55 protein-coding genes, 2 tRNA genes and 1 pseudogene (1 of these 58 only partly in view) are annotated in these 55,995 nt (G+C 56.9%); 22 read left to right on the forward strand and 36 right to left on the reverse strand.

Annotation, left to right across the window (positions count from 1 at the left end; translation table 11 throughout):
* Positions 1–33 precede the first annotated feature (33 nt).
* The 4 genes from J4E42_RS03620 to J4E42_RS03635 all read left to right on the forward strand — a co-directional run bounded on the left by J4E42_RS03620 (position 34) and on the right by J4E42_RS03635 (position 2,564).
* Positions 34–255, forward strand: a complete 222-nt coding sequence (locus J4E42_RS03620) for a 4-oxalocrotonate tautomerase family protein (protein WP_008025002.1) — start codon at positions 34–36, stop codon at positions 253–255.
* Positions 252–908, forward strand: a complete 657-nt coding sequence (locus tag J4E42_RS03625) for a DsbA family oxidoreductase (protein ID WP_207284634.1) — start codon at positions 252–254, stop codon at positions 906–908. The genes J4E42_RS03620 and J4E42_RS03625 overlap by 4 nt, the downstream gene beginning before the upstream one ends.
* A gap of 43 nt (positions 909–951) precedes the next feature.
* A complete protein-coding gene (locus J4E42_RS03630) occupies positions 952–1,662 on the forward strand; it encodes an SDR family NAD(P)-dependent oxidoreductase (protein WP_008024998.1) in 711 nt (236 codons plus the stop codon).
* Positions 1,663–1,904: 242 nt separating this feature from the next.
* Positions 1,905–2,564 carry a hypothetical protein gene (locus tag J4E42_RS03635; protein WP_207284635.1) on the forward strand — a complete coding sequence of 220 codons (660 nt, stop codon included), beginning with the start codon at positions 1,905–1,907 and terminating at the stop codon, positions 2,562–2,564.
* Positions 2,565–2,802: 238 nt separating this feature from the next.
* On the opposite strand, the gene J4E42_RS03640 is transcribed toward J4E42_RS03635, so the two are convergent.
* Positions 2,803–3,141 carry a DUF6124 family protein gene (locus J4E42_RS03640; RefSeq protein ID WP_207284636.1) on the reverse strand — a complete coding sequence of 113 codons (339 nt, stop codon included), beginning with the start codon at positions 3,139–3,141 and terminating at the stop codon, positions 2,803–2,805.
* 585 nt (positions 3,142–3,726) lie between these two features.
* Between J4E42_RS03640 and J4E42_RS03645 the strand changes: the two genes are divergently transcribed.
* Both J4E42_RS03645 and J4E42_RS03650 read left to right on the forward strand, forming a co-directional pair.
* Entirely contained in the window at positions 3,727–3,969 is a 243-nt protein-coding gene (locus tag J4E42_RS03645) for a CopG family ribbon-helix-helix protein (RefSeq protein WP_207284637.1), read from the forward strand.
* On the forward strand, positions 3,959–4,243 hold the full coding sequence (locus J4E42_RS03650; RefSeq protein ID WP_207284638.1) for a type II toxin-antitoxin system RelE/ParE family toxin: 285 nt from the start codon (positions 3,959–3,961) through the stop codon (positions 4,241–4,243). The genes J4E42_RS03645 and J4E42_RS03650 overlap by 11 nt, the downstream gene beginning before the upstream one ends.
* 216 nt (positions 4,244–4,459) lie before the next feature.
* Here J4E42_RS03650 and J4E42_RS03655 read toward each other — a convergent pair whose 3' ends face one another.
* The 6 genes from J4E42_RS03655 to J4E42_RS29395 form a co-directional block, all read right to left on the reverse strand.
* On the reverse strand, positions 4,460–6,625 hold the full coding sequence (locus J4E42_RS03655) for a helix-hairpin-helix domain-containing protein (protein ID WP_207284639.1): 2,166 nt from the start codon (positions 6,623–6,625) through the stop codon (positions 4,460–4,462).
* A 32-nt stretch (positions 6,626–6,657) separates the two neighbouring features.
* Positions 6,658–7,425 carry a PP2C family serine/threonine-protein phosphatase gene (locus tag J4E42_RS03660; RefSeq protein ID WP_259331658.1) on the reverse strand — a complete coding sequence of 256 codons (768 nt, stop codon included), beginning with the start codon at positions 7,423–7,425 and terminating at the stop codon, positions 6,658–6,660.
* Positions 7,403–8,080: a VWA domain-containing protein gene (locus J4E42_RS03665; RefSeq protein WP_083360328.1), complete on the reverse strand. Its 678-nt coding sequence runs from the start codon at positions 8,078–8,080 to the stop codon at positions 7,403–7,405. Before J4E42_RS03665 ends, J4E42_RS03660 begins: the two co-directional genes overlap by 23 nt.
* Positions 8,081–8,500: 420 nt before the next feature.
* Positions 8,501–9,586, reverse strand: a complete 1,086-nt coding sequence (locus J4E42_RS03670; protein ID WP_207284641.1) for a ThiF family adenylyltransferase — start codon at positions 9,584–9,586, stop codon at positions 8,501–8,503.
* Positions 9,570–10,682, reverse strand: coding sequence for a ThiF family adenylyltransferase (locus J4E42_RS03675; RefSeq protein ID WP_207284642.1), 1,113 nt, complete (start codon positions 10,680–10,682; stop codon positions 9,570–9,572). The genes J4E42_RS03670 and J4E42_RS03675 overlap by 17 nt, the downstream gene beginning before the upstream one ends.
* 33 nt (positions 10,683–10,715) lie before the next feature.
* Positions 10,716–10,844, reverse strand: coding sequence for a hypothetical protein (locus J4E42_RS29395; protein ID WP_259331659.1), 129 nt, complete (start codon positions 10,842–10,844; stop codon positions 10,716–10,718).
* A 186-nt stretch (positions 10,845–11,030) separates the two neighbouring features.
* Here J4E42_RS29395 and J4E42_RS03680 point away from each other — a divergent pair, with 186 nt between their 5' ends.
* The gene (locus tag J4E42_RS03680; RefSeq protein ID WP_207284643.1) at positions 11,031–13,214 is read left to right on the forward strand and encodes an ATP-binding cassette domain-containing protein; all 2,184 of its coding nucleotides are present in this window, start codon (positions 11,031–11,033) and stop codon (positions 13,212–13,214) included.
* 471 nt (positions 13,215–13,685) lie between these two features.
* Here J4E42_RS03680 and J4E42_RS03685 read toward each other — a convergent pair.
* The 9 genes and pseudogenes from J4E42_RS03685 to J4E42_RS03725 all read right to left on the reverse strand — a co-directional run bounded on the left by J4E42_RS03685 (position 13,686) and on the right by J4E42_RS03725 (position 22,957).
* Positions 13,686–14,665, reverse strand: a pseudogene (locus J4E42_RS03685) (integrase domain-containing protein).
* 949 nt (positions 14,666–15,614) lie between these two features.
* Positions 15,615–16,772 carry an AAA family ATPase gene (locus J4E42_RS03690; RefSeq protein ID WP_207284644.1) on the reverse strand — a complete coding sequence of 386 codons (1,158 nt, stop codon included), beginning with the start codon at positions 16,770–16,772 and terminating at the stop codon, positions 15,615–15,617.
* A gap of 245 nt (positions 16,773–17,017) precedes the next feature.
* Positions 17,018–17,093, reverse strand: a tRNA-Thr gene (locus tag J4E42_RS03695).
* A 119-nt stretch (positions 17,094–17,212) separates the two neighbouring features.
* Positions 17,213–18,454 (reverse strand): nucleoside deaminase, encoded by a 1,242-nt coding sequence (locus J4E42_RS03700; RefSeq protein ID WP_207284645.1) that lies wholly within the window; start codon positions 18,452–18,454, stop codon positions 17,213–17,215.
* 299 nt (positions 18,455–18,753) lie between these two features.
* Positions 18,754–19,983, reverse strand: coding sequence for a methyltransferase (locus J4E42_RS03705; RefSeq protein ID WP_207284646.1), 1,230 nt, complete (start codon positions 19,981–19,983; stop codon positions 18,754–18,756).
* Entirely contained in the window at positions 19,964–20,653 is a 690-nt protein-coding gene (locus tag J4E42_RS03710) for an ABC transporter permease (RefSeq protein ID WP_008041034.1), read from the reverse strand. Before J4E42_RS03710 ends, J4E42_RS03705 begins: the two co-directional genes overlap by 20 nt.
* Positions 20,650–21,345 carry an ABC transporter permease gene (locus tag J4E42_RS03715; protein WP_008024973.1) on the reverse strand — a complete coding sequence of 232 codons (696 nt, stop codon included), beginning with the start codon at positions 21,343–21,345 and terminating at the stop codon, positions 20,650–20,652. Before J4E42_RS03715 ends, J4E42_RS03710 begins: the two co-directional genes overlap by 4 nt.
* 78 nt (positions 21,346–21,423) lie before the next feature.
* Entirely contained in the window at positions 21,424–22,170 is a 747-nt protein-coding gene (locus tag J4E42_RS03720; RefSeq protein ID WP_008041033.1) for an ABC transporter substrate-binding protein, read from the reverse strand.
* 13 nt (positions 22,171–22,183) lie between these two features.
* On the reverse strand, positions 22,184–22,957 hold the full coding sequence (locus tag J4E42_RS03725; RefSeq protein WP_007897462.1) for an ABC transporter ATP-binding protein: 774 nt from the start codon (positions 22,955–22,957) through the stop codon (positions 22,184–22,186).
* 553 nt (positions 22,958–23,510) lie between these two features.
* Here J4E42_RS03725 and gabP point away from each other — a divergent pair.
* Both gabP and J4E42_RS03735 read left to right on the forward strand, forming a co-directional pair.
* Positions 23,511–24,902 (forward strand): GABA permease, encoded by a 1,392-nt coding sequence (gene gabP / locus J4E42_RS03730; protein ID WP_008024968.1) that lies wholly within the window; start codon positions 23,511–23,513, stop codon positions 24,900–24,902.
* Between the two features lie 368 nt (positions 24,903–25,270).
* The gene (locus tag J4E42_RS03735) at positions 25,271–25,597 is read left to right on the forward strand and encodes a hypothetical protein (protein WP_192226808.1); all 327 of its coding nucleotides are present in this window, start codon (positions 25,271–25,273) and stop codon (positions 25,595–25,597) included.
* 74 nt (positions 25,598–25,671) lie between these two features.
* Here J4E42_RS03735 and J4E42_RS03740 read toward each other — a convergent pair whose 3' ends face one another.
* The 4 genes from J4E42_RS03740 to J4E42_RS03755 all read right to left on the reverse strand — a co-directional run bounded on the left by J4E42_RS03740 (position 25,672) and on the right by J4E42_RS03755 (position 28,663).
* Positions 25,672–26,124: a hypothetical protein gene (locus J4E42_RS03740; protein WP_008041028.1), complete on the reverse strand. Its 453-nt coding sequence runs from the start codon at positions 26,122–26,124 to the stop codon at positions 25,672–25,674.
* Between the two features lie 6 nt (positions 26,125–26,130).
* Complete coding sequence (locus tag J4E42_RS03745) at positions 26,131–26,547, reverse strand: hypothetical protein (RefSeq protein WP_008041027.1); 417 nt, start codon at positions 26,545–26,547, stop codon at positions 26,131–26,133.
* Between the two features lie 19 nt (positions 26,548–26,566).
* Positions 26,567–27,535 (reverse strand): alpha/beta fold hydrolase, encoded by a 969-nt coding sequence (locus J4E42_RS03750; RefSeq protein ID WP_207284647.1) that lies wholly within the window; start codon positions 27,533–27,535, stop codon positions 26,567–26,569.
* Positions 27,536–27,604: 69 nt separating this feature from the next.
* Positions 27,605–28,663: a YhcG family protein gene (locus J4E42_RS03755; protein WP_207284648.1), complete on the reverse strand. Its 1,059-nt coding sequence runs from the start codon at positions 28,661–28,663 to the stop codon at positions 27,605–27,607.
* A gap of 261 nt (positions 28,664–28,924) precedes the next feature.
* Between J4E42_RS03755 and J4E42_RS03760 the strand changes: the two genes are divergently transcribed.
* Positions 28,925–29,374, forward strand: a complete 450-nt coding sequence (locus tag J4E42_RS03760; protein ID WP_008041020.1) for a hypothetical protein — start codon at positions 28,925–28,927, stop codon at positions 29,372–29,374.
* Positions 29,375–29,456: 82 nt separating this feature from the next.
* On the opposite strand, the gene J4E42_RS03765 is transcribed toward J4E42_RS03760, so the two are convergent.
* From J4E42_RS03765 to J4E42_RS03790, 6 genes are all read right to left on the reverse strand, one after another.
* Positions 29,457–29,918, reverse strand: coding sequence for a DUF4234 domain-containing protein (locus J4E42_RS03765; protein WP_008041019.1), 462 nt, complete (start codon positions 29,916–29,918; stop codon positions 29,457–29,459).
* 318 nt (positions 29,919–30,236) lie between these two features.
* Positions 30,237–30,312 (reverse strand) — tRNA-Phe (locus J4E42_RS03770).
* A 103-nt stretch (positions 30,313–30,415) separates the two neighbouring features.
* On the reverse strand, positions 30,416–30,688 hold the full coding sequence (locus J4E42_RS03775; protein ID WP_008024947.1) for an oxidative damage protection protein: 273 nt from the start codon (positions 30,686–30,688) through the stop codon (positions 30,416–30,418).
* Positions 30,685–31,752 carry an A/G-specific adenine glycosylase gene (gene mutY, locus J4E42_RS03780; protein ID WP_192226816.1) on the reverse strand — a complete coding sequence of 356 codons (1,068 nt, stop codon included), beginning with the start codon at positions 31,750–31,752 and terminating at the stop codon, positions 30,685–30,687. Before mutY ends, J4E42_RS03775 begins: the two co-directional genes overlap by 4 nt.
* The gene (locus J4E42_RS03785; RefSeq protein WP_207284649.1) at positions 31,749–33,974 is read right to left on the reverse strand and encodes an AsmA family protein; all 2,226 of its coding nucleotides are present in this window, start codon (positions 33,972–33,974) and stop codon (positions 31,749–31,751) included. The genes mutY and J4E42_RS03785 overlap by 4 nt, the downstream gene beginning before the upstream one ends.
* Before the next feature lie 70 nt (positions 33,975–34,044).
* Positions 34,045–34,449 carry an acetyl-CoA sensor PanZ family protein gene (locus tag J4E42_RS03790; protein WP_008041009.1) on the reverse strand — a complete coding sequence of 135 codons (405 nt, stop codon included), beginning with the start codon at positions 34,447–34,449 and terminating at the stop codon, positions 34,045–34,047.
* A gap of 224 nt (positions 34,450–34,673) precedes the next feature.
* Between J4E42_RS03790 and J4E42_RS03795 the strand changes: the two genes are divergently transcribed.
* From J4E42_RS03795 to J4E42_RS03825, 7 genes are all read left to right on the forward strand, one after another.
* Positions 34,674–36,338: an OFA family MFS transporter gene (locus J4E42_RS03795; RefSeq protein ID WP_207284650.1), complete on the forward strand. Its 1,665-nt coding sequence runs from the start codon at positions 34,674–34,676 to the stop codon at positions 36,336–36,338.
* 284 nt (positions 36,339–36,622) lie between these two features.
* On the forward strand, positions 36,623–37,216 hold the full coding sequence (gene hisB, locus J4E42_RS03800) for an imidazoleglycerol-phosphate dehydratase HisB (RefSeq protein ID WP_003218037.1): 594 nt from the start codon (positions 36,623–36,625) through the stop codon (positions 37,214–37,216).
* Positions 37,216–37,854 (forward strand): imidazole glycerol phosphate synthase subunit HisH, encoded by a 639-nt coding sequence (gene hisH / locus J4E42_RS03805; protein WP_008024932.1) that lies wholly within the window; start codon positions 37,216–37,218, stop codon positions 37,852–37,854. Before hisB ends, hisH begins: the two co-directional genes overlap by 1 nt.
* Positions 37,855–38,112 carry a DUF2164 domain-containing protein gene (locus J4E42_RS03810; protein WP_207284651.1) on the forward strand — a complete coding sequence of 86 codons (258 nt, stop codon included), beginning with the start codon at positions 37,855–37,857 and terminating at the stop codon, positions 38,110–38,112. It begins immediately after the preceding gene.
* 42 nt (positions 38,113–38,154) lie between these two features.
* Entirely contained in the window at positions 38,155–38,892 is a 738-nt protein-coding gene (hisA, locus tag J4E42_RS03815) for a 1-(5-phosphoribosyl)-5-[(5-phosphoribosylamino)methylideneamino]imidazole-4-carboxamide isomerase (RefSeq protein ID WP_017336056.1), read from the forward strand.
* 9 nt (positions 38,893–38,901) lie between these two features.
* The gene (gene hisF / locus J4E42_RS03820; RefSeq protein ID WP_007972752.1) at positions 38,902–39,672 is read left to right on the forward strand and encodes an imidazole glycerol phosphate synthase subunit HisF; all 771 of its coding nucleotides are present in this window, start codon (positions 38,902–38,904) and stop codon (positions 39,670–39,672) included.
* A gap of 77 nt (positions 39,673–39,749) precedes the next feature.
* Positions 39,750–40,505 carry an ABC transporter substrate-binding protein gene (locus J4E42_RS03825; protein WP_008024926.1) on the forward strand — a complete coding sequence of 252 codons (756 nt, stop codon included), beginning with the start codon at positions 39,750–39,752 and terminating at the stop codon, positions 40,503–40,505.
* A 112-nt stretch (positions 40,506–40,617) separates the two neighbouring features.
* Here J4E42_RS03825 and J4E42_RS03830 read toward each other — a convergent pair whose 3' ends face one another.
* From J4E42_RS03830 to gpmI, 4 genes are all read right to left on the reverse strand, one after another.
* Positions 40,618–41,385, reverse strand: a complete 768-nt coding sequence (locus J4E42_RS03830) for a divergent polysaccharide deacetylase family protein (protein ID WP_008041001.1) — start codon at positions 41,383–41,385, stop codon at positions 40,618–40,620.
* Position 41,386: 1 nt separating this feature from the next.
* Positions 41,387–42,706 carry a S41 family peptidase gene (locus tag J4E42_RS03835; protein WP_008024923.1) on the reverse strand — a complete coding sequence of 440 codons (1,320 nt, stop codon included), beginning with the start codon at positions 42,704–42,706 and terminating at the stop codon, positions 41,387–41,389.
* Positions 42,707–42,740: 34 nt separating this feature from the next.
* Positions 42,741–44,039, reverse strand: coding sequence for a murein hydrolase activator EnvC (locus J4E42_RS03840; protein WP_008024921.1), 1,299 nt, complete (start codon positions 44,037–44,039; stop codon positions 42,741–42,743).
* A 230-nt stretch (positions 44,040–44,269) separates the two neighbouring features.
* Positions 44,270–45,799, reverse strand: a complete 1,530-nt coding sequence (gene gpmI / locus J4E42_RS03845; protein WP_207284652.1) for a 2,3-bisphosphoglycerate-independent phosphoglycerate mutase — start codon at positions 45,797–45,799, stop codon at positions 44,270–44,272.
* 153 nt (positions 45,800–45,952) lie between these two features.
* On the opposite strand from gpmI, the gene J4E42_RS03850 reads away from it, so the two are divergent.
* Genes J4E42_RS03850 through secB form a run of 3 tightly spaced genes read left to right on the forward strand, consistent with a single transcriptional unit; the run spans position 45,953 to position 47,149 of the window.
* Positions 45,953–46,366: a rhodanese-like domain-containing protein gene (locus J4E42_RS03850; protein ID WP_008024918.1), complete on the forward strand. Its 414-nt coding sequence runs from the start codon at positions 45,953–45,955 to the stop codon at positions 46,364–46,366.
* Position 46,367: 1 nt separating this feature from the next.
* Positions 46,368–46,622, forward strand: a complete 255-nt coding sequence (gene grxC, locus J4E42_RS03855) for a glutaredoxin 3 (protein WP_008024917.1) — start codon at positions 46,368–46,370, stop codon at positions 46,620–46,622.
* Between the two features lie 41 nt (positions 46,623–46,663).
* The gene (secB, locus tag J4E42_RS03860; RefSeq protein ID WP_007897410.1) at positions 46,664–47,149 is read left to right on the forward strand and encodes a protein-export chaperone SecB; all 486 of its coding nucleotides are present in this window, start codon (positions 46,664–46,666) and stop codon (positions 47,147–47,149) included.
* 122 nt (positions 47,150–47,271) lie between these two features.
* On the opposite strand, the gene trmL is transcribed toward secB, so the two are convergent.
* Complete coding sequence (gene trmL, locus J4E42_RS03865; RefSeq protein WP_008040998.1) at positions 47,272–47,727, reverse strand: tRNA (uridine(34)/cytosine(34)/5-carboxymethylaminomethyluridine(34)-2'-O)-methyltransferase TrmL; 456 nt, start codon at positions 47,725–47,727, stop codon at positions 47,272–47,274.
* On the opposite strand from trmL, the gene J4E42_RS03870 reads away from it, so the two are divergent.
* Positions 47,726–48,166: a hypothetical protein gene (locus tag J4E42_RS03870; RefSeq protein ID WP_032828573.1), complete on the forward strand. Its 441-nt coding sequence runs from the start codon at positions 47,726–47,728 to the stop codon at positions 48,164–48,166. The two genes, trmL and J4E42_RS03870, sit on opposite strands and share 2 nt — an antisense overlap.
* 525 nt (positions 48,167–48,691) lie before the next feature.
* Here the strand turns inward: J4E42_RS03870 and ntrC are convergent.
* The 5 genes from ntrC to glnA all read right to left on the reverse strand — a co-directional run bounded on the left by ntrC (position 48,692) and on the right by glnA (position 54,240).
* On the reverse strand, positions 48,692–50,128 hold the full coding sequence (gene ntrC, locus J4E42_RS03875) for a nitrogen regulation protein NR(I) (RefSeq protein ID WP_064675450.1): 1,437 nt from the start codon (positions 50,126–50,128) through the stop codon (positions 48,692–48,694).
* Positions 50,125–51,210 (reverse strand): nitrogen regulation protein NR(II), encoded by a 1,086-nt coding sequence (gene glnL / locus J4E42_RS03880; RefSeq protein ID WP_008024908.1) that lies wholly within the window; start codon positions 51,208–51,210, stop codon positions 50,125–50,127. Before glnL ends, ntrC begins: the two co-directional genes overlap by 4 nt.
* A gap of 230 nt (positions 51,211–51,440) precedes the next feature.
* Positions 51,441–52,061, reverse strand: a complete 621-nt coding sequence (locus J4E42_RS03885; RefSeq protein WP_207284653.1) for a DUF4124 domain-containing protein — start codon at positions 52,059–52,061, stop codon at positions 51,441–51,443.
* Positions 52,058–52,567, reverse strand: coding sequence for a DUF4124 domain-containing protein (locus tag J4E42_RS03890; protein WP_207284654.1), 510 nt, complete (start codon positions 52,565–52,567; stop codon positions 52,058–52,060). The genes J4E42_RS03885 and J4E42_RS03890 overlap by 4 nt, the downstream gene beginning before the upstream one ends.
* 266 nt (positions 52,568–52,833) lie before the next feature.
* On the reverse strand, positions 52,834–54,240 hold the full coding sequence (glnA, locus tag J4E42_RS03895; RefSeq protein WP_008028021.1) for a type I glutamate--ammonia ligase: 1,407 nt from the start codon (positions 54,238–54,240) through the stop codon (positions 52,834–52,836).
* A gap of 330 nt (positions 54,241–54,570) precedes the next feature.
* On the opposite strand from glnA, the gene thiI reads away from it, so the two are divergent.
* Positions 54,571–55,995 carry the 5' portion of a tRNA uracil 4-sulfurtransferase ThiI gene (gene thiI, locus J4E42_RS03900; RefSeq protein WP_008040995.1) on the forward strand. It continues 30 nt past the right edge of the window, so 1,425 of the gene's 1,455 nt are visible here — the first part of the coding sequence; it begins with the start codon at positions 54,571–54,573; its stop codon lies off the right edge, out of view.

Below are 55,995 nucleotides of genomic sequence, written 5' to 3' on the forward strand. Positions count from 1 at the left end.
ATCCCGATGAGCAGGTCACTGGAGATCTTCCTCATGCCTTTTGTAAGCGTACGCATTACCCGCGATGGCGTTACCTCTGAGCAGAAAGCTCAGGTGATCGCTGAAATCACTGAAACACTGGAACGCGTCCTCAAGAAGGACCCACACCTGACCCACATCGTGATCGAGGAAGTCGACACCGATAACTGGGGCTACGCCGGGATCACTACCACCCAGTACCGCAAGCAACTGGCTGAGAAGGAGGGCAAGTCGTGACTGCGTCGGTCTCCATCGATTTCGTCTCCGACGTGGTGTGCCCTTGGTGTGCACTGGGCGCGACGGCGTTAGAGCAGGCGATTGAGAACGTGTCGGGTGAAGTCTCGGTGGAGCTGACCTACAAGCCGTTTGAGTTGAACCCGAACATGCCGCCTGAAGGCGAGAAAGCCGTCGAGCACTTGATGCGCAAATACGGGCGCACCGCTGAAGACGTTGCCGCCGGCAAAGCGATGCAGATCGCTCGTGGTGAAGCACTCGGTTTCAAGTTTGACCTGGAGAAGCGCACCCACTTCTACAACACCTTCGACGCTCACCGTCTGCTGTTGTGGGCGTTACAGGAAGGGCGGCAGGTCGCACTGAAGAAGATCCTGCTACGCGGTTACTTCACCGACGGCCAGAACCCGAGTGATCGCGAGACGCTGGTTCGACTGGCGGCCGAAGCGGGGCTGGATGCAGCGGCGGCTCAAGAGGTGTTGGCGTCCGGAGCGTTCGCCAAAGAAGTGCGTGAGCTGGAAGCTTTTTACCAGCAGCACGGCATCAATTCGGTACCGGCCATGATCCTCAACGGTCGGCACCTGGTGTCCGGTTCGCAGTCGGTCGAGTACTACGAACAAATGTTGAGACAAATGGCGAAGGAACCCGCCGAAGCCTGATTCATTACTTTTTCAAACCATCATTTATTAGTAGAGGTTCATCATGAGCAATTCGAAAAAAGTCATCGTTATTACTGGCGCTTCCCAAGGTCTCGGCGCCGGCATGGTTAAAGCGTTCCGTGATCTGGATTACAAAGTCGTCGCCACTTCACGTTCGATCAAGCCATCCACCGATCCGGACATCCTCACCGTGGCCGGCGACATCGGCAACCCGGAAGTCGCTCAACAAGTGATCCGCGAAGCCATCGCACGTTTTGGTCGCGTCGACACCCTGGTCAACAACGCCGGTATCTTCGTCGCCAAACCGTTCACCCAGTACACCGCTGAAGACTACGCCAATGTGCTGTCGGTGAACCTGAACGGCTTCTTCTACATCACCCAACTCGCGATCACCGAGATGGAAAAACAAGGCAGCGGCCACGTCGTCAACATCACCACCAGCCTGGTCGACCACGCTATCGACGGCGTGCCATCGGTACTGGCTTCGCTGACCAAAGGCGGCTTGAACGCGGCGACCAAATCCCTGGCCATCGAATACGCCAAGCGCGGGATCCGGGTGAACGCGGTTTCCCCAGGCATCATCAAGACGCCGATGCACGGTGAAGAAACTCACGCAGCACTGGGCGCTCTGCACCCGGTCGGGCACATGGGCGAGATCAGCGACATTGCTCAGGCGGTTGTTTATCTGGATAGCGCCAACTTTGTTACTGGTGAAATCCTGCATGTGGATGGTGGGCAGAGCGCGGGTCACTAAGACCGGCTTTTCCAAACTGCGGAAACAACAAAACCCTCGTCTTGCGACGAGGGTTTTTTTATTTGCCTGCCACATCAATCAGCCAGTTGACTGGCATTCTCGTGGATGATGCCGTAATAGTGGCTAGCAATGATTGTCCCTGCCACAGAGCCCAAAAGGAGTTGAGTTAATTTCATGAGTTTTTTCACCATTGACGGTTCAACACTGAACATTTCGCACACGATGAGCATATCCAGCAGCTATTGCAGGGGTGGAAAAAGTCGATTGACCGCTACCTGCGCAATGTTGAAAAGGCGACTGGAGAATCCTGCTGTGATGCACCTTGGTGGTACAACGAGCGGACCAGCATCAGTGTTCTGGCGGGCGCGGCGTGGATCAATCAGTGGTCGGCGCTTGAGGAGTACAGCACGACCAAGCGCGGGGCCCCAGATGAAAACCTTGAGAAAAACCATCGCACCGGTCGTGCCGATCTGATGGTGCAAACACCCGAAGTTTCTTTTGCATTCGAAGCCAAGCAGGCATGGCAACGAATCGGGACGCGCACCACAGCGGGTGCTCGTAGCAAGAACATCCTCAAGAAAAAGAAATCTGCCTGGAAGGATGTTAGAGAGTTGAGTGTGCAGGAAGCGAATTACCGATTTTCAGCTACTTTCGCCGCGCCTTTCTTTCCCGATTCCGATTTCGAGAAACTGCTGGAAAACTCAGGCAAGAAACCGGTCACGGCCTACATCAAGGCTTGGTACGAAGAACTTCATGAGCAATTGAGTAGCCAGACACGTGGGCGGACCCATTACATGGCCGCCTACTTTCCGGATCCGGAGAGTGGTTTGGTTACCAGTACGTCCGGGTTTCATTATCCGGGGGCTGTTCTCATTCTTGAGCAGTGCCAGAAGGGCAATTAGAGCGTCGCGTGAGTCACTAAGGTCTGCGTGCCAAACCCCGGAAACAACAAAGCCCTCGCATCGCTGCGAGGGCTTAGTTGTTTCTGGTACAGGGGATCGAGCCTCTAATCTTCTGATTACGAAAGAGAAGCTTCATACCTATAAAGCTCACCGAAAAGATATTTGGGTCTGTGGAGCTCCTCTTTTTGAGCGACAGGAACTCCACGGAGTTTGAGCGGTTTTTTTTGCGTGCAGCGCTCTATTCAATCGGGTCGAGTTGGTCCAGCGCCCGGTTCACCGAGAGTTCTGCCACCATCAGAATCTGGTGAACGCCCAGCAGGGAGTTGCGACTTGGCCCCGTCTCTCGGTCTGCCACATCCATGGTGATAACGCTGGCGGATGCCAGCGACTCGCTGACACAACCCAGCAAGGTTTGGACGTCGACTTCCGGGTTGACGCTGTACATCGTGCAAGGCTTGCGCGGGGTGGCTTTAATGTCGGCGAAGGAGGCTTGGTGATCATCCTCGTCGCGGGTTTCGGAGCTTTCGTTCGGAGATGCGTTATCTGCATCCGGGGGATCAGGGGTTACTTTGCGCATGAGTACGTTTCCCTATTGGGTGCCGACCTTTCCCGCCGCTAAGCGAAAAGGGTGGCAGCTGCACGCAGGTTAGCGGACCGGGGAACGTCTCAAAGCCGGTGCGCCCGAAGGCGCCCTGCGTACAGCCACCATCAAACCGCAGGCATGAAAAAACACCTGTGGGATGGATGCACGTGCAAAAGACGAACCTCGAGCCGCTAAGCCCGGCCACTGATTGGCAGTGGCAGGTCAACGATAGAGCCCGGGCTTTAGCCGCACAAGCCGGCGGATTCTGGGGTAACTGTAGGCAATGCCGCAAGGTTTTGTAGTTTTCAGGAAGTGACGCGAAACGCCATTAAACAAGCATCGATAACCAAGACATACATCCGACATACAAGACTTTCAAGGGAGCATTTCCACAGAGCAACGAGGAAATCTCCGACGAGTTTCCAGGCTTACCTCTCGGATATTTGGGGTATCGCGTAGTTACGAAAACAGTCAGCCTGAAAACGAAAAACATCGTGAAGCATCTTACGACGACCTGCCAATTCAAGTGAGCGCTCGGAGGTGTAAGATGCCCAACATACGTTCATCATCGAGGCTGCCATGACCGGGATATCCCTGAACCTGCCGGAAGACCTTTCGAACTCCCTCGCCGATCTGGCCAAGACGAATGGCCAAAGTGTGAGCTACTTGGCGATGGACGTTCTTCGTGACTACATCGAGCACGAGAGGACACTGACTGTACAGATCGAACTGGCGGTGGAAGAGGCCGATCAAGGTAAATTCGCCTCCGATGATCAGGTAGCGGCGATGCGCGCCCGGCGTTGGAGCAGGAATGCGGGTTGAGTGGCTTGAAAAAGCCCTCAAAAACCTGGAGGACGAAGCGAGCTACATTGCCCTTGAAAACACCAAGGCTGCTGACGACTTCTCCGATGCGATCTTTGCCAGCGTAGACAAACTTGCCGAATTCCCAGGCATGGGCCGTGAAGGTCGAGTCAAAAACACGCGCGAATGGGCAGTGCCCAACTGGTCTTATCTCATTCCCTACCGGGTACGCGGTGATCGCCTTCAAGTCCTCGGAGTGTTTCACACACGGCAACGCCCTCGTGCCAATTGGTAGAGTGATCTCCAGAAACAACAAAGCCCTCGTATTCCTACGAGGGCTTTGTTTTGTATGGCGGCACCAGGAGTCGAATAAGAAATTAACGAACTGATTTATGTATTTTTAATATCAATTATAAAAATTACTATCCCTAAGATTATCCTAATCAGCCTTCGCATTTTATTCGTCACACCAACTCTCTGCTGAACTCTCAGCTAATCTCGGGGTGGCACTCTAATTTCGCGTTCCTTTGCATTGGGGATATCGCGAGCACCCCCAGAACGATTTCCCGGCGTAAGGACCTTTTTTGGCCTTACGCTTCACCATCGAAGCACGGCATATTGGGCACGTGAGGGCAGATGTTGCCCGACCTGGAGCTGACCCCCGTTGTATGTTTGAAGAAGGAGGGGCATGCGGCGGCGCATGGTAATGGCTCGATGGGGCTGGCATAGGCTTTAGTATGGGCAAATTAAGTGCACCGTGTGGTGGCGTCTTAATTCCCAGAGCGGCACAAGTCTGTTCGGCTTGGGCGCGATCGGCCAAGGCTTGTATTAGAGCCGGCTCAGGCAGACCTTTGTTGCTGACCAGTCTCGATGGTGCACCCCGCAGGGCCGCCAGCCCTGCCCGCAATTTGCCTTGCAAGGCTGCTCGTTTGGATGCTGCCGCTGCACGAGCAGCATCTTCGACTTGCTGATCTGAAGGATCAGGCGTTGGGTTATATCGAAACTTCATCTCTTGCTCACGACGCCATTGGAGAAGCTTGCCGGTCAACGATTCGCCGAAACCAGGTACAGCCATCACTGCGTCGTAGCTGATATCTGCCGCAGATTCGATGCCAAATGAGGCCAATGTGGCCATCTTTGCCGGACCGATCCCTGAGATCTTCACTCGACTTAGAAGGAACCGATCCAAGAACTGGTGACGTTGACGAGCTTCGCGGGTTGTCTTCAAGCGTTCCAGCTCACGGGCCAACCCTGCTTCGAGTTGTTGGTACTGCCCGATGCAATTTTCCAGATCATTGCGCAAGTGGAAGAGTTCAGTGAAGCCGACTCGCTGAAGGTGAGCAATAGAAGCTACCTGCACCCGATTGTCGGCATCTGCATAAGCCTTAAGTGGTGGTGCATGATCGACTTTCGCGGACAGCAAGCGAGACAAACCGAAAACACCCAAGCCGATCCAGACAATCGCACCACGCGGAGCGATTGCAAATGCGATAAGGGCAGCCAGCATGATCAGGCCACCGACAAACCGTTGGGTCGTTTGTCTGCTTTTGGCTTCCCTGAGAGCGCTGGGCGAGGAGCCAGGATCACCCTTCCACGTCGGAAGGATGTCTGCGGGGCGAGGCATGGGGGCCGCTCGAATGGCCGCCGCGATCTTGCCGAGATCAAAGGGCTCGCCCCCTGAGGTGGGCACTGACGCTGCTCCTGAAGTAAAGACTGCAGGGAACATCTCGACGCCGGACTGACTGGCGATCCGGCACCACACGCAGCTTGATGCTGCATGAGGGAAGTAGTGCGTGGGCGTTTTTGGGCACCGACGCAAGCTGGTTTCCAGTTCCTGCAGAAGCTTGACCCAGATCGTAGGGTTGGGGCGGGCTGCGGGATCGAGACCAAACGAGGCCTCAAATGCCTCCGCGACTGGTTGCGGCAAGTCAATGAGTTGGATCGCTCCAGGCGGTGGTATGGTTTGCGTCGTGCTCCGTCGTACCACCGAATAAGCAAAGCGGTGTTGCGCAATGCCTTGACCAAGAGAGAGGTCTGCGCCGCTATAGCGGCCGGAGTAAGGGTGTTTACCCATGGCCAGCAACTGGAAGATCGCGACAGCGAGGCCAAAATTGTCATGCGCGTATGTTCGTTCGACCTGGCTCAGGTTCAGACCATGTAGCTCCGGCGGCGTAAAATCCTCAGTTCCGACAACACATGGATAGGAACGGCCGTTCAGTTTGAACTGAAAGCTGTCGGCGTCAATTAGCGCCACGGTGGCGTCGGGAGCAACCAGGACGCCGGAGTGGTTAAAGTCTCCGATGACGCATCCGGCTTGATGTACGGTCGCCACAGCACGCGCGACGTTTTGTGCGGCCCGGATCAGGAAGCGATAATCGACATCGGGAAATTGAATCTTCCGGGACTTGGGGCTATAGAGCTCATGTATTGGGCGGTATCCCGACACCAATCGCATGGTGAAACCGGCGAAGACTCCCAAATTATCAGTCGCGATCTCAGACGGGAATGCAATCAGGCTGGTTTTTTCCGCTAGCTGGCTTTCCACCATGGCACGGACTTTAGATTCACGTGAGCTCCGTAAATTTTCCTTGTATACCTTGACTGCTTGATCGGCGCGACCAGGTATGGCGTAGACGTCACCCTCGCCCCCTTTGCCTAGGCGCTTACCGAGCTCCATGCTCTTCCCATCAATGCGAATCGGAGAACTGCTCATCGCCTCGAAATCAAGATCAGAGTTTTATCGTCGTCCGTGCGTTCGCACAGCCGTGGACTATCGAGATACTGGGCAAGCGCGTCCGACAATCCGGCGAGCCGCCCTTTACCGTCGGCCCCGTCTACGGCCTTGATCATCGGGTCGAAGAAGCGGGCATATGGCTGCTGGGTTGCCTGCTCTAACGCAATTGTCTCAAGCCCGTCAGAAAAAAGTGCAAAGGCATCGTATTCACACTGACCACGGAAGAGACGCAATCGAGGCTCGGGATCATCCGTGACGAAATACGTAGTGGACGCGAACTCGCCATTCTCGGGCCAACATAAAGCCTCCCACGCCCCCTTTTGACGGCCCACAAGTGCGCTATCACCGATCTGAAGAGTCAGGAGCTCATCTTTGAACACGACTAACATGACCAAAGTTGCAGCAAACTGACGACGAGTGAGATTACGTCGTGCCGCCACCGCGCTGAGGCGGTCACGCAACTCGTCTATCCAGCACCGAATGACCTCGTCACCCGGTAGCTGATCGTGATTTGAGAACCAATCCTTGAAAGCGAGGATAAGGTGACGACAGACCAAGGATGCTCCTTCGCCACCGTGGCTGGCGCTGCCCGCACCGTCGGAAACCACCGTACAAAGCGCACGCGAACTGAGCCGGACGCCGTAGGCGTCCTGCTTCCGGGTTCCCAGTCGCTGGTGGGATGTGCCGATTCTAGAAGCTGCCGCCCAGCGCCAGCGAGGGTTAGCCAGCAACGGCCCACCCATCGGGAGCAGTAGGATTCGTCAGCGGCACAGCATCCCCTGGATTGGATTGCGAAACTGCACTCAGGGAGCTAGATAGCCATGCGAACAGTTCACGGAACGCTAAGCCCTTTAGCTTGAGCGGTTGCCGGGTCGCGAGCTGCGTGAGGATGGAAATATCAGCGCCCTCTACCCCGACCGCGTAGAACATGAACTCTTTACGCTCTTCGCCTGAATGAACTCGTTGACGAGCTTCGCTCCAACTGTCCGTGGGAGCTCCATCAGTAATGAGGAATACCCATGGCCGGTAGTACTTGATGCCATTTGCGCGGTAGCTATCTTTCCTTTCGCGCAAAAGGTCTAATGCGCGTACCACAGCCTCCCCCATCGGCGTCGTGCCGCTCGCCTCCAACATTTCGGGGTAGAAGCCATCCACTGTAGTAAATTCCGTTCGGACAGAGACAGGACCGAACGTCACCACAGCGAGCTCTACGCGTTTGGCGGCCATGGTGTCGGCGTGCAGGTCTTCTTTGAAGAACTGCAGCGCATCATTTAACTCTTGGATCGGACGACCTTGCATCGATCCAGAGGTATCAAGCAATAGCACGCAAGGGCAACGCTGTTCGGGGTTTTCCGCGAACTCCGCATCCGCAAAAGGTTGTTGCTCGAAATTATCCATTTTTCCCTCGTTCATCGTTCCTGACTCCAATCTGCTCAGTAGGCAAAATGCGCGCCAGCCAAATGATGTGCAGAAGCACAGTCTTTAAAAAGGCTTAGCTGCTAGCCATTCAGCGGGGCGCTGGGTCTTTCCGCGAAACTAACCAGCTGGCGATGCTTTTTGGCAGAGTCCGCTTGCCATCGTCCTAACTCTTGATCATAGCTTATGGCCACCAAGCGGGCTACCTACCGGTGGTGGTTGATGGCCTGCTCGACGTATGAGCGCTGCGTCTGATCTGGGTGGGTATATCCACAACGGAGATTGTTAATTAATATTCAATTATAAATAAAAGATAAAGCTTTAGTATTAGGCGTGGTGTCGCTGTCTCGCTCAGAAAGGCGATTTATGGTAAACATTTACGATAAAATTTTTACCAAAATATCAGTCAGTGGTGCAATAGGCGCAAGTAATGTCTCGTTCTACTGAAAATGCACCGAAATCAAAAGTGCTCAGATTGAACTCTAGTCGTTTATTGACTACTGCTAAAAATTGGATGGGGACTCCGAAGATTACTTTAATTGCTTCTGTGGCAGTAATTGATGCGGAAACGCCACATACAGGTCCCATGCTACCAATCTTGCGATACTTTCTATTTAGCTTCTTCACGCCAAATAATTCTGCCGCATTAGTGGGGGAAAGTATTTTGTCAAAGCAGTGAAGACAAGCAGTAACACCAGGAATTATTACTTGTCCAATCAATGTTAGATGTAAATTATATCCGCCTCCAATTATATGTGGTATTTTGTGACTCAGGCAAAAGTCTGAAACAATTTTAGATGTGGTGTCCACGCTCGGAGAGTCTGCGCAATTTATAACTAGATCTGGGAAGTTGGTTAGCGATAAATCTTCGACTGATTCCATTTTTTTGCATATGGCGGTTATATCAACATCGTATGCTTGTTTGATATTGTTGTGAGCAGCTATGACTTTTGGTGTGCCAACATCGGCTTCAAAAAATAAATCCTGCCTATGGAGATTTGATAGCTCAACGTTGTCATTGTCCATGACGGTTATATTTTGTGCGCCTGCTTTCACAAGGCAATGTAAAACCCAAGATCCTACAGCCCCTAGGCCAATTATAAGTATATTTGCTTTTGAGCCTTGATAGATGGATCTATGGACTTCTGATGTGGAATGAAAATAGCTCTCCAATGTATTGATTAAGCGCGGGTGGGAGTTTATGTCGGACTGTAAATATGGCTCATCTACTTCAATTAAAACGTACTTGTTCTTTAGAAATAGGACTAGTGTGCATAGTTCTGCAGTTGAAATTTCCGGATACAAACAGCTTACATCGTTGACCGATAGCGAGCCATCAAATCGGTGCAGTAGTCCGATAATTTCAGGATAGTCTAGCTCGATCGAAAATCCGGTTCTCAGATTACTATCAAAAAACTCTACGAATCTTTTAGTTTTTACGATCGCAACGCAACTCCTTAACCGGTATGTTTTATTTTCCACAGACATTGCATCCTTCCTTCGCTAAAATTTCTACCCATTCTATCTCGCCTTTGCCGATTATAAATTCCCCGCGCTGCGATATTCTGGATTTGTAGGCGTCGCCGCCTGCCAGATAGTTCAAAATTTGAATACAAGCGAATGATGCAGAAAATAGCGACATGCTGTAAGTTCCGCCGCTACCACCTATAATATGTGTTCTTGCTGGATTGGTTTTATGGACTTTGTAAGTTGGTTTCCAGTCCGCCAGCGCAGCACTAAAAAAACCGCTGCAGCAATCAATGCAGACCGACTCTCCAGGTATATAGAAGTCGCCTGTGCTCATGAGATGTGCATCAAATCCACCAGCAACATAAAGTGGAATGTTTTTTTTCCATAAATAGCGACCAAGCTTGACAGAGGTGTGTCCGATATAAGGTTCGTCAGCCGTATTAACAACCAACGTGGCGTCGTCAACAAGACTAGATAGGTCTGTTAAAGGTAGGAGTTTTTCTCTGACGCACGTGATTCTGACTGCGGAATTGATCTTTTTCAGGTGGCGCTTAAGCGCATCTACCTTGGCCTCACCGACTTCTTTAGCTGAAAAAAATGGGTGCCGCTCGGCGGATTGAGAGGAAAGGACCTTGTTATCTACAAACGTGAATTTTGAAACACCGGCTCTGGCAAGGTTGATTGCAATAGAAGAGCCAACTGCACCTACACCAAAGATAACAACGTGACTGTTAATTATTTGCTCGTGAGCCTTGTTTGATGACAGTCCAAAAATCCAGTCCGACAAAAAATTGATTTGTCGCGAATATCGCGAGTTAGGGTCCTCAATAGTCGGGTGCTCTAGTACGCCCTTTGCAACTAAGTACTCAAAAATAGACTTGAGTTCTACTGAATCTAATTCGAATGCAAAGCTTTTCAGGATTTTTGATAGTGGACTTAATCCATCAAGAGCTGCTAGCACATCACTAAATGGGGGGGCTATGCGAATGGAAAGCTTTTGTCTAGTGTTGATGTGATAGAACTGTATTGTGCAGACATCCGATTCGCCTGTGGATACGTAGACGTCTACGCTGTCTTTTATTTTTAAGACAGGATCATATGCAAGAGCTTCCATTCTTCATCCTGCTGAGAGGAATTGGTGCCACGTTCATGGCACCGCCCCTAGATCAATATTGCAAAACACCGGCGTTGGCTTCGAGATATTCATCCCATGAATCCAAGCTTCCATCATCAGATCCGATATTTGGGCGAGTGCAAACTCGAGTGCAGCAATCACTTCTACTTCCTGAGCAGGTTGTAGTGTATTTGGTACCTGCCTCGGGGTGTTCGCTCACTTCGGAAAACTTTAAACTAACCTTAGTTTTGACCATTGCTAACTCCGTTTACGTTATGGACACAGAGTCAAAACGATACCATACTGGCCTTCTCATGTCACTCATAGCTTCTACAAATGGAGTTACTGATGCAAGGAAGACTAAAAAGAAATTTCTTCACGGTTGTTGGTGCTAAAACAAACAATCTGAAAAATTTGAATGTTGAGATTAAATTAAACTCTCTTACAGCAATTACTGGTATAAGCGGTGGGGGCAAGTCCTCTTTGGCTTACGGAACGTTGTTTGCGATTTGTAAACAGCAGTTTAATCAGCTTGATTCAGGAACCTATGATTATTCTGATTATAAGGTAGATTCATTTTATGGGTCATTACCGGCTATAGCATTAACGCAAAATAATTATAACTCTAACCCGAAATCTACTATTTATTCATATCTCGATGTTCCAAGTTATCTTTACTCGATCCTCCCTGATGGGAATACTCTGCTTGATCATTCGTCCCTTCGATTAAATAAGCCAGGGAACGAGTGTCCGCACTGTCAGGGAAGTAGGGAGTCATTGTCGTTATCCGAAAGTCTCATCGTTGATGATTTAAAGCCCTTAGAGAGAAACCCATTCAAGTGTTGGTCTGGTGCTAATTTAGCTAAGAATACAGCGCTTCTTCGCGCTTTTTGTGAGGATGAAGGGATAGATCTTAAAAAGTCAATATCCGAGTTGTCAGGAGACCAAAAATACAAGGTTCTCAATGGAGAATCCATAAAAAAATTTAAGGTGAATTTTGCTTTTGGTGGCAAGAGGCGTTCCAGAGAAGAACGGTATGTAGGCCCAGTGAAAGATCTGAGCGGATTTTCGGATAGCGATAAAATCTCACTATTTGAGAGTTTTAGAAAATTCTCCACACCTTTGCCATGTTCTTATTGTGATGCGACAGGACTGGATCCGTTAATATATAAAGAAAGTAAGGTCTCGGCGATTTCATTTTTTGATTTTTTACGGCATCCAGTTATTGAAGTTGTTGAGCGCCTGAAGTGTTCTCACGAAAAATACCCGCCAGCACTTAGCGCGTTAATTTCTCAATTGGAAACGCTGGTTGAGCTAGGCTTAGGGTATGTTTCTCTGATCAGGCAAATTCCTACGTTGTCCGGTGGTGAGTTGCAAAAGCTTAGATTTGGACAAGTGTGTAATACCTCAATTTCCGGGGTTATGTTTGTAATGGATGAGATTTCTTCACAGATATCTACCAATAGCCATGCTGCGCTGATTGAAAAAATGAAAAACATATGTGCCAATGGAAACACTATCGTGATGATTGAACATAATAATTACTTTATAAAGTCGGCGGACCAAGTAATTTGTATCGGTCCTGCTCCAGGGGATATGGGTGGTTATATTGTTCCTTATGTGGCTCCTGCTGATGAGTTGATTAGAGGTAGTAGAGAGTTTAAGTTGTCAGATATGCTTTCTCTGCCAAGCGTTAGCAAAAATAACGTGTTGAATATTGTTGTATCTGTTCCCCAAGGTGCAGTGACTGGTATATGCGGTGTTTCTGGATCAGGTAAGTCTTCCTTTGCGGGGGCTATAAGCGAGGCGGTGCCAGGAGCTTATTATGTATCGCAAAAGCAAATGCGAGGCAATATTCGATCTACTGTAGCAACGGCGCTTGATTTGGTCGCGAATATTGCAACTATCTATTCATCAAATTCGAATGAGAGTAGGGAGCTTTTTCTTCCCCAGCCAGGAAAGCTAGGTTGCTGTGGGGCTTGTGGTGGAACAGGAGTCGTAGATTTTACTAGGACTTTTGAAAAAACCATCAAAATTACCTGCGCAGTCTGTGAGGGTGAATTATTTTCGGATATTGTTGATGCTGTTAAGGTCTGCGATATGAATGTGAAGGAGTTTTATGGCTTGCCGCTACACTCCTTGCCTAGCGAGCTGGTAGCTCAAAACAAAAAGCTCAGTACCGCAGTGAGGATAGCGGAAGCTCTCGGCGTATCGCACCTGAGCTTTAATAGAAAGATCGGAAGTCTGTCGGGCGGTGAATCTCGCCGAGTAAAGTTGTTACAGGCGTTGATGTCTCCTGGAAAAGATAAGATTCTTATAATCGATGAACCTGGTGCTGGGTTGGATATGGGCTCCGCAGTTAAAGCAATAAACTATATTAAAGATTGTGCTATCAATTTTAAGGCGGTATTAGTGATCGATCATAAGTCTGAGATACTTAAGCGATGCGATTATCTTGTAGAGTTTGGGCCAGGTGCCGGACCGGAAGGAGGGAAACTTATGTTTTCTGGAGTTCCATCGGACAAAAGTTGAGGTGTTTGTTTTTTCTAATATAGTGCCTTGTCTTTTGGTGTGAGCTATAGGGCTTCTTTATCATGTTGGTGAGGAGCCTTTTTAGGAGCTTAAGTCCAGAAAATTTGTTGTATAGTAGTTTTTGTTTTTCGATGGCTTATTTTTAGGGCTGCTATTTGTCTATATTTTAGATTTTTGGTGTTTTAATTGCTCGGCTCTATAGGTTTTTGAATTTCCATTTTTTACCTGGGCGAGCACTAATGATGTCTGTGGTAAGTAAGTAGTAATATTTTGTTGTATCGGAGTGGTTACTCGAGTGCTCACTTAAAAACCAAACTAAGTGCTTTTTCTTCCATGACCATGGATTCTCCTTGTTCCATCGAGCATGAACCGCTGATTGAATTGCTTTTGCTTGCCGTAGATGACACTGGCGTGTCGTATTTGAGCCAGTCAGCACCGCGGCTAGAAACAGTTCCACATCGAATAGCTTGCTCATGCCCGAGTACCGATGTAGGCCGATACCACGGCGATCCGACCGGGCCCTAGCTCATAGCTGACTTGTAAGCATGCTTCTCGATCAAGGTGTGGATCGAGTCGACTGCACCGGCCACCGTTCACAGGCGCTTTGTGGTTGGTGATCTGCTCATAGCGTTCGCACGCATAAGCTGCCCGCAATTCGTGGAAGCCTTTTAGGTTGTGCTGATGGAGGATGTTCCGTGCGGGACGGACGATTCCCTGTTGGAAATCGAGGTAGCGTTCGTTCGGTGCAAGCAGGTTGTGGCTACCCTCGGGTGAGACTTGTGCGGCATATATTAGTGCGTCGCGAACATGATCATTTACCGTAATCCAGCGAGGTGTCGACGCGCCTGAGCGACCACCTTTGGTGCCGTCCTGAATGTTGATCTTGCCGTAGTACTCAGCCTCACGTATTAAACGCGGTAGGTCCGCCAAAATGGCCTCGCGTAAGCGCATGCCGGTGGCTCGCGCTAACTGAGCGATCGCCGCTGCGCGCGGCATTTGGTGTTCGCAGAGCACGTCGACGATCCGCTTCACCTGTTCGCGGTCTTGGCCTTGCGGCACCGAGAGACGGACACTGGTGCGCCGCATTCCCAGCGTCTTGCTCGGACTCGACACCTTCACCGACTGATCAGCGCGTAGCGCAGCCATGGTTCGGTTCACGCTGGACAACCGATTTTGCGCAGTGGCGATGCAGATAGCACTTTGTTCAACTTGCTGCCGCAGATGTCCGGCATAGTCCAACAAGGTCTACCGATCTATTTGCCGTGCATCATTAAACCCTGGCCCATCCTCTGCCGACACCAGTGCACAAACGCCTGCCAGTGATCACTGTGCGCCTTGACCGTGCCGTAATGCCCGCCACCAAATAGATTGCGCAACGTCTGCGGTCCGGCATAGCTCAGTTGCCGGCCATAGCCAAAATTGCGCCCGTCACGTTTACCTACCAGTGCCATGATCGAACTCCTCTCGAAGCCAAAACTTTTGAAACCTTCCCCACGTCATCCCGCCAAGAATGTTGAGTGTTATCAGGGATCAAGGCCCCTGCGATCTGCGTGGGTTGTCCACTAGCGCGGGACTTGCGGCTCCTTACGATCGGGAGCTTGGGCATCTCATGATCTGGCCTCCTGAGCAATTCCGAAGAAGTGGGCGGGAGGAGGCTGCACTGGCTGACGAGACCAGCGCCGCGAAATCCTGAGTCGGGTGAAGGCAGTGATGCAATGACCGGGGCATGCCTGACTGTCAGTCAGGTGCAGTCCACTCCGTGGACAGCGGCACCATCATCTGCATCGCTGTTGCTGGTGACTTCGGTGTTTGTCACGCAGGTTGGCGCAAGGAAATGGCCAAGCGGATAGGTTGCTGCAGGGCAGCTAGGTAGGGGATGTATTTGCCGCAATGGCAATGATCTGAAATTGGCATCCATCACTCGGTGAGTGACCGTGCGAGCCGCCGGACGCTAATCGCACTTTGGGAGAACCACCACCGTGTGGCGTAGCCTTAAAGGTTCTGGCTACCTGGGTTGCTGTCAACGACAGCACTTTGCCCGATCTTTTCTACGCCTATGGATAATTCGGGTCAGGCTCGAATTTTTGGTAGTTCTGCGGCCGTGGATGAATTTATCCACCGGTGGAAATCCGTGGTTTTCCACAGGCAGTTGCGTGGGCTTTAGATTTTTTAAGTGAGGTCCATCCAAACAGGGCGGCTTTGCAGCTTTGTTTGGATGGACCCGCGTGGACAAGCGGATCACTGAGAGATGGAGACCGAGCGCTTACTCGGTTGCGCCACGTTTTGCTTTTAGACGAATGACGTTCGCGCCGATTTGGTTCGCGAGTTAGTGAGGACTAACATGCTTTTTCCGGCAGCTCCGCAGATAATTCTTTCACTAGTTCAAGATCAGCCCGCACCCTAACTCCCCTCAATCAAAGCCCGCTCTTCCAGCCAAATCTCTTGAACAAATTGATCCGTAATCGCATAAATCCCATGCCCGCGCCGCATGATGATGTTTTCCGCGACCAGTGCGATGACCACCGGCTGAATCTCTTCAACCCGCACCTCTCGCCCCACCGACTTTGAATACTCCGCCGCTGCGTCAATGGAGAAAATCCCCCGTGCATCGCCTTCTGTAGAGGCGATCTTGTTGAAAATGGCTTGAGCCAGGCTACCCAGTTGCTCGACTTTTTCCAGCTCAATACTCGCCGCCGCCGAGCGTAATGTGCTGGCTATTACAGGTAGGAAAAGATCGGGCTCACCTTCCTGCTGCAAGAGTTGGCGTAGGGCCTTGAGCATTTCCTCAGGTCGATTTCCCAAGGTATTGAACGCTTCGATAGCGGCTTCGAGGGAAGGTAGCTTTTCCTTCTTGACTGTCATTGCGAGTCGGTTGAGCAGGAACTCAACGTAATCACCTTTCAGCAACGGGTAGGCTGCTGACGTGGCACCGGAAAACGCGTGGTTGCGTTTGGCGGTCAGTTCGCTGACTTGCGCCCTGTGGGAGCCGGTTCCGATAAACAGGAAGTATCCCGGCGTATTCGGGCGAGGGTTGATTGCATCGCGGGCGGCCTTGAGTGCCAGGAGCAGCCGATTGCCGTCGTCGGAGGAAATGGCGTGCTGCACTTCGTCGATGATCAGCACCAGATCGGTCTTCGCTTGATCGACGACCTCTGTAAGTGCTTGCGCCAGTGTCGGGCCGTCGGCGTTGCCAATGCTGTCGAGTTTGAACCCGAATTTGAATCCGGCAGCGCCTACTTCAACATTGCTGACGCGCTTGAGTATTTCCAAGGCAGAGGAACCCGGCGTTTGCAGATCTTTCAGGGTTTTATAGATGGCGTTGTGCACGAGCGTTGCCGGGTTGGCCAGCGTGTCGCTCCATAGGTCGACGTAGATGACCAGAGCACCCGCTTCTTCGAGAGCTGGGATGAGGTCATTCCTCAGAAATGTCGTTTTTCCTGTACGGCGCAGGCCAGACAGAAATAAACCTGAGCGCAGACCTTCATCGAGCACACCTGGATTGAGAAGCTGGTTTGCCATTGATTCAGCCAGTTCAGGGCGCTGAAATATGCTGCTCATGCAATTACCCCTTTTTATGGTTACGCCATAATTATTGCTGATTCATAATTTAGCATAAAGATTGAAAAATGAGCCTTTGGTACAAGAGCCGTGTTTTTGAGGGTTTTGTAGGGGGAGAGCGACGAGTCGGTCGAAGTGGGGGGAGAGGAGAGGTGTTATTTCTACTGAGGGCGAGGTGTTGCCAAAAATACAAATACCTCAGAAACAACAAAGCCCTCGTATTTCTACGAGGGCTTTGTTTTGTATGGTGCCGGCACCAGGAGTCGAACCCGGGACCTACTGATTACAAGTCAGTTGCTCTACCAACTGAGCTATACCGGCGTGTTAGGGCGACGATTATAGCGATTGGGTTGGTTCTGTAAACCCCTGAATTCAGACTATTTTTACGCAGCCGTCAGACCAGCCCCGCAGACGCATCTGCGAGGCTGGCCAATGAAGCATCACACGCCGTTTTTAACCGCGTTGATCAGGTCCTGACTCAGCACCTGCGCAGGCGCCACTTGCACGCTTTGCGTATAGAACGGCGGCAGGCTCTGGGCCAGTGTCGACAACGCTTGCGCGGTGGTGTTGCCCGGCAGCAACACGTATTGCAGGTTCGACGGATAGCTCTGCGGCACAGGGCCTTCCATGGTCGAACCGTACGCGCCGAAGGTCATCACGGCCTGGGGCGTTGTTGGATCGGGGGCATAGAGGAAGACGAAAGTGCCGTACTTCGGATGGGTCAAGTATTGCGCTGCCTGTTCGCGAACCACCGGATCGGGGTCGTTCATCAGGGTCCAGCGCATGACGGCATAGCTGCGGGTCGTTTCCATGAACGCTGTACGAATCGGCGACTGGTTCTCGACGCCTCCCAGGCACACCAGCAGGTTGCCGAACGGGTCGATCAGCGCCACTGAGTTGAACACCGTGCTTTGCTGCGCGGTTTTCAGCAGGGGAGGCGCGAGTTCCGCGCCAGGATCACGCGGGTTGGCCGATTGCACGGTCAGCGCAAACGGACTGAGTGCCGTGAGTGCCTGGCGCACTTTGCTGTTGGCCGGCAGGGTGGCGGGGTTTTGCAGTTGATCCGGCGGCAGGCCGCTGTTGTTGCTGGCATCGCGCACCGTGTTGACGCTGGCGGAGAAGATCGAGCTGCACAGGAAGTACGCCGCCGAGTCGATGGTCTGGCCGCCGAACACCGGGCTGTTCGAGCCCTGATAGGCGCGGCTGACTGGCGCTGCAATCGCGTAATAGCCCCAGGTGTTCTGCGCCTGCTGGCGGATCTGCGGCGGCAACGATGGAAAGGTGAACTGGCTGTTGTAGTTGATGCCTGCGTAGTCATCGATCGCACTGACGGCGACGTTGAATCCTGCGGTCAGCAGCGAACCGGCGCACATGGCGCACGGGTCGAGCGTGGTGACGACGGTCAGTTGATTGGGCGGTGGCAGATTCAGTGGCGCGACGTTTTCGTAGTACCAGTCCACCAGTTGCCGTTCGCCGTGGGCGGTCGGGTCGTGGGGTAGAAAGTAAGTCGTGCCGCTGCCAGGGAAAGGCATCAGCACGTTGTTGTGCAGCGCGGCGATGACCTCGCCCGTTGCGTTGTTGATGATGGCGCCGCCCACCGCGAAGGTTTGCTGCAACGCAGCGACAATGGCTTCGTTGGCGACGGTATCGACGGCTTCCTGTGCACTGTTCAATGTGCTCATGTTTTCCCAGCTCCTTGCTGTCCCTGACATCAGAGAATTCTGACGCTTGGCAAAGATAGTTGAGGATTTCCGGGGCGTTTATGTTCTTTTGAATTAATGCTTATGCACAACGGGGAAGGCGATGCACGCGGTTAAGATCGAAAATGTGGATCCAGTCTCATTTTCTCGCAAATGCCTGTTTTTCCGGTTTTTTATTCGGGTGTACGAAAATTGAACAGTTTGGTTTCAGCCCTGAAACAGGCGTAAACATTGGATCCACGATATTTCATCAACAGAGTTATCCACAGGCTGTGGCTGTTTTAGGCGCGTTCCGCCAGCAACAGGAAGTTACGCGGCGTGAGTGGGGTTTCACAAAAGGTCCCAAGGCGAACGGTATAACCCTGTTCGGTGAGGAATAGTGCTCGATCAAGGTTCAGCCAAAGCTCCAGCGGACGTCGGAAAAGTCCGCGCAGCAGCTCCAGATTGCGCACTTCGGCCAGTCGCTGCCAACCGGCGGCTTCGAGCGCTGACCAGTCTTGCGGGCCGACTGTGGATAACTCTTTGAATGCGGCCAGATGGTGGCAGTAGTCGGCGAATGATCTGTCCAGCCAGGCGCTCGGCAGAGAAGGCGTGGGCAGGTACTCATCAACACCGCGCAGTTGCCGTTGCAGCAGGTCGAAGGCCAGGCGTCGGGCCATGGATGTGTCGCGCTGACGTCGGACGCGGGCACCGGCGGTGACGGTTTCGCTCATCGGGAGTGAGAGATCGTCGAGTGACAGCTGTAGGTCGGAGCGCAAACCGACAGCGGAAACTGGCTGATATGCAGGAAGACTGATCCTGTTATAGCAACACGGCGCAATGGCTATTTGTTTGCACCCGGCGGCGCTGGCGAGCTGGATCAATCGCACATGCAGATCGCCACAGGCATGCAGTGCGACCGGTGTGTGATCGGCGTTCAGCAAAGAGGCGGCGCCGGGTGCCAACACATCCTGCTCGACATGCAGCGCATGCAGTTGATGGCGCTGACTGAGCGCCTGACCGCCTAGCACCAGTGCAGGATCATGTTCCAGGCACGTGAGCTGCTGACCGGTTTGCAGCAGGCGTCGACCTAAGTGGCCTTTACCCGAGCACCAATCCAGCCAATGCATCGGTGGCGCAGCAAACGACAACCGACTGGCAAACGCCTCGATCTGCTGCCACTTGCGCCCCGGCACATCGACATTCAACCGATGCCCAGCGGTCTCCAGCGTGTGTGCCGGCAGCTCACCCACCGAACCCAGCTCAAGGGATAGCGTCGCCAGCGAAGCAAACGGTTCCGGCGCATCCAGAAGGCAAGGTTGGTTATGACTGTTTTCCGCGTCTTCCAGCGACCGCCCGCGTAGCCATTCAGCCAGCTCCGGGTAGGACGCTTCCCAAGGAAGTTGCAGATGAGTAAACGGTCGAGGCTTCCACAGCGCCTGATGCTCGATCAGAAAAGCATCCAGCGCCATGAAGCGGGCGAGCAGGGCCTCGCCCGTCAACACGTGGGAATCAACGCCCTTGGCAGGCATCGACGCGCAACCAGCGCTCCAGCAGCTTGAAGCCGCGAACCAGCACGTAAGCCATCAGTAGGTAGAACATGCCGGCCGCGAAGAAGATCTCCACCGGCAAATACGTCCGGGCAATGATGGTGCGAGCCATGCCGGTCAGTTCCAGCAGGGTCACGGTACTGGCCAGCGCGCTGGCCTTGAGCATCAGGATTACTTCGTTGCTGTACGCCGGCAGGCCGATGCGCGCCGCTCGCGGCAGGATGATGTAGAACAGCGCCTTGGCCCGGGACATGCCCAGCGCCCGCGCCGCCTCGATCTCGCCCGGTGGAATCGCCTGGATCGCACCGCGCAGGATCTCGGCGATGTAGGCCGCGGTGTGCAAGGTCATGGTCGCCGTGGCGCACCAGAACGGATCGCGCAGGTACGGCCACATCGAGCTGTTACGGATCGCATCGAACTGCGCGAGGCCGTAGTAGACCAGGAACAGCTGAACCAGCAACGGCGTGCCACGGAAAAAGAAGATGTAGCCGTAGGGAAATGCCCGTACCCACCACAGGCGCGACGAACGCGCGATGCCCAGCGGAATCGCCAGCAACAGGCCGGCAATCACGGCGATGGCCACCAGTTCCAGGGTCAGCGTTGCGCCCTGAGCCAGTTTCGGCAGCCACTTGATGATGACTTCCCAGTTCATTGGGTGCTCCTCGCGAAGCCGCGAGCGGCGCGTTTTTCCATGAAGTGCATGCCTGTCATGGCCAGAATCGTCAGGCCCAGGTACATGAACGCGGCCACCATATAGAAGGTGAACGGCTGTTTGGACACGGTCACGCCGATTTGCGCGTGACGCATGATTTCTTCCAGGCCGATCACCGACACCAGCGCGGTGTCTTTCATCAGGATCATGAACAGGTTGCCCAAACCGGGCAGGGCGATGCGCCACATCTGCGGCATGATCAGCTTGGTGAAGATGCGAAATTTCGAAAGGCCCAGTGCCACACCGGCTTCACGGTGGCCTTTGGGAATCGCCAGAATGGCACCGCGAAACACTTCCGTGGCGTAGGCGCCAAAGCACAGGCCCAGCGCAATCACGCCGGCCGCAAAGGCATTGAGTTCAAGGTCGGGGTTGCCGAAAAACTCGCCCAGGGCACGCATCAGGTTGACTGTGCCGAAGTAGATCAACAGCACCCAGAGCAGTTCCGGAATGCCGCGTACCAGTGTCGAATAAGTGCCGCCAAGCCATTGCAACGGCTTGTACGGGGAAGTCTTGGCCAAGGCGCCGAGCAAACCGAGCACCAGCCCGAGACACAGGGCCGAGAGTGCCAGTTTCACAGTCATCAGCGCGCCAGCGGCGAGCGCCGGGCCGAATCCGTAGAGGTCGATAATCATGGATTTCTTTTCAAATCGCGGCAGGCAAGGCCGGGGACCGGCGCCGTCAGAAAACGGCGCCGGTCCGGCAGGTCAGTATCAATAGATGCTGAACGGGAAGTACTTGTCGTTGATCTTCTTGTAGGTGCCGTCAGCAACGATTTCTTTCAGTGCGACGTTCAGCTTCTCGCGGATCGGGTCGTTCTTGCGAACGGCGATACCGATCTTGTCGCTTTCTTCCACCGGGTCGCCTTTGAATTCGTAAGGCTTGCCGGCGTCGCTTTTCAGCCACTCGTAGTTGACGTATTTGTCCGCCAGGATGCCGTCCAGACGACCGGAGGTCAGGTCGAGGTAAGCGTTTTCCTGGGTGTCGTAGAGCTTGGTTTCAACGCCAGGCATGTTGTCTTCAAGCCAGGTGCCGGCCAGTGTCGCGCGTTGGGCGCCGATCACTTTGCCCTTCAGCGCATCCTTGTCGGTCTTGAAGTCGACGTCTTTCTTGGCGATGAATTGCAGCTTGTTCGAGTAGTACGGGTCGGTGAAGTCGACGGCTTGCTTGCGCTCGTCGGTGATCGACATCGAGGAGATCAGGAAGTCGAACTTCTTGGCGTTCAGGGCCGGAATGATGCCGTCCCAGTCGGAGGTGACCACGGTGCATTCGACTTTCATCTTGGCGCACAGGGCGTCGCCGATTTCCTTGTCGAAGCCGACGACATTGCCACTGGCATCTTTGTTGTTGAACGGCGGGTAGGCCGCTTCGATGCCCATCTTCAGGGTTTCGGCCATGGCACCGGCGCTGAACGCCAGGGTGACGGCGGCTGCCAGGAAGACCTTTTTGTAGTTCTGCATGCGGGTAGCTCCGTTAGCGGTTGCTGGACATGAATTGTTTGCAGCGCGCCGAAAGCGGGTTTTCGAACACCTGCTGTGGCGATCCTTGCTCTTCTACCAGGCCCTGGTGGAGGAACACCACTTCGCTGGACACCTGACGGGCAAAACCCATTTCGTGGGTGACCAGCAGCATGGTGCGGCCTTCTTCGGCCAGTGCGCGGATGACATTAAGTACTTCCTGGACCATTTCCGGGTCAAGGGCGGAGGTGGGTTCGTCGAACAGGATCACCTTGGGTTGCATCGCCAGCGTGCGGGCAATGGCCGCGCGTTGTTGCTGGCCGCCAGACAGTTGCGCCGGGTATGCATGACGCTTGTCGGCGATGCCGACCTTGGCCAGCAGGGCTTCGGCGACTTCAATGGCTTCGGCCTTGCTCTGGCCGAGCACGCGGCGAGGGGCCTCGATGATGTTGTCGAGCACGCTCATGTGCGGCCACAGATTAAAGTTTTGAAACACAAAACCAATCTCGCTGCGCAGGCGGTTGATCTGCTTGCCGTCGGCCGCGACCAGTTCGCCGTTCTTGGCGGCTTTGAGCTTGAGTTCTTCGCCGGCCACCAGGATCTGGCCCTGATGCGGGTTTTCCAGCAGGTTGATGCAACGCAGGAACGTGGACTTGCCGGAACCGGAGGAACCCAGGATCGAGATCACATCGCCGTCGCGGGCGGTCAGCGAGATGCCTTTGAGCACCTCAAGCTGTCCGTAGCGTTTGTGCAAGTTGCGGATTTCAAGCGCGGGCGTGGCCTCAGCCATGTGCGTTCCTCATATATGTTGCGCTCCTGCTGTTGGCGGGCCTTCCTGGCGAGGCGGCCAACCTAGCATAGCGTCTGAATGGCAGCCAACAGCGCTACGGGCGGTAAACGGGTGGCATGTGACAGGTTGTCGCATCGGTACAGCAGACTGTCGCGCTGCTATCAACCGAACAGCCGTTTGAACCCGATGTGGCGCGGCTGTCCCGTAAAAAAGGGCGCGATGTTGCCAGCTTTGGCGGGGTGTTGGAAGCGCTAACCGGCCAAACGTTCCTGATCCGCACTTTTATTGTGCGTTGAGCATTTGTTGGGTGTGTTTCCGGTGCGCAGATTCGTTCCTTAAGTGAGTCGCAGGGTAACGCTCTGGCGAAGTGCCATTATTTTCAATGACTTGCGATGACTGTTCGGTCAGGGTGAGATCGCCGGGTTAGAGGGTTTTGAAACATTTTGGCGCAATTATTGCGTGCAGATTCCAGAACGCCCCGTTGGTTTCTTTTTACAGAAGAGGGTTCACGACGGGATGCACGCATTCGCTTTTCCTTACAAAGGTAGTTTCAATGAGCAATACCCAAAGCTCTAACGGCCTCGAACAGGGGCTCAAACCGCGTCATGTGACCATGCTGTCGATTGCCGGTGTTATCGGCGCCGGCCTGTTCGTTGGCTCGGGCCACGCGATCGCTGCAGCAGGCCCGGCCGTGCTGTTGGCTTATGCCGCCGCCGGTATGCTGGTGGTGTTGGTGATGCGCATGCTGGGTGAAATGGCGGTTGCCTCGCCAGACACCGGCTCCTTCTCGACATACGCCGATCGTGCGATCGGTCACTGGGCCGGTTTCACCATCGGCTGGTTGTACTGGTGGTTCTGGGTGCTGGTGATCCCGTTGGAGGCCAACGCCGCCGCGACCATCCTGCACGCCTGGTTCCCTGGCGTGGACATCTGGGCTTTCGCCCTGGTCATCACGATGCTGCTGACCATCACTAACCTGTTCAGCGTGAAGAACTACGGCGAGTTCGAGTTCTGGTTCGCCCTGCTCAAGGTCGTGGCGATCATTGGTTTCATCATTCTGGGCATCGCGGCGATCTTCGGTTTCCTGCCGAACAGCCAGGTGAGCGGCGTTTCGCACATTTTCGACACTCAGGGCTTCCTGCCAAACGGCATGGGCGCGGTACTGGGCGCGATCCTGACGACCATGTTTTCCTTCATGGGCACCGAGATCGTGACCATCGCGGCCGCGGAATCGAAGAACCCTGGCAAGCAAATCTCCAAGGCCACCAACTCGGTGATCTGGCGGATTGGTTTGTTCTACCTCGTTTCGATCTTCATCGTCGTGGCCCTGGTGCCATGGAACGACCCGGTTCTGGCCAGCGTTGGTTCCTATCAGACCGTACTTGAGCGTATGGGCATCCCGAACGCCAAGATGATCGTCGACATCGTGGTACTGGTTGCTGTGACCAGCTGCCTGAACTCGGCGCTGTACACCTCGTCGCGCATGATGTTCTCGCTGGGCAAGCGCGGTGATGCACCGGCCGTGTCCACGCGCACCAACAAAAGTGGCACGCCATACTGGGCGGTGATGCTGTCCACGGGCGCAGCGTTCCTGGCAACATTCGCCAACTATGTGGCTCCGGCTGCCGTGTTCGAATTCCTGCTGGCCAGCTCCGGCGCCATTGCGTTGCTGGTGTACCTGGTGATCGCGATCTCGCAACTGCGCATGCGCAAACAGCGTATGGCCCGCGGTGAAAAAATCGCCTTCAGCATGTGGCTGTTCCCGGGCCTGACCTACGCGGTGATCGTCTTCATCGTCGCGGCCCTGACCATCATGCTGTTCCAGGACGCCCACCGTGTGGAGATCCTCGCGACCGGTTTGCTGAGTGCTCTGGTGGTTGCTACCGGTTTGCTGGTGGCGCGCCGTCGTCGCAATGAGCAACTGGTTGGCGCAGTGGCGCGCTAAGCTTTACGCACACTGTCGATGTACTGAAAACGACCGCCATCAGCCATGATCGCGGTCGTTTTTGCTTTCATTCAGGGGGTTTATCGGTCTGCTCCCTGATGGACACGATGATGTCGAGATAGTAGCCTCCTTGCCGAATGTGTATCTCGCTGTTGCGGGATGCAATGGAGTTTCAGGACACGGATTGTTCGACGCCCCAGCCTTCCCGGCTAAAGCCCCTCGACCCTTTCTTGCCTGCTCCCTCATCTGACGCGTGTCACAGATGCATTTGCGTGCGCCTGCCGTTTGCGCGGCAGTCACGAGCCAGCGCTGTATGGAGCTAGCCCGGCCATTCAGCTTACCCATTGGGGCATCAAGGAGAGACAGGCATGGCGTTTACATCGGTTGTGTTCAAAAACCCTAATACCGGAGCCATGAAGGAAGCCCCGATTGGCTTCTCGTGGACCGTGTTTTTCTTCGGCTTCCTGCCGCCACTGTTCCGTGGCGACATCAAGTGGGCAGCGATCATGTTCATCGTGGCCTGCGTCACATTCGGCCTCAGCAACTTCGTGTTCATGTTCATCTACAACAAGCTGTACGTGCGCGACCTGATCGGCGCCGGTTTCAAGGCTCAATCCATCGCCAGCGGTGACCTGAGCTACGCCAGCGCCAAAGTCGGGATGGAAATTCCACGTCTGGAAGCTGCGGCTGCCTGATTGTTGTTTTCAGGTTTGTAAAAAAACGGCCGCTGTCAGTGATGACAAGCGGCCGTTTCTATTTCCGAGGGCTTTTATTCGCCCTTTTCTTCCTGTGCATCCGGCGACTGACGATAGCTGTCCAGCGCAATGCCGAAGTCGGTGATGAATTGCGGGTCGGTCAGCCATGCCTGGGCGGTTTCGCGATCCATGCCGTCGGCCCACATGCGGTAGTCGATCAACATGTCGGCGGCCAGGTGAGTGGCGGCCATGCCTTCGTCGTCGGCGTTTTCCATGTCCAGCAGTTCTGGATGGTCAATGATGATAAAGGCGAGGTTCGTCAGCAGCACGGAGAGCATTTCACTGCGGCCGACAGCTTCGGCGTCGCGCATCTTGCTGAACATCGCCAGGGTGTATTCCGGGATCGGCTCGCCGATTTCACCCAAGTCATCGTCCAGCGCGGCGGGTTTTCTGCCGTGGATGTTGATCTGTTTGGCTTTGATCTTGGCGCGCTTGGCGCGTTTCTGTTGCTTGTTCAGGGAGGCCATGGGAACTCAGTTCGGTTTCTGTTGGGTTTGGGCTGCGATGATGTCGGAGGCCGCTACATAGTCGGCCTGGAAGGCCGGGGATTCGATCCATGCCAGGGCGCCGGCTTCGTCGACCTCGGTAGACCATTGGCGGTACTCGATCAGCGCGGCGAGGATGAAGTCCATCGCGCCTTCTTCGCCTTCCTGCTCGTAAACCAGTTCCAGCAATGGGTCTTCAAGGAAAGCGATGCACATGGCTTGCTGACTGGTTTTTTCAGCGTCGATCATTTTCTTGAACAGCTCGGTGAGGTCCACCGATTCAAAGTCGATGCGATCATCGTTCGGGTCCAGCTCGACCGGCGCGGCAGCCCGTTGGGTGCGGTTCTGCTTGGCCTTGGCTTTGGCGCGGGTGGCGCGTTTTTGCTGCTTGTTGGCGGAGGCCATGGTTTTGATCCGTCGTGCGTTAAAAGGACTCGCTGCGCGGTACTGTCCGCCCGGGGGTATCGGGGGCCAGTTCACCGCTCTGCAGCCAGGACAATGCAATGGGCCATAGTGTGGCTTGGTATGCGCTACGAAAAAAGGCGAAATGTCCGACTTCTGCTTCGCCGATGTCTTCGGGGGCGATTCGCCAGTGGGTGTTCGTACCGCCACTGAAGTAGCCGAGCAGGCGTTCGATGGCCGGGATCGTGCCGTAAGGATCGTCTGTGATGCTGATGGCCAGTGTCCTGGCTTTCATCGTCGCCCCTGGTTTTTTGGTCAGCGTGCGACCGCTGGGCCGCGTTTCATATCGGCGGGTGGGCGTGCTCCAGTCTCGAACCACCCCGGCGGGTGTGTCTTCCAGCCAGCCAAGACGCTTTCCGGGGAAGTAGCCATAGATCATGGTGATCAGCGGCATCACCACGTGCCACTTGCCGAACATCCTCCAGCGATGAGCGGGCGCGTAGTCGCGCCAGTAGGCGAATTGCGCACCGACGGTGACCAAGCGCCGAATCAGCTGCCCTGAGGCTCCCAGGCCCGCCGCACAGCCGCCAAAGCTGTGGCCGACGACATCGATGGGCTGGCCGGGAAATTCGCGCTGAGCGCGCTTGAGCATCGCCTCGAAATCCAGCGCGCCCCAATCAGTCCATGAGGCGTCGAGATTTTTCAATGACGCAGGGCGTGATTCGCCGATGCCACGGTAGTCATAGGTGATGACATCGAAGCCGTTGGCGAACAGGTAATCGGCGAAGCGCGAATAGTGACGGCAGCGAACCGAGGTGGCGGCGTTGATGATGACGATCGGGCGCACAAGGTCCTGAAAGGCGTGCCGCCAAGTGAAGCCGCCGAGGATGAAGCCGTCTGCGGCGGGCTCTTTGAATGGTTCGCCAGAAACGGGAGTTGGCAGCGGCAACTCGATTTGAGTGGGGGCCAGTGACATGTCCTGCAAATTCATCGGCTTCAGACCTTTGCGGGTAGCTGCCAACGATAGTCTTCGTGCGGCGGGTGGACAATCCATCTGTGTTCACAGGGGGATCTGATCGAGCAGTCGCTCCTCGATTGCCGCCTGCTCCCGGTCCAGTTCAGTGCGGAGTTCGTCTTCGCTGGGCAGGACTGTTTTGTATTTGCTGGCGAAGAGTTGTTCGTTGTCTTTCAGCACTGAATAGCGCACCACTGATTCATCTTTTTTCGCACAGAGAATGATGCCGACGGTGGGGCCATCTTCCGGTCCGCGCTTGAGGTCGTCATACATGCGTACGTACATGTCCATCTGGCCAACATCCTGATGAGTCAGTTCGCCGCGCTTCAGATCGAAGATGACGAAGCACTTGAGTACGTAGTTGTAAAACACCAGATCGATGTAGAAGTCTTTGCTCTCGGTACTGATGCGTTGCTGGCGAGCGATGAAGGCAAAGCCTCTACCCAGTTCCAGCAGGAAGGCTTGAAGCTGATGGATCAATGCTTGTTCCAGATTGGTTTCTTGAGTCAAACCTGCGTTGGTTGAGCCAAGAAACTCCAGCATCACCGGGTCCCTGATGAAGTCTCGTGGGTGTGCTTTCATTTTCTGGATGTTGGTGGTGGCTTCCTGCCGGACGGCAGGTCGATCGCGGCTTGTGAGCAGGCGTTCGTAGTAGAGGGTGTTGATCTGGCGTTCCAGGGCGCGGGATGACCAGTTTTGGTTGGCAGCTTCGTCCATATACCACGTGCGCGCGGTGTCACTATCGACGCGCAGAAGCCTGCGGTAGTGGGTCCAGCTCAATTCGTGACGCAGTGCGTCACGAATTGGGAATGCTTGGTAAAACAGGCGCATGTAGCGAAGATTAGAGTTATCAAAGCCTTTCCCGAATTCTGCTGTCAGGCTCTGCGCCAGCGTTGCCAGCAATTGCTTTCCGTAACCCGCCCGCCGAGCCCCTTCCTGCTCGAACTCGACAATATGCCTCCCAATCTGCCAGCAAGTTTGTACCTGGACCGTATCGACCGTTCGCAGGACCTTCTGCCGTGCATCACGAATCAGCTCTCCAAGATTGCCGAGTAGTGAGGCGAGTTGTGCATCCTGAGTGTTACCGGGTTTGAGTGAGCTCATGGCGTCTTCTGCAAAGGAATGAACAGGCAGAAGAGGATGGCAGCGGAGGTGGGAGCGGCGATGCCGGGCGTGGCTGGTAAACCAGAAGGAAAGCCCGATTGGGTTTGCGGGATCGCTCCGACGGCAAGTCGTGCTTCAGGAATATAACGTGTAGTCCATTTCGTAGTGAGCCCAAGTACCAATCAATCTAAAACCCGGGCGTTCGAGAGGAAATCTAAAAGGCATGACAAATGGGTTCCATGGAGCCCGGGAGGCGTGATCATGAAGTACGTGCATTCCCTTGCGTTGCCCATCGCCGCGGTGGGCATGTTGATGTTCCCGGTGATGTCGTCTGCCGCCAGTCTTGAACCAATCGACAGCGCTGGCGTGCAAGTTCAACCGCAGGAGCAAAACGGAATTACTTATCTGTCCGGCGGTATAGGCCTGGATGAGTCGAAGGCCATCCAGCAAACGGCTGGCTATAACTTGCACATGACGTTTTCGGTCGGGGCGGAGAATAAATACATTCCCGACGTCGACGTGGTCATTCAGAAAGCCCAAGGGCAAACCGTGTTGACGCTGAACGAGGCTGGCCCGCTGGTTTATGTCCAGCTACCGCCCGGCAAATACACCGTGGTTGCTACGCGACATGGAGAAGTGCGGCGTGATAGTGCCGACGTAGGAAGTGGCCCTGCACGTAATCTGGTCTTTCACTGGGCCGGTGAAAGCTAGCAGTTGGCCGGAGTTGGCCGGCCGATGCCTTTGTTCCAGCGAATGGGCGGCAGAAAATCATCTGTCCGCCCATTGCGTGGTTTTAGGCTTGAGCGGTCTGGCCTCTCAGGATCTGCTGCTTACGCTGTTCTTCCGGCAGATCGTTGATGCAGTAGTTGATGTAGTACACGTTGAACAGGAACGTGTAGAAGGCGTTCATTCGCAGGTCGACCTTGTGCTCGCTGAGGGCATATTCCGTCAGCGCCGTTTTAGCCTTGAATGCCCATACGATGTACAGCACGCCACTGGCAAGGCCGAGAACTGCGGACGTGAAATCCAGAGCCACGTTGCCCAGGTTGGAGAATGTGCCGCTTAAGCCGGCGCATACAGCGATCCAGATAATGTAAGCGTCATCTACCAATCGGACTTTGGTGGTGTCGCTGATGATTTTGCTGTTTTTGTATAGCCACAAAATAAGATAGATCCCGGCAGTGGCGATGGAGAGCAACACCAGGTTCCAGGTCTTCGTATCGATCTTGTCTTTTAGTTCATTGATTGTTGACATAACTTTTCCATGTCCTTTGGCTTAAGGGGATGTGTAGCGCTGGTGTTTACTGCGGGGGGAGGCATTCCTTGCGTTGTTACCTGTCCTTTTGGGTGCGTATTCCAACTGCGCCGTGGGGCAGTGGATTGCATTGAAATCGACCGGACGGGTTTCCGTGGTGTCGGTCGAGCTTGTGGCACAACGCTACTATAGAGCCTTGCTGAAGGCGAGTTTTGTTTTTGGATCGTCGATCCGTCGCTTCCACTGCCGTGTGCCGGACTTCGTTAAATCGCAGGCATAAAAAAACCCTGAATCTTGCGATTCAGGGTTTTCGGTATTTGGTGCCCAGAGACGGAATCGAACCGCCGACACGGGGATTTTCAATCCCCTGCTCTACCGACTGAGCTATCTGGGCAACGGGGCGCATTAAACGGGTTTTTCAGGGGGTCGTCAAGCAAGTTTTCAAAAAAAATTTAATTATTACCGTCGCTTACGTTCCGACCCCCGATAAAGCGGGATTATTCTGCAGGCGGAACGTAGCCTTCAGCCTTGGCGTATTCCTCGCCGGAGAAGTACTTGTCCATCTCGCCTTGCAGATATTTGCGGTCTTCGGCGTTCATCATGTTCAGGCGTTTTTCGTTGATCAGCAGCGTCTGGTGTTTCTGCCAGTCGGCCCAGGCCTTCGCCGAGACGTGGTCAAAAATGTCCTGACCTTTGGCGCCCGGGAATGGAGCGCGCTCCAGGGCTGGCAATTCTTCTTTGTACTTGCGGCACATGATGGTGCGGGTCATGACGACTCTCCTGCGTTCAATACGGCGGCCGCGCGTTCGAGCAAGGTTTTGACCGGGGCGGCAAGGCCCAGGCGCGGCGGGGTGGCGAGGTTATACCAGAGCCAGTCGGCCTCGGCCACGTGATGGCCGGCCTCCTGGACCTGAACCAGCCAGGGTTCGATGGACAACTGAAAATGGCTGAACGTGTGTACGAGGCTCGGCAGCGCTTGTTGGCTGCCCAGCTCCAGCGAGTGCTGCGAGGCCAGATGTTGCAGGTCGTCGAGGTCGTCGAGTTCCGGCAGGCTCCACAGACCGCCCCACAAGCCCGTGGAAGGGCGACGGTAAAGCAGAATCGCGCCGTCTCCGTTGGCGAGCATCGGCATCAGCGTGCGCTTCTGTGGCACGGCTTTGCGTGGCTTCGGGATCGGGTAGCGGGTTTCCAGGCCGAGCATGTGCGCTTCGCAGCCCTTTTCCAGCGGGCAGAGCAGGCAGCTCGGTTTGCTGCGGGTGCAAAGCGTGGCGCCCAGATCCATCATCGCCTGGGTGTAGGCGTTGACCCGATCATGCGGCGTGAAGCGCTCAGCGTTCGCCCACAGCTGTTTCGCGACCTTCGGCTCGCCCGGATAACCCTCTTGCGCCGTAAAGCGCGCCAGGACGCGTTTGACGTTGCCGTCGAGGATCGGCGCCCGCAGGCCCATGCTCAGGCTGGCGATGGCGCCCGCCGTGGACAGGCCGATCCCCGGCAGCTCGACCAGCTTTTCCACATCCCGCGGAAATTCGCCGCCGTACTCAGCGACGACGATCTTCGCGGTCTTCTGCAAATTGCGCGCGCGGGTGTAGTAACCGAGGCCGGTCCACAGGTGCAGCACTTCGTCTTCTGGCGCAGCGGCCAGGGCTTCGACCGTCGGCAGCGAGGCCATGAACCGGTCGAAGTAATTCAGCACGGTGCTGACCTGGGTTTGCTGCAACATGATCTCCGAGACCCACACCCGATACGGTGTGATGCCTTGCTGCCAAGGCAAATCGTGGCGGCCGTGGCGGTCGTACCAGTCCAGCACCGCCGATGAAAACTGCTCGGATCTCATCGCTTGAACAGCCCCTTCAATGCGTTTTTCAGCTCGGGACTGACTTTGTCGCCAAGCTTTTCGTCGATTTTTTCGCTGATTTTGTCGCCCGCCATTTTGGACGCGACCTGGCCCATGCGTTCGTTGTCGAGGCGGCAAGCCTTGGCGCCGAGCTCCAGCGGGCCACGGCAGCGCAGCGGCCATTCGATGCCGACAAATTTGTCGCCGACCTGACAGGCCGGATCTGGCATGGCGCTCGTATCGCCTTCGACGATGATGCCAACGCGGTAGTCCATGCCCAATACCCGCAGGTCGACGTCGCCGTCGCCATTCACGGTCATGCCCGGGATGCGCACTTTCAGGTCCGGGTTGCTGGCCACGCCATTACGGAAGGCCAGGTTGCCCTTGAGCTCTTGGAACGGCGTGTCCTTGCCGCGTGGTTCGCCGCTGAGGGCTTTGCGGTTGAGCGTGGCGATGCCTTTGCACAGTTGCTGTTCGAGGTTGGCATTGAGCAGCACGCCGTTGTTGATGACGAAACTGGCATTGCCGTTGAGGGTTTCGATCAGCGCTTTCTGGCTGTTGCCATTGCCGGTCAGGTTGCTGTCGAGCGTGACCAGGCCTTTGACTGGCGGTTTTTTACCCTGGCTTTCGAGGATTTTTTCCACAGGCACTTTGCTGATGCGTGTCTGCATGTTCAGCGCTGGTGTCTGCTGGCGCACGTCGAGGGTGCCCCTGGATTCGAAGGTGCCGTCGTACAGGTCGCCGCGCAGGTTCTCAAGCGTCAGCAGGCCTTCCTTGCCATTGGCCTTGAGCGCCGCGTTCTGGATCGGCAGCTTGTCGAGGGTCAACTGGCCAAAGGTCAGGTCAGCATCCACGTCGAGTTTGCTCAGGCGTTCCACTGGCAGCAGGCGCTCGTTGCTCCACGCGTCTTTGGTGGGCTTGTCCGGCAGCGGTGTGCTGCCTGCGCCGGCCATGGCATCGGCTTCGGTGCTGGCCACTTCGGCCTGGCGCACTTGCGTCGCGCTATTGGCTTCGGCGGATTTTGGCGGCAGGTAGCGGTCGACGTTGAAGGTGTCAGCCTTGAGCGCGGCGCGCAGCGATTGCTTGGCGAAATCCTCGACGGCAATACGACCGCTGAAGGTGCTGTCATCGACTTTCAGGTTGATGTTGTCGAGCACCAGACTGGTCGGCGTACCGGAAATGCGGCTGACCAGTTCCACTTTGCTCAAACTGCCTTCAGCCATCGCCGGGAGTTTCTGGCCGATGCTGTCGACGAATTTCGCCAGGTCGAATTGGGCAATCGAAAGGCCGCCGTTGATTTGCGGCGTTTTGTCGAGGTCGTTGACCTTCAGTTCGCCCAGTGCGCGCAACTGGTTGGCGGAAATCTTGATGCCAGTCCATTCGGCGACGTTCGCTGCTTTATCCAGCAGCAACTGGCCTTGGGCGGCGAAGGTTACGGTCTTGCCTTGCAGCGGATCACCGGCGATTTCGCCGGACAGCTTCATGTCCTCGAATTTGTAGCGTTGCAAGGCGCGTTCAAAACGCAGCTCGCCATTGAGCTCGGTGCGTACCCGCAGAACGGGCTGATTGGTGCCCAGGAACGCGGTGAGCTTGACCGGGATGTTGGTCGAGTCGTGGACCGGCCCGGTGCTCAACTGGATGCTTTCGGCGCTGAAATGCTGGCCGGTCTTCTCGTCGCTGTATTCAACGCGGGCGTTGTTGACGGTCAGGCTGTCGATGTCCAGGCGGATCGGCTGCGCCGGTTTTTCCACTTGAACGGTGGTTTGCGGTGCAGGTTCGCCGGGCGTGACCGCAGGAGCGGTCGAGTTGGCAGTCGCCGGCACCTTACCGATGTCTTCCCAGTTGCCGTGGCCGTCCTTGTCGCGGTTCAGGCGCAGGTTCAGGCCTTCGACGCGCACGTCGCTCATCTGCACTTCACGGCGCAGCAGCGGCAGCACGCGCACCGACAGGCCGAGCATCTGCAAGTCAGCGAACGGTTCGGTGGGCTTGGCCAGGGTCGCGACACTGGCTTCGTGCAATTCCAGGCCCAGCCACGGGAACAGGCTCCAACCGATGTCGCCATTGAGCGTCAGCTCGATGTGGGCCTTGTCGCGGGCAATCTGGCGAATCTCGTCTTTATAGTCGTTGGGATCGAAGAGGTGGGTCAGGGCAAAGCCCAGCGCCACAATGATCAGCAACAACCCGAGAAGTACCAGACCCAGGATTTTGCCGAACGCTTTCATGGGCGAGTCCTTGTAGTTAGTCGATTTAGCCGGGGAGTATAGCGCTCAGAAGTGGACGACCGGTCAGCGATCAACCCGGCAGCACATCCAGTGGCACTTTCAGTTTGGCCGCCAGCGCCTGGGACTCAAGGTGCCCGGCAGGTGCCAGCAGGCGCAATGTCGCACCCGATTGCGACGCCAGTTTCTGCGCTTCGTTCACCATTCGCTCGGCAACCCCACGACGACGGGTGATTTTTCGTACACACAGTTGGGACAGATGCCAGACGTCCTGGTGCCTTTGCAAACGTGCCGCGCCCAGCAGGCGATCATTGAAACGCCCGGCGATCAACGAGCCGTCCCGCAGGCAGCCTTCGATCAACTGCACATCATCGGCAAACGGCGCGAACAGCCAATCCGGCGCGTCGCGGTAAATCTTCTGCAAATCCTGCTGATCCTGGTAGGTGGCTTCGTTCAGCAGCTCGACGATGACAGGCATGACGGTTCCTTCAGTGGTACGAGAACAGATGACTTGCAAAAACGTGATATCAGTTTGGTTTTTCTGTCACGTGCAAATGGTAACCTCTGCCGGTTCGTCCGTCCTTCTGCGACGTGATGTCGCACCAAAATGGAGCTTTACCTCAAAAAAACAGTCATGCGTGCGCATAAAGGCTGGGGGTGAGCAGTGGCTGGCGAACCATACTAATAATTGGGGGATACACAATGACCACGAGCATCACGGCGGACGGCATCTATGCCGGCCAGCCTGCGTTCCTGTCCAAGGAGCGCATCATCGCCAAGCCCGGTTTCAACCGTTGGCTGGTGCCACCGGCCGCGCTGGCCATCCACCTCTGCATCGGCATGGCCTATGGCTTCTCGGTGTTCTGGTTGCCACTGTCCAAAGCCCTGGGCGTGACCAAGGCGGTGACCTGTGCACCGGACATGAGCTTCATCTCGCAAGTGTTCTCGTCGCAATGCGACTGGCCGATCTCGATGCTCGGCTGGATCTACACCCTGTTCTTCATCTTCCTCGGCTGCTCGGCCGCGATCTGGGGTGGCTGGCTGGAACACGCCGGGCCGCGCAAGGCTGGCGTTGTGTCGGCACTGTGCTGGTGTGGTGGTCTGCTGATTTCGGCGCTGGGTGTGTATACGCACCAGATCTGGCTGATGTGGATCGGCTCCGGGGTCATTGGCGGTATCGGCCTGGGCCTGGGTTACATCTCGCCGGTCTCGACCCTGATCAAGTGGTTCCCGGACAAGCGCGGCATGGCGACCGGCATGGCGATCATGGGGTTCGGCGGTGGCGCGATGGTTGGTGCTCCGCTGGCCGCAGCCTTGATGGGGCACTTCGCGTCGGCAGACAGCGTGGGCGTATGGCAGAGCTTCTTGGTGATGGCCGCGATCTACTTCGTGTTCATGATCGGCGGCGCACTGTCCTACCGCGTACCACCAACCGGCTGGAAGCCTGAAGGCTGGACCGCTCCGGCGAAAAAAGCTTCGAACGCGATGATCACTCATCGTCACGTGCACGTGAATGTGGCGTGGAAAACCCCGCAATTCCGTCTGGTATGGCTGGTGCTGTGCCTGAACGTGTCCGCCGGTATCGGCATCCTCGGCATGGCTTCGCCGCTGTTGCAGGAAGTGTTCGCCGGCAAATTGCTCGGCACCGACCAGACGTTTGGTCAGCTGGACGCGGGCCAACTGGCCTCGATTGCCGCGATTGCTGCCGGCTTCACCGGTTTGCTGAGCCTGTTCAACATTGGTGGCCGATTCTTCTGGGCATCGTTCTCGGATTACCTGGGCCGCAAAAACACCTATTTCGTGTTCTTCGCCCTCGGTTTTGCGTTGTACGCGTTGATCCCGAACCTTGGTCACCTGGGCAACGTTGCGCTGTTCGTGGCGGCGTTCTGCATCATCCTGTCGATGTATGGCGGCGGTTTTGCGACGGTGCCGGCTTACCTGGCGGACCTGTTCGGTACACAAATGGTCGGTGCGATCCACGGTCGTCTGTTGACCGCCTGGGCGGCAGCGGGTGTGTTGGGTCCGGTGCTGGTGAACTACCTGCGTGAGTATCAGCTGAGCATCGGCGTTGAACGTGCTGCGGCTTACGACATCACGCTGTACATCCTCGCGGGCCTGCTGGTGCTGGGTTTCATCTGCAACCTGCTGGTGCGCCCGGTGGCCGACAAGTACTTCATGACCGACGCTGAACTGGCCGCCGAACAGGCGCTGGGCCACGACAAGGGTGCTGATGCCAGCACCGTGCTGGAGTGGAAGGCGGCGTCGGGCACCAAGCCGTTGGCGATTGCAGCGTGGCTGGTGGTGGGGATTCCGTTGGCGTGGGGTGTTTGGGTGACCCTGCAAAAAACGGCAGTACTGTTCCACTAAGTACCCCGCGCCCGATCCGTCGGGCGCAACTCGATCCCTGTAGGAGCCAGCTTGCTGGCGATCCATGCGATGCGGTGTGTCAGATACGCCGCCATCGCTGGCAAGCCAGCTCCTACAGAGGTCAAAAGCCGTGCATTCGCAATGAATCCTGGCTTGTATGGACATGTCTATCCCCGACGGAGCGGGGTTCTATCCGTCAGTCATATCACCTCTCGTGTTTCTGTTTCCCGCCCGCGCCCCTATAATGGCTGCCTTTTTCGCCCAATGATTTTGCGGAGCTGGTGATGGCCGAACGTAAGGCGTCAGTCGAGCGCGACACTCTGGAAACCCAGATCAAAGCCTCGATCAACCTGGATGGCACCGGAAAGGCCCGATTTGATATCGGTGTTCCTTTTCTTGAGCACATGCTGGACCAGATCGCCCGTCACGGGCTGATCGACCTGGATATCGTCAGCAAGGGCGACCTGCATATCGACGACCACCACACCGTGGAAGACGTCGGTATCACCTTGGGTCAGGCTTTCGCCAAAGCCATCGGCGACAAGAAAGGCATCCGTCGCTACGGCCACGCCTACGTGCCGCTCGATGAAGCGCTGTCGCGCGTGGTGATCGACTTCTCCGGCCGCCCTGGCCTGCAGATGCATGTTCCCTATACCCGCGCCACTGTTGGCGGTTTTGATGTTGACCTGTTCCAGGAATTCTTCCAGGGCTTCGTCAACCACGCGCTGGTCAGCCTGCACATCGACAACCTGCGTGGCACCAACACCCACCACCAGATCGAAACCGTGTTCAAGGCTTTCGGCCGCGCACTGCGCATGGCCGTAGAGCTCGATGACCGCATGGCCGGTCAGATGCCATCGACCAAAGGCGTTCTGTAATGCAGACGGTCGCGGTTATCGATTACGGCATGGGCAACCTGCACTCGGTGGCCAAGGCCCTCGAGCACGTCGGTGCCGGCAAGGTCTTGATCACCAGTGATGCCGACGTGATTCGCGAAGCCGACCGGGTGGTTTTCCCCGGCGTCGGTGCGATTCGCGATTGCATGGCGGAGATCCGTCGCCTGGGTTTCGACTCGTTGGTGCGTGAAGTCAGCCAGGACCGTCCGTTCCTCGGCATCTGCGTCGGCATGCAAGCCTTGCTCGACAGTAGTGAAGAGAACGACGGCGTCGACTGCATCGGCCTGTTCCCGGGCGCGGTGAAGTTCTTCGGCAAAGGCCTTGTTGAAGACGGCGAACACCTGAAAGTCCCGCACATGGGCTGGAACGAAGTGAAGCAGACGGTGAGTCACCCGCTGTGGCACAACATTCCGGACCTGGCGCGTTTCTACTTCGTGCACAGCTACTACATCGCTGCCGGTAACGCGCGGCAGGTGGTCGGTGGCGGTCACTACGGTGTCGATTTCGCTGCAGCGCTGGCTGATGGCTCGCGTTTCGCCGTGCAGTTCCACCCGGAGAAGAGCCATACCCATGGCCTGCAATTGCTGCAGAACTTCGCTGCGTGGGATGGTCGCTGGTAAATGGCCGTCAAGAAGAAGCCGCCGATCCTGAGCCTCACTCCCGAGCAGGAGAACGAGGCCAATCACAAGATCAAGCGCTTCATGGAGGATCGCTTCGAACTGGACCTAGGTTCGTTCGAAGCGGCCGAAATCCTTGAGCTGTTTACCCGTGAAATTGCGCCGCACTATTACAACAGGGCGATTTTCGATGTGCAGACGCACCTTAAAGAAAGGTTCGAAAGCATCGAAAGCGACTTGTGGGCGCTCGAGAAAAACTGATTTCCGAGCGAAGCTGAACACTCGAATTTGAAGGTTTGCCAGATGCTGATTATTCCCGCTATCGATCTCAAGGACGGTGCCTGTGTTCGTCTGCGCCAGGGCCGCATGGAAGATTCCACGGTGTTCTCCGATGACCCGGTGAGCATGGCCGCCAAGTGGGTGGAGGGCGGTTGCCGTCGTCTGCATCTGGTCGACCTGAACGGTGCCTTCGAAGGCCAGCCGGTCAACGGCGAAGTGGTCACCGCCATCGCCAAGCGCTACCCGAACCTGCCGATCCAGATCGGCGGCGGTATCCGCTCGCTGGAAACCATCGAGCACTACGTCAAAGCGGGCGTGAGCTACGTGATCATCGGCACCAAAGCCGTGAAAGATCCGGCTTTCGTTGCTGAAGCCTGCCGCGCGTTCCCGGGCAAAGTGATCGTCGGTCTGGATGCCAAAGACGGTTTCGTCGCCACCGATGGCTGGGCTGAAATCAGCACCGTTCAGGTCATCGACCTGGCCAAGCAATTCGAAGCCGACGGCGTGTCCGCGATCGTTTATACCGACATCGCCAAAGACGGCATGATGCAGGGCTGCAACGTGCCGTTCACCGCTGCGCTGGCCGCTGCCACGCGTATTCCGGTGATCGCTTCCGGTGGTATCCACAACCTGGGCGACATCAAGTCGCTGCTCGACGCCAAGGCACCGGGCATCATCGGCGCGATCACCGGCCGGGCGATCTACGAAGGCACCCTCGACGTCGCTGAAGCGCAAGCTTTCTGCGATTCGTACAAAGGCTGAGGACTGACCATGGCGCTGGCCAAACGCATCATCCCTTGCCTGGACGTGGATAACGGCCGGGTCGTCAAAGGTGTGAAGTTCGAAAACATCCGCGATGCCGGCGACCCGGTGGAAATCGCCCGTCGTTACGACGAGCAGGGTGCCGACGAGATTACTTTTCTCGACATCACCGCCAGCGTCGACGGTCGCGACACCACGCTGCATACCGTTGAGCGCATGGCCAGCCAGGTCTTTATTCCGCTGACCGTTGGCGGCGGCGTGCGCACCGTGCAGGACATTCGCAACCTGCTGAATGCCGGCGCGGACAAGGTCTCGATCAATACCGCTGCCGTGTTCAACCCGGAGTTCGTGGGTGAGGCGGCGCAGCATTTCGGTTCGCAGTGCATCGTGGTTGCCATCGATGCGAAGAAGGTCTCCGGTCCGGGCGAAACCCCGCGCTGGGAAATCTTCACTCACGGCGGGCGCAAGCCGACCGGTCTCGACGCGGTCGAGTGGGCGAAGAAGATGGAAGGCCTGGGAGCCGGCGAAATCCTGCTGACCAGCATGGACCAGGACGGCATGAAAAACGGCTTCGACCTGGGCGTTACCCGTGCGATCAGCGACGCGCTGGGGATTCCGGTGATCGCCTCCGGCGGCGTCGGCAACCTGCAGCATTTGGCCGACGGCATCATCGAAGGTCACGCCAGCGCTGTTCTGGCCGCGAGTATTTTCCACTTCGGCGAATACACCGTGCAGGAAGCCAAGGCCTACATGGCCCATCGCGGCATCGTGATGCGCTAAACAAACGATACAGGCCAGTGGACATCATGGCGGGCTCAAGGCACTCTTGGGTACGCCATGGATCTCGGTAGCCAGACATGCTCAAACGCCTTCTTCTTGCCCTCGCCAGCGCTTCTCTATTGCAGATCAGTGGCGTGCACGCCACCGAAAATCCCGACGCCGACCTGGTGCTGCTGACGGAAAACTTCCCGCCTTACAACATGGCCAAGAACGGCAAGAACTTCGCTCAGGACGAGAACATCAATGGCATCGCTGTGGACATTGTCCGCGAGATGTTCAAGCGTGCCGACGTAACCTACAGCCTGACCCTGCGTTTCCCTTGGGAGCGCATCTACAAGCTCGCCCTCGAGAAACCCGGGTATGGCGTGTTCGTGATGGCGCGGCTGCCGGACCGTGAAAAGCTCTTCAAGTGGGTCGGCCCGATCGGTCCGGATGACTGGATCATGCTGGCCAAGGCGGACAGCAAGATCAGCCTGGAAACGCTGGAAGACGCGCGCAAATACAAGATCGGTGCGTACAAGGGCGATGCGATTGCCGAGACGCTGGCCAAGCAAGGGTTGAAGCCGATTGTCGTGCTGCGGGATCAGGACAACGCGAAGAAGCTGACCAGCGGCCAGATCGACTTGTGGGCCACGGGCGACCCGGCCGGGCGTTACCTGGCGCGTCAGGACGGTGTCACCGGGCTCAAGACCGTGCTGCGCTTCAACAGTGCGGAGTTGTATTTGGCGCTGAACAAAGACGTGCCGGATGAAACCGTCGCCAAGCTGCAAGCCGCGCTGGATCAGCTGCGCAAGGAAGGCGTGGTGGACGAGATCATGGGGCGGTATCTCTAACCGTCCACCCATCCTTGTAGGAGCCGGCTTGCCGGCGATAGCGGCAGTGAAATCGATGCATGATTCGAGGCCGCTATCGCCAGCAAGCCGGCTCCTACAGTGGTTCCGTTGATTAGCGGTACACGCCGTCCTTGCCATGCGCAGTCGTTGCGCGGTTGCTGCGCACACTGATCATCAACTTGATATCAATCCAGTCAATGCCCTGAGCTTTCAGCTTCGGCAATTCGCGCTCCAGCACTGCCAGCGTCTGCGGATACGGATGCCCGATCATCACCGCCGAACCCTGTTTGTGCGCCAGATTGATCGCGGTCTGTAGCTGGGTGAAGATCGCCGCTTCTGTTCGCTCATCATCCAGAAACACATCCCGCGAAACACTCGCCAACCCGATCTTCTGCGCTTCGGCCGCTGCCACGGTTTGCGCGCTGGTGCGGCTGTCGACGAAGAATTTGTGCCGCCGCTGCAATTCCGCCATCAACCAGGCCATGGCGGGTTGCTGTGCGGTCATGCGACTGCCCATGTGGTTGTTGATGCCGCTTGTGTACGGGACCATTTTGAACGCCGCGTCGAGGCGCTTCTCAAGCTCTTCGATGGGCAGCTCGGGATGCCAGGCGAACGGCCCCGTGGCGGGGTCCATCGGCATGTGCAGGATGACGATCTTGCCGGCGCGATGAGCTTCGCGGGCGAATTCGGTGGCGTGGGGTGTGTCGGGCATGATCGCCGTGGTCACCGGGCCGGGCAGGGCCAGCACGCGGCGATCCCGGGGCAGGTTCTGCCCCAGGTCATCGATGATCAGGCTGATGTAGGCTTTTTGAGGGGCGGGCGCCGCGTGAGCAACACCCGCCAGACAGCACAGCAGACCGAGAACCAACCGCAGGCGCATCTCAGCGGCCGGAAGTGATGCTCAACCCTTTGAGCAGGCTCAGGGCCTGGGCCAACTGGTAATCATCGTCCTGCGGCATTGCCTTGGCCTTGGCGCTGGAGCCGGTCGGTTTGTCGGCGCCGCCGTTGCCATTGCCCAGGTGACCTTGCAGATCGGCTTCCTTGAAGTATTCGCCGTCCTGCTCGCTGGTGATCTTGGCCTTGCGCACTTCGATGTCCGGGACGATGCCCTGGGCCTGGATCGAGCGGCCGTTCGGCGTGTAATACAGCGCCGTGGTGATCTTCAGCGCGCGGTCGTTGTTCAGCGGCAGCACGGTTTGCACCGAGCCCTTGCCGAAACTGGTGGTGCCCATGACCACCGCGCGTTTCTGATCCTGCAGGGCGCCGGCCACAATTTCCGAGGCCGAGGCGCTGCCGCCGTTGATCAGTGCAACCATCGGCACCGCTTCGCTTTCGTCTTTGCCGGTGGCGGAGAAGCGCAGCTCGGAGTTGGCGATGCGGCCCTTGGTGTAAACGATCAGGCCCTTGGTGATGAAGTGGTCAACCACTTCCACCGCCGCCTGCAGCACGCCGCCGGGGTTGTTACGCAGGTCGAGGATGATGCCTTTGAGCTTCTTGCCGTTGTCCTTGCGCAACTTGGCCAGGGCCTTGGAGACTTCTTCGCCGGTCTTGACCTGGAACTGGGTGATGCGGATGTAGCCGTAGCCGGACTCCAGCAACTGGCTCTTCACGCTCTTCACCTGAATGATGGCGCGGGACAGGGTCACGTCGAACGGCGTGCCGCCATCGCGAACCAGGGTCAGGGTGATTTTCTGGCCGATCTTGCCGCGCATCTTGTCCACGGCTTCGGTCATGCTCTGGCCGCGAGTCGGCTGGCCGTTGATCTTGACGATGAAGTCGCCGGCCTGAATGCCGGCCTTCGAGGCGGGCGTGTCATCAATCGGCGAAACCACCTTGATGAAACCGTCTTCGGCGCCGACTTCGATGCCCAGGCCGCCGAATTCGCCGCTGGTGCTTTCCTGCAATTCAGCGAAGTCTTCCGGGCCCAGGTAGGCGGAGTGCGGGTCGAGGTTGCTGAGCATGCCCTTGATGGCGTTTTCCAGCAGGGTCTTGTCGTCCACCGGTTCGACATAGGCTGCCTTGATCCGGTCCATGACCTCGGCAAAGGTGCGCAACTCTTCCAGCGGCAGCGGCGCCTTGGTAGTCGCAGCAGTGCCCGCAGGCGCGACCGCCGGAGCCGGTTGAGCAGCGAACGCCAGAGGCGCGCCGATCACCAGGGCGATCGTCAGGGCCAGCGAGGTAAGACGGGACAAATGCAGCATGTCGAACGAACTCCTAATGTAGGTGACTCAACGCCTATCCTTGCGCGCGGCACCATTGCGCCGGATCACTCGGGTGACCCTGCTGACGAATTGCGAAATACAGTGCTGGAGTGTCCTGCCCGCCGCTGTTACCGACAGTGGAGATGGACTCACCGGCTTTCACCACGTCACCCGCAGACTTGAGCAGCGTCTGGTTGTGACCGTAAAGACTCAAAAAACCGTTGCCGTGGTCAAGGATCACCAGCAAGCCGGCACCGCGCAGCCAGTCGGCAAACACCACGCGGCCTCCGTGCACGGCATGCACCTGGCTGCCGGCGGAGGCGCTGATCATCACGCCGTCCCACTTGGTGCGGGCGTCGTCGCCACGGGTTTCGCCAAAGCGTGCCAGCAGTCGACCATCAACCGGCCATGGAAGTTTTCCCCGGCTGGAAGCAAACGGGCCGCCAAACGTCTCGCCTGAGCTTGATACCAAGGCGCCGGGTGTCGATTTAACGGGTTTGCGTGGGGCGTCAGTGGCGTCTGCATCTGCTGCCGCCTGAGCCTCACGTAAACGCTTTTTTTCGGCTTCCTGCTGGGCAATCAGCGCTTTTTGCCGCGCTTCTTCTGCCTCACGAGCCTGGCGGGCCAGGGTTTCTTCGATGGTTTTAAGGACTTTAGACAGGTCTGCCTGATCCTGCTCGCGGGCGGCCAGTTTCTGATCGCGAGCCTTTACGTCATCGCTGAGCTTGGCGAGGACTTGCTGGCGTTCCTGACGGACTTTGTCGAGTTCATCGCGCTGGCTGTCGAGGCTGCTCTTTTGCACCAGCAACTGCGCTTGTTGCAGGGCGATGTCTTTTTCGACGTTGGCCAGTTGGCGCAAGGTTTCGTTGAAACTCTTCAACTGCTCCAGGCGGGCCTGGCTCAGGTAATCGTAATAGGTGAGGGTGCGGGCGAATTTTTCCGGATTCTGCTGGTTGAGCAGCAGCTTCAAATACTCCTGACGGCCGTTCTGATAGGCCGCGCGGGCCTGAATGGCGATCAGTCTTTGCTGTTCAATGCGCGCGCTCTGGAGTTTTTTTTTCTCACCATCGAGACGCTGCAGCTCGGATTCGCTTTTCTTCAGCTCTTTTTGCAGGGCTTCGACCTGCTTCTCGAGCTTGCCCATCTCGGTCTCGGTGCCCTTGAGGTCTTTCTGCACCCCGGATTTTTCTTCCTGGAGCTTGCCCAGCAGTTTTTTCAGCTCGGCGATGTCCTGACGCGTGGCGTCCAACTGTTGTTGGGTTTGCGCGCGCTCGTCAGCAAAGGCCGGTTGGAGCAGGCAAGTCAGGGCAAGGGCTATCAGGACGCGAAGCATAGAGGCGGGCGACACCAGGGAAAGGGACGGCCTAGTATGCCCGCCCCACGCTGCAAAAAAAACGCCCAATTGGGGCTGTGTGATAACCGGCCCGAAAAACCACGCAAACCCACTGTAGGAGCGAGCCTGCTCGCGATAGGGCCTTAACATTCAACATAGATGTCGACGGTCAGATAGCTATCGCGAGCAAGCTTGCTCCTACAGGGTTTGGCGGTGTTTGAGCGACCGGATTACACCAGAATCGAAGTCCCGGTCATTTCAGCCGGTTTTTCCAGGCCCAGCAGCTTCAGCATGGTCGGCGCCACATCTGCCAACACTCCGCCTTCACGCACCTTCAAGTCACGCTTGCCGACATAAATGAACGGCACCGGCTCGGTGGTGTGCGCGGTATGCGCCTGGCCGGTGGTTTCGTCGGACATTTGCTCGACGTTGCCGTGGTCAGCCGTGATCAGCGCTTCGCCGCCGACTTTGTCCAGCGCATCGACGATGCGGCCGACGCACAGGTCCAGGCATTCCACGGCTTTCACCGCTGCTTCGAACACGCCGCTGTGGCCAACCATATCGCCGTTGGCGTAGTTGACCACGATCACGTCGTAACGCTGGTTTTCGATGGCGTCGACGATGCGGTCGGTGACTTCCGGCGCACTCATTTCCGGCTGCAAGTCATAAGTGGCGACTTTCGGCGACGGGATCAGGATGCGTTCTTCGCCCGGGAACGGTTCTTCACGACCGCCGGAGAAGAAGAAGGTCACGTGGGCATACTTCTCGGTTTCGGCGATGCGCAGCTGCGTCTTGCCGTTTTTCGCCAGGAAGTCGCCGAGCACGTTGTCCAGGCTGCCGGCGGCGAAGGCCGATGGCGCGGGGATGCTGGCGGCGTATTGGGTGAGCATGACGAAACCGGCCAGTTTTGGCTGGCGGGTGCGCTCGAAATCCTTGAAACCGTCTTCGACGAACACGCGGGTCAGCTCGCGGGCGCGGTCGGCGCGGAAGTTCATGAACACTACGGCGTCGCCGTCTTCGACTTTAACCGGCTCGCCGATGGAGGTGGCTTTGACGAATTCGTCGCTCTCGCCACGCTCGTACGCGGCTTGCAGGCCTTCCTGGGCGGTGGCGGCGTTGAATTCGCCGTTGCCGTCGACGATCAGGTTGTAAGCCTGGGACACGCGGTCCCAACGGTTGTCGCGGTCCATGGCGAAGTAACGGCCAATAATGCTGGCGATCCGGCCTTTGCCGAGGGCCTGGAAGGTCGCGTCGAGCAGTTCGATCGACGACTGGGCGCTTTTCGGCGGCGTGTCGCGGCCATCGAGGAAGGCGTGCAGGTAGATTTTTTCCGCGCCGCGTTTGGCAGCCAATTCTGCCATGGCAACCAGGTGATCCTGGTGGCTGTGAACGCCGCCATCGGACAGCAGGCCCATGAAGTGCACGGCTTTGCCGGCGGCAACGGCTTTATCCACAGCCGCGCAGATGGTCGGGTTCTCGAAGAACTCGCCGTCGCGGATCGATTTGGTCACGCGAGTAAAGTCTTGATACACAACGCGGCCGGCACCGAGGTTCATGTGGCCGACTTCGGAGTTGCCCATCTGGCCATCCGGCAGGCCGACGTCCATGCCACTGCCCGAGATCAGACCGTTCGGCACGGTGGCCCACAGACGGTCCAGTACGGGCTTCTTCGCCGCATAGATGGCGTTGGATTCAGGGCTCTCACTGTGACCGAAGCCGTCGAGAATAATCAGGACCAAAGGTTTAGGCGTGGTAGTCATGGATTCCACTCGTGGCTGAGTTAAAAGAGGGCAATGGAAAAGGGAGTGGCAGTTTAAAGCGAAGTTCCGACGGCGTCACCGCCGGACGGGGTTTGGCCCACCATAGTGGCTGTGTATACTGGCCGACATTTTAACGCCCTGGAACCTCCTTCGATGGTTGCTCACCTGATTGAATTTGCCACTAACCACTATCTGCTCGTCGGTATCTTCGTGGTACTGCTGGCGTTGCTGATCGCCTATCAGATGCAAGGCGGCGGCCGCAGCCTGAGCACCGGTGAACTGACCGGCCTGGTCAACAAGGACGCGGGCGTTGTGATCGACATTCGTCCGGTCAAGGATTTCGCCGCCGGTCATATTGTTGGCGCGTTGAACATTCCTCACGACAAACTGGCCGCTCGCGTGGCCGAACTGGAAAAGCACAAGGCCAAGACCATCATCCTGGTCGACGCCATGGGCCAGACCGCCGGCACTCACGCTCGCGAACTGATGAAGTCCGGCTTCACCGCCGCCAAGCTGTCCGGCGGTATTTCCAGCTGGAAAGGCGACAACCTGCCGCTGGTGAAGTGATATGAGCAACGTCGTCGTCTATTCCAGCGATTACTGCCCTTACTGCTCGCGAGCCAAGTACCTGCTCGAGAACAAAGGCGTGGCCTTCGAAGAGATCAAGGTCGATGGCAAGCCGCAGGTGCGCGCCGCCATGGCCCAGAAGGCCGGGCGTACGTCCGTGCCGCAGATCTGGATCGGTGAGCGCCACGTTGGCGGTTGTGATGATTTGTTTGCCCTTGAGCGCGCCGGCAAGCTCGACGCCATGCTCAAGGCCTGAATGCCTTCCCTATAAGACCCCAAGATCAGAAAGGATCTGAGATGACTGACCAACAGAACACTGCAGCTAGCGAAGAAGAAACCGCACCGCAATTCTCCTTGCAGCGCATCTACGTACGTGACTTGTCGTTCGAAGCCCCGAAAAGCCCGGCGATCTTCCGCCAGCAGTGGGAACCAAGCGTCGGTCTGGATCTGAACACCCGCCAGAAGGCACTGGAAGGCGACTTCCACGAAGTCGTGCTGACCCTGTCCGTGACCGTGAAAAACGGTGAAGAAGTAGCGTTCATCGCTGAAGTGCAGCAGGCCGGGATCTTCCTGATCAAGAACCTGGACGACGCTTCGATGAGCCACACCCTCGGCGCGTTCTGCCCGAACATCCTGTTCCCGTACGCTCGCGAAACCCTGGACAGCCTGGTGACCCGTGGTTCGTTCCCGGCCCTGATGCTGGCCCCGGTGAACTTCGACGCGCTGTACGCACAAGAACTGCAACGCATGCAGGCGGCTGGCGAGACTCCGACCGTTCAATAAGCTGCGCAGCGACACCCGTGTGGGAGTGAGCCTGCTCGCGATGGCGGTGTGTCAGATGACATCAATGTCAGCTGACACACCGCCATCGCGAGCAGGCTCACTCCCACATTTGTTATGGGGTGTTATTTGAAGTCGTTCTGCCGCCACGCTTCGTAGACGGCAACCGCCACAGTGTTCGACAGGTTCAGGCTGCGACAGCCTTCGCGCATCGGCAAACGCAGGCGTTGTTCGCCGGGCAGGGCATCCAGCACTTCCGCCGGCAAGCCTCGGCTTTCCGGGCCGAACAGAAAGGCATCGCCCTCGGCGAAGCTCGCGTCATGGAACGGCCGCGAACCCTTGGTGGTAAACGCGAACACCCTTGGATGACCAAGGCTCTCCAGGCAACTGGCGAGGTCCGCATGGCGTTGCAGGGTGGCATACTCGTGGTAATCGAGGCCGGCCCGGCGCAGGCGCTTGTCGTCCATCTCGAAGCCCAGCGGTTCGATCAAATGCAGGTGGCAGCCACTGTTGGCGCACAGCCTGATAACGTTGCCGGTATTCGGCGGAATTTCTGGTTGAAAAAGGATGACGTGAAACATGCACGGCTCCGAAGGTAAAGATGACGGGCATTCTACGCCGCAAGCGGATCCCCGTTCGAAACTATTCCCGCGCGTGATGGGTTCGCTGGCGATTGTCGGGGTAATGGTGGGGCTGATGATCGGTCGCCTGACCACGCCCGACCCCAGTGAATTGCAGCAGATCGAGGTGACGAACGACGGCCTGGTGGTGTGGTTCAACAACGAACCCAAGTCCCACGGCGAGTTTATCGACGGCAGCCTGGCGTTGCTGTTCGAGGCGGAGGGCAAGACGCAGAAAGGTCAGCTCAAGCTCAACGACAAGAACGTGAACTGGCGGGTGCGATTGAGTGATGGGGGGTTGTTGCTGTCGGTGGTGGCGGCCCGGCCACTGCAGGGCGAGTGGGCCGGTAGCGAGGTCGATGACCGCTGGCGGCTGGAGATCCATCTCCGGGAGCAATAAAAGAGGGAATCCCCGGCCTGCCTGTACCAAGGTTCCCAAAACGGCAGGGCTCGCGCATTGCATCGTGAGCCCGGTGTAAAGAAGGAACCCCTGACCTGCCTGTATCAAGGGCCCCAAAACTGTTTGGGCTCGTCGCAAGTGCGGTGTGAGCCCGATGTAAAGAGGGGAATCCCCGGCCTGCCTGTACCAAGGTCCCCGAAACCGGGTAGTGAACTGAATCACTGAATGGACTATTGCAGGGGGCGTGCCAGGTTTTAACAGCTTGAAACAAACACGCCCTCTGAAACGCCGAAAGCCCCGTATTACGGGGCTTTCGTGTTTTTTCGCCAGGGGTTCGATTGTGAACGCAGGCGGGATTTTGGATCAGTTGGCGTGCGCGATTGCGGTTCACGGTGCATTCAGGCGGTGCACGTTGGCTCCAAAAGCTTCGCGGGCAAGCCTCGCTCCTACAGGTTCGTAAAAATCCTGTAGGAGCGAGGCTTGCCCGCGAATGGATCTATGCAACGATGATGATCTAAAGGCTGATTAACCCTCTTCCCCTTCATCATCATCCCCACCATCCACCTTCATCCCCAATTCCTTGATCTTGCGCGTCAGGGTATTACGCCCCCAACCCAGCAAAACCGCAGCATCACGACGACGACCAGCGGTGTGCTTGAGCGCAGTCTCGATCATGATCCGCTCAAACGCCGGCACCGCGCTGTCGAGCAGGCTTGACTGACCACGCGCCAACGCCTGATCGGCCCACTGACGCAGCGCTTGCTCCCAGTTGGTCACCGGCGCCGAATCCTGCGGCAGGCTCAGCAGCTCTGGCGGCAGGTCGCTGATGTGCACTTCGCGACCCGAAGCCATCACTGTGATCCAGCGGCAGGTGTTTTCCAGCTGACGGACGTTGCCGCCCCACGGCAGGTTCTTCAGGTATTCCTCTGTTTCGCTTTTCAACAGCTTCGGCTCGACCGCCAGTTCTTGCGCGGCGCGGCTGAGGAAGTGTTTGGCGAGGGTCGGGATGTCTTCGCGACGGTCCGACAACCGTGGAATATGAATGCGGATCACGTTGAGGCGGTGGAACAAGTCTTCTCGGAATTTCCCGGCGTGCACCAGGGTTTCCAGGTTCTGGTGAGTCGCGGCGATGATCCGCACGTCGACTTTGACCGGCACGTGGCCGCCGACGCGGTAGAACTCGCCGTCTGCCAGCACGCGCAGCAAACGGGTCTGTGTGTCCGCCGGCATGTCGCCGATTTCATCAAGGAACAGCGTGCCGCCATCCGCCTGTTCGAATCGTCCGCGACGCAGGTTGGCCGCACCGGTGAACGCGCCTTTTTCATGGCCGAACAGCTCGGATTCCATCAGGTCTTTCGGGATGGCCGCCATGTTCAGCGCAATGAATGGCGAAGCCGCCCGTGGGCTGTGACGGTGCAGGGCGTGGGCGACCAGCTCTTTGCCCGTACCCGATTCACCGTTGATCAGCACGGTGATGTTGGAGTGGCTCAAGCGCCCGATGGCGCGAAACACTTCCTGCATCGCCGGCGCTTCGCCGATGATTTCCGGGGTGCGGGTCAGGGCGACCGGGACTTCCAGGCCTTGCTGTTCCTGGGCGTGCTGGTTGGCGCGCTTGACCAGGGACACCGCTTCGTCGACATCGAACGGCTTGGGCAGGTATTCGAATGCGCCGCCCTGATAGGACGCGACAGCGCTGTCCAGATCGGAGTGCGCAGTCATGATGATCACTGGCAGCCGTGGGTGTTGCTCGCGAATCCGCGCCAGAAGGTCCAGACCGCTGGCACCCGGCATGCGAATGTCGGAGATGATCACGTCCGGCTGCTGGCGCGCCAGGCGGCTCATCACGCCATCGGCGCTGTCGAAGCTTTGCGTGGTCATGCCTTCCTGCTGCAAGGCTTTTTCCAGGACCCAACGGATAGAACGGTCGTCATCGACGATCCACACGGTTTCACTACGGCTCATGTCGATGTGGCTCCTTGTTCCAGTGGCAGAAAGATCGAGAAGGTGGTGTGGCCTGGATGGCTGTCACATTCGATCAGGCCCTGGTGCTGGCTGATGATGTTCTGGGTAATGGCCAGGCCGAGCCCGGTACCGTCCGGGCGCCCGCTGACCATGGGAAAGAAGATGGTTTCCTGAAGTTCCGCAGGAATGCCGGGGCCGTTGTCGATGATTTCGATCTTGGTCACCAGGCGATGGCGCACGTGGCCGATGGTGAACTGGCGCATGGCGCGGGTGCGCAGGCTGATGCGACCCAGGCGCAGCTCGTTCTGGCTGCTGATGGCCTGCATTGCGTTGCGCACGATATTCAGGACGGCCTGGATCATCTGTTCGCGGTCGATCAACACGTCGGGAATGCTTGGGTCGTAATCGCGCACCAATGTGATGCAGCCCTGGCTTTCGGCCTCGACCAAGTGGCAGACGCGTTCCAGCACTTCGTGGACGTTGCACATGGCCAGCGATGGCAACTTGTTGGAGCCGAGCATGCGATCGACCAGGTTTCGCAGGCGGTCGGCTTCTTCAATGATGACGTTGGTGTAGTCGCGCAGGCTTTCTTCCGGCAGCTCGCGGGCGAGCAACTGGGCCGCACCGCGAATCCCGCCGAGCGGATTTTTGATCTCGTGAGCGAGGCCGCGCACCAGCATCTTGCTGGTTTCCTGCTTCGATAGCTGCGCCTCTTCCTTGGTGATCCGCAGCAAGCGGTCACGCGGGTGGACTTCCAGCAGCAGCATGGTGGCGCCGTTGGCCAGGATCGGTGTCACCGCGTAATCGACGGTCAGCGTCTGGCCGGTCAGGGCGGTGAGCATCGCTTCGCGTTTGGTGAACGGATGCGCCTGCTCGACCGCCTGGCGCAGGGAATTCAGGGCTTCGGTGGATTCGGTGAACAACTCACTGATGAACTGCCCATGGCTGCGCTGGCCACTGATGGCCAGCAGCATCTCCGCCGCCGGGTTCATGTACTCGAGGCGCAGTTCGGCGTCGAGCAGGATGGTGGCGGTGGTCAGGTTGTCGAGCAGCAATCGATGCAGTGCGTCGCTAATGGTCATCAGGACCTCTTTTGGAGCAGGGCATGCGCGTGAATAACGCGCCGATATGAGGAAAATGCAAAAACCAAACCAAGGCTCCGAAAAGAAGCGTCAAAGGCCTGAAACGGGCGTTTGACGCTCGTTTGCGTGGCGTTCTGCCAGCTTTTGCGGGTACTTTCGAACCAAAATGGGTTGATATTTGGGTACGGTGCAACCTATCGCACCAATATAGTGCGCAAAGCTGAACGAGGTTAGAAGAAACGCAGGAAGGGATTTTTTGGCTCGATGGGTTTGTCCTTGAGCGGACACTCCGGTCGTTGGCCGTAGTCGGTCAGTGTGCAGGGTTTGACCTGGCGTTTTTGTGCGAGGGAAATGCGCAGCATATGGAAGGGTTGATTGGCGGTGCGCTCGACGATGCGGCCGTGTTCGTCGAGGATTTCCACGGACAGGTTGTGGCTGCCACGATCGATGTTGCTCAAGGCGAACACCGGGCTCGGACCCGGTTCAGCGGTGGGCTGCCCGTCCAGCAACAAGCGGTAGCGATGGCCTCGTTGCAGGCCGGGCTCGCTGGTGATGCTGACGATCAGCTCGCCGGCGGTGCTGCGGATTGTGGCGTCGGGCTCGGGAACCAACACTCGCAGCATGTCGTAGCGGAACAGGGGTTTGGTTTCGGTCCGCTTCTCGGCAATCACCGGCGCTGCGCCGGTCGGGTTGGCGGACATGCGGTTGCTCGTCGCCAGCGGCACGCGTTTGGCGTTGCCGGAGCCAGGCTGGTCGGTGAAGACCTGATTGCCCTGTGCGTCGATGTAAGTGAAGACTTCGGCCGATGCGGACAGCGCGATCAGGCAGGCGGCCAGCAGCCATAACCTCACGGCTTGTGCACCCGCTGAACCGTGAAGGTCACGGTCGGACTCTGCTGCACGATGTCTTCCCCGTCGATCACCTGCACCGCGAGGCTGTGAGTGCCGCGATCAATGTTGACCAGTTGCAGGATCGGCACGTTGCTCGGCTGGCCGTAAGGCTGGTCGTCCAGCAGCAGCCTGAAAAGATGCGGGCCTTGCAAGCGCGGCTTGATCAACACGTTGACGGTGAAGGTGCCGTTGTTGGCCCGCAGCGCTTCGGTGGTGGGCAGGTTGGTCAGCTCCAGCACCTCGTAGGCGCTGCGAGGTTGTTCGCGGCTGGTGGCTTCGGCGGGTGGGGCAGGAGGCGCCTGGCGCTCGACGCTGTTGAGCGGCGGCAGTTCGACCGGCTGAGCCTTCACACCGTCGGGTGGTTGATTGCTGTAGGCAGTGTTGCCGGCGGCGTCGGTGTACTTATAAATCTGCGCGGCGGCGGGCAGGGCGATCAACAGCAGGATGAACAGAAAACCACGACCCATAAAATCGACCAGAAACGAAAGCGTTGGGTTGCAGCATAGGTCAGGGTTGGTGATTGACCCAAGTTGTAAACATTTGGGCATGATTTCCCAAGCGCCACAAAACCCTTGTAGGAGCCGGCTTGCCGGCGATGGCGTTCTCACGGGCGCCATCGCCGGCAAGCCGGCTCCTACAAGGGAGGATGTTCATCCAATAAATCGCGGGCACAAAAAAGGCCTCCCGAAGGAGGCCTCTTTTTTGTCACGCCGCTTGCGCAGGCGCTACCGGATCAGCAGCTGTAGTACAGCTCGTATTCCAGTGGGTGTACGAAGGTACGTACCTTGATTTCTTCTTCGCTTTTCAGAGCGATGTAAGCGTCGATGAAGTCATCGGAGAACACGCCGCCTTTGGTCAGGAACGCACGACCTTTGTCCAGCTCTTCCAGGGCTTCTTTCAGGCTGCCGCAAACTTGTGGGATCTCTTTCGCCTCTTCAGGCGGCAGGTCGTACAGGTTTTTGTCAGCTGCATCGCCAGGGTGGATCTTGTTCTGGATACCGTCCAGGCCAGCCATCATCAGTGCTGCGAAGCACAGGTACGGGTTGGCAGCTGGATCCGGGAAGCGTGCTTCGATACGGCGGCCTTTCGGGCTCGACACGTAAGGAATACGGATCGAAGCGGAGCGGTTACGGGCCGAGTAGGCCAGCATTACTGGAGCTTCGAAGCCTGGAACCAGACGCTTGTAGGAGTTGGTCGCCGGGTTGGTGAAGCCGTTCAGGGCCTTACCGTGTTTGATGATGCCGCCGATGAAGTACAGAGCGGTATCGGACAGACCGGCATAGCCTTCACCTGCGAAGGTGTTCTTGCCGTCTTTCCAGATGGACATGTGCACGTGCATGCCCGAGCCGTTGTCGCCGTACAGAGGCTTAGGCATGAAGGTAGCGGTGCGGCCGTAGGCATCGGCCACGTTGTGCACGACGTACTTCAGGGTTTGGGTTTCGTCGGCTTTCTTCACCAGGGTGTTGAACTTGACGCCGATTTCGTTCTGGCCGGCAGTTGCCACTTCGTGGTGGTGAACTTCGACGGTCAGGCCCATTTCTTCCAGTGCGTTGCACATGGAGGTACGGATTTCGTGGTCGTGGTCGAACGGTGGAACCGGGAAGTAGCCGCCTTTGACGCCTGGACGGTGGCCTTTGTTGCCGCCTTCCACGTCCTGGTCGGACATCCACGAGCCTTGTTCAGAGTAGATCTTGAACATGGAACCGGAGATGTCGGACTTGAACTTCACTTGGTCGAAGATGAAGAACTCTGGCTCCGGACCGGCATACACAGTGTCGCCGATGGCGGTGGATTTGAGGTATTCCTCTGCGCGCTTGGCGATCGCACGTGGGTCGCGATCGTAGCCTTGCATGCTCGAAGGTTCGATGATGTCGCAGACCAGGATCAGGGTCGGCTCTTCGGTGAACGGGTCCAGTACGGCAGTGCTGTCGTCCGGCAGCAGGATCATGTCGGAGGCTTCGATGCCTTTCCAGCCAGCGATGGAGGAACCGTCGAACATCTTGCCGACTTCGAAGAAGTCTTCATCCAGCGCGTCGCGAGCCGGCATGGTCACGTGGTGCTGGGTGCCTTTGGTGTCCGTGAAGCGCAGATCAATCCACTTGACGTCATGATCTTTGATGAGTTGAACCGACTTCGACATAGTGTCCTCCGGGTGGCTTCGGGCTTAGTAGTGGATGCCCTTAGAATGTGGGTGATGCCGGCGCGAATACTCTGCCAAGGCAACCTGCCTCACAAGGGAGCAAATTGCATGCCAGTGCCCCACCATGGGTTTTTTGCCCCAATATCACGCTTATAAAGGTGTAAAGCGCATTAATGGGGAAAATCCCGCCCTACAATGTGGCGCTAAAATCAATAAATGACCTGTTTTGGTGCGCGCAAAACCTTCTGCACATTAACTGGTTAAACCTTGAGCAATTTCCGCTATAATCCGCGCCCCCCTTTTTCGGCAGGCCTCGCGCGCGCTGTTTCCATGAAATTAATCGTAAAAGTCTTCCCAGAGATCACCATCAAGAGCCGCCCGGTACGGATGCGTTTCATCCGCCAGTTGGCCAAGAACATCCGTGCCGTGCTCCGCGATCTGGATCCGGCTGTGGTGGTGAACGGCGTGTGGGACAACCTCGAGCTGGAAACCCGCGTCAGCGATCCCAAGGCTCTGAAGGAGATGGGCGAGCGTCTGAGCTGCATGCCGGGCGTCGCGCACTTCCTGCAAATCGATGAGTACCCGCTGGGTGATTTCGACGACATCGTTGAAAAATGCAAGCAGCACTACGGTGATGCGCTGGCCGGCAAGATTTTCTCGGTGCGTTGCAAACGCGCCGGCAAGCACCCATTCAGCTCGATAGATATTGAGAAATACGTCGGCAGCCAGTTGCGCCGCCAGTGCGGTGCCGCCGGGATCGACCTGAAAAAACCTGAAATCGAAGTCCGAATCGAAGTTCGCGACCAACGGTTGTTCGTGATCCACAGTCAGCACAACGGCATCGGCGGTTATCCGCTGGGTGCCCTGGAACAGACGCTTGTGCTGATGTCCGGCGGCTTCGACTCCACTGTGGCGGCCTACCAGATCATGCGTCGCGGCCTGATGGCCCACTTCTGCTTCTTCAATCTGGGCGGAAGGGCCCACGAACTGGGCGTGATGGAAGTCGCGCACTTCATCTGGAAGAAGTACGGCAGCTCCCAACGCGTGTTATTTGTCAGTGTGCCGTTCGAGGAAGTACTGGGAGAAATTCTCGGTAAAGTCGATAACAGTCATATGGGCGTAGTATTGAAGCGTATGATGTTGCGCGCTGCGACCCAAATTGCCGATCGACTGCAAATCGAAGCGCTGGTGACCGGGGAGGCGATCTCCCAGGTGTCGAGCCAGACATTGCCGAATCTGAACGTGATCGACTGCGTGACCGAGAAGCTGGTGCTGCGCCCGCTGATCGCCAGTCACAAGCAGGACATCATCGATCTGGCCAACGAAATCGGTACCGCCGATTTCGCCCGGCACATGCCGGAGTATTGCGGGGTCATTTCAGTCAACCCGAAGACGGCTGCCAAGCGCCACCGGGTGGAGCATGAAGAGAAAGAATTCGACATGGCAGTCCTTGAGCGTGCGCTCGAGAACGCCAAACTGGTGCCGATCGATCGCGTGATCGACGAATTGGGCCAGGATTTGCAGATCGAAGAAGTCAGCGAAGCACTGGCGGGCCAGATCATCATCGACATCCGTCACCCGGATGCCGCTGAAGACGAGCCGCTGGAACTCGGTGGCATTGAGGTACAGACGATGCCGTTTTATGCATTGAACGCTCGTTTCAAGGAACTGGACCCTACTCGCCAGTACCTGCTGTATTGCGACAAAGGCGTGATGAGTCGCCTGCATGCCCACCATTTGCTCAGTGAGGGGCAT

The sequence above is a fragment of the Pseudomonas sp. FW300-N2A2 genome (genome assembly GCF_017351735.1).
Lineage (GTDB): Bacteria > Pseudomonadota > Gammaproteobacteria > Pseudomonadales > Pseudomonadaceae > Aquipseudomonas > Aquipseudomonas migulae.

Coding starts and splice junctions, on each gene's coding strand:
- J4E42_RS03620 (WP_008025002.1), top strand. CDS start 34: ATGCCTTTTGTAAGCGTACGCATTACCCGCGATGGCGTTACCTCTGAG.
- J4E42_RS03630 (WP_008024998.1), top strand. CDS start 952: ATGAGCAATTCGAAAAAAGTCATCGTTATTACTGGCGCTTCCCAAGGT.
- J4E42_RS03640 (WP_207284636.1), bottom strand. CDS start 3,141: ATGCGCAAAGTAACCCCTGATCCCCCGGATGCAGATAACGCATCTCCG.
- J4E42_RS03645 (WP_207284637.1), top strand. CDS start 3,727: ATGACCGGGATATCCCTGAACCTGCCGGAAGACCTTTCGAACTCCCTC.
- J4E42_RS03650 (WP_207284638.1), top strand. CDS start 3,959: ATGCGGGTTGAGTGGCTTGAAAAAGCCCTCAAAAACCTGGAGGACGAA.
- J4E42_RS03655 (WP_207284639.1), bottom strand. CDS start 6,625: ATGGAGCTCGGTAAGCGCCTAGGCAAAGGGGGCGAGGGTGACGTCTAC.
- J4E42_RS03660 (WP_259331658.1), bottom strand. CDS start 7,425: ATGGGTGGGCCGTTGCTGGCTAACCCTCGCTGGCGCTGGGCGGCAGCT.
- J4E42_RS03665 (WP_083360328.1), bottom strand. CDS start 8,080: ATGGATAATTTCGAGCAACAACCTTTTGCGGATGCGGAGTTCGCGGAA.
- J4E42_RS03670 (WP_207284641.1), bottom strand. CDS start 9,586: ATGTCTGTGGAAAATAAAACATACCGGTTAAGGAGTTGCGTTGCGATC.
- J4E42_RS03675 (WP_207284642.1), bottom strand. CDS start 10,682: ATGGAAGCTCTTGCATATGATCCTGTCTTAAAAATAAAAGACAGCGTA.
- J4E42_RS03680 (WP_207284643.1), top strand. CDS start 11,031: ATGCAAGGAAGACTAAAAAGAAATTTCTTCACGGTTGTTGGTGCTAAA.
- J4E42_RS03690 (WP_207284644.1), bottom strand. CDS start 16,772: ATGAGCAGCATATTTCAGCGCCCTGAACTGGCTGAATCAATGGCAAAC.
- J4E42_RS03700 (WP_207284645.1), bottom strand. CDS start 18,454: ATGAGCACATTGAACAGTGCACAGGAAGCCGTCGATACCGTCGCCAAC.
- J4E42_RS03705 (WP_207284646.1), bottom strand. CDS start 19,983: ATGCCTGCCAAGGGCGTTGATTCCCACGTGTTGACGGGCGAGGCCCTG.
- J4E42_RS03710 (WP_008041034.1), bottom strand. CDS start 20,653: ATGAACTGGGAAGTCATCATCAAGTGGCTGCCGAAACTGGCTCAGGGC.
- J4E42_RS03715 (WP_008024973.1), bottom strand. CDS start 21,345: ATGATTATCGACCTCTACGGATTCGGCCCGGCGCTCGCCGCTGGCGCG.
- J4E42_RS03720 (WP_008041033.1), bottom strand. CDS start 22,170: ATGCAGAACTACAAAAAGGTCTTCCTGGCAGCCGCCGTCACCCTGGCG.
- J4E42_RS03725 (WP_007897462.1), bottom strand. CDS start 22,957: ATGGCTGAGGCCACGCCCGCGCTTGAAATCCGCAACTTGCACAAACGC.
- gabP (WP_008024968.1), top strand. CDS start 23,511: ATGAGCAATACCCAAAGCTCTAACGGCCTCGAACAGGGGCTCAAACCG.
- J4E42_RS03735 (WP_192226808.1), top strand. CDS start 25,271: ATGGCGTTTACATCGGTTGTGTTCAAAAACCCTAATACCGGAGCCATG.
- J4E42_RS03740 (WP_008041028.1), bottom strand. CDS start 26,124: ATGGCCTCCCTGAACAAGCAACAGAAACGCGCCAAGCGCGCCAAGATC.
- J4E42_RS03745 (WP_008041027.1), bottom strand. CDS start 26,547: ATGGCCTCCGCCAACAAGCAGCAAAAACGCGCCACCCGCGCCAAAGCC.
- J4E42_RS03750 (WP_207284647.1), bottom strand. CDS start 27,535: ATGAATTTGCAGGACATGTCACTGGCCCCCACTCAAATCGAGTTGCCG.
- J4E42_RS03755 (WP_207284648.1), bottom strand. CDS start 28,663: ATGAGCTCACTCAAACCCGGTAACACTCAGGATGCACAACTCGCCTCA.
- J4E42_RS03760 (WP_008041020.1), top strand. CDS start 28,925: ATGAAGTACGTGCATTCCCTTGCGTTGCCCATCGCCGCGGTGGGCATG.
- J4E42_RS03765 (WP_008041019.1), bottom strand. CDS start 29,918: ATGTCAACAATCAATGAACTAAAAGACAAGATCGATACGAAGACCTGG.
- J4E42_RS03775 (WP_008024947.1), bottom strand. CDS start 30,688: ATGACCCGCACCATCATGTGCCGCAAGTACAAAGAAGAATTGCCAGCC.
- mutY (WP_192226816.1), bottom strand. CDS start 31,752: ATGAGATCCGAGCAGTTTTCATCGGCGGTGCTGGACTGGTACGACCGC.
- J4E42_RS03785 (WP_207284649.1), bottom strand. CDS start 33,974: ATGAAAGCGTTCGGCAAAATCCTGGGTCTGGTACTTCTCGGGTTGTTG.
- J4E42_RS03790 (WP_008041009.1), bottom strand. CDS start 34,449: ATGCCTGTCATCGTCGAGCTGCTGAACGAAGCCACCTACCAGGATCAG.
- J4E42_RS03795 (WP_207284650.1), top strand. CDS start 34,674: ATGACCACGAGCATCACGGCGGACGGCATCTATGCCGGCCAGCCTGCG.
- hisB (WP_003218037.1), top strand. CDS start 36,623: ATGGCCGAACGTAAGGCGTCAGTCGAGCGCGACACTCTGGAAACCCAG.
- hisH (WP_008024932.1), top strand. CDS start 37,216: ATGCAGACGGTCGCGGTTATCGATTACGGCATGGGCAACCTGCACTCG.
- J4E42_RS03810 (WP_207284651.1), top strand. CDS start 37,855: ATGGCCGTCAAGAAGAAGCCGCCGATCCTGAGCCTCACTCCCGAGCAG.
- hisA (WP_017336056.1), top strand. CDS start 38,155: ATGCTGATTATTCCCGCTATCGATCTCAAGGACGGTGCCTGTGTTCGT.
- hisF (WP_007972752.1), top strand. CDS start 38,902: ATGGCGCTGGCCAAACGCATCATCCCTTGCCTGGACGTGGATAACGGC.
- J4E42_RS03825 (WP_008024926.1), top strand. CDS start 39,750: ATGCTCAAACGCCTTCTTCTTGCCCTCGCCAGCGCTTCTCTATTGCAG.
- J4E42_RS03830 (WP_008041001.1), bottom strand. CDS start 41,385: ATGCGCCTGCGGTTGGTTCTCGGTCTGCTGTGCTGTCTGGCGGGTGTT.
- J4E42_RS03835 (WP_008024923.1), bottom strand. CDS start 42,706: ATGCTGCATTTGTCCCGTCTTACCTCGCTGGCCCTGACGATCGCCCTG.
- J4E42_RS03840 (WP_008024921.1), bottom strand. CDS start 44,039: ATGCTTCGCGTCCTGATAGCCCTTGCCCTGACTTGCCTGCTCCAACCG.
- gpmI (WP_207284652.1), bottom strand. CDS start 45,799: ATGACTACCACGCCTAAACCTTTGGTCCTGATTATTCTCGACGGCTTC.
- J4E42_RS03850 (WP_008024918.1), top strand. CDS start 45,953: ATGGTTGCTCACCTGATTGAATTTGCCACTAACCACTATCTGCTCGTC.
- grxC (WP_008024917.1), top strand. CDS start 46,368: ATGAGCAACGTCGTCGTCTATTCCAGCGATTACTGCCCTTACTGCTCG.
- secB (WP_007897410.1), top strand. CDS start 46,664: ATGACTGACCAACAGAACACTGCAGCTAGCGAAGAAGAAACCGCACCG.
- J4E42_RS03870 (WP_032828573.1), top strand. CDS start 47,726: ATGCACGGCTCCGAAGGTAAAGATGACGGGCATTCTACGCCGCAAGCG.
- trmL (WP_008040998.1), bottom strand. CDS start 47,727: ATGTTTCACGTCATCCTTTTTCAACCAGAAATTCCGCCGAATACCGGC.
- ntrC (WP_064675450.1), bottom strand. CDS start 50,128: ATGAGCCGTAGTGAAACCGTGTGGATCGTCGATGACGACCGTTCTATC.
- glnL (WP_008024908.1), bottom strand. CDS start 51,210: ATGACCATTAGCGACGCACTGCATCGATTGCTGCTCGACAACCTGACC.
- J4E42_RS03890 (WP_207284654.1), bottom strand. CDS start 52,567: ATGGGTCGTGGTTTTCTGTTCATCCTGCTGTTGATCGCCCTGCCCGCC.
- glnA (WP_008028021.1), bottom strand. CDS start 54,240: ATGTCGAAGTCGGTTCAACTCATCAAAGATCATGACGTCAAGTGGATT.